This window comes from Ralstonia sp. SA306, assembly GCF_054792405.1.
In genome coordinates this window covers 1,206,301-1,263,971 of record NZ_CP096452.1, presented here as the reverse complement: position 1 = coordinate 1,263,971, position 57,671 = coordinate 1,206,301, and the positions used below count along the sequence as shown (strand labels likewise).

The 57,671-nt window shown below is 65.3% G+C and carries 46 protein-coding genes (2 of these 46 only partly in view); 31 read left to right on the top strand and 15 right to left on the bottom strand.

All coding sequences use genetic code 11. From position 1 onward, the window contains the following. Nucleotides 1–103, bottom strand: partial view of a glycoprotein gene (locus M1D44_RS22205; RefSeq protein WP_316852453.1) — the start only. The gene continues 296 nt to the left of window position 1, outside the view; 103 of the gene's 399 nt are visible here — the first part of the coding sequence; its start codon is at nucleotides 101–103; its stop codon lies off the left edge, out of view. 712 nt (nucleotides 104–815) lie between these two features. On the opposite strand from M1D44_RS22205, the gene M1D44_RS22200 reads away from it, so the two are divergent. The 4 genes from M1D44_RS22200 (at nucleotide 816) to M1D44_RS22185 (ending at nucleotide 5,568) form a co-directional block, all read left to right on the top strand. Then, entirely contained in the window at nucleotides 816–3,566 is a 2,751-nt protein-coding gene (locus M1D44_RS22200) for a sensor domain-containing protein (protein WP_316852452.1), read from the top strand. Between the two features lie 123 nt (nucleotides 3,567–3,689). After that, nucleotides 3,690–4,193, top strand: coding sequence for a DUF6622 family protein (locus M1D44_RS22195; RefSeq protein ID WP_316683147.1), 504 nt, complete (start codon nucleotides 3,690–3,692; stop codon nucleotides 4,191–4,193). 58 nt (nucleotides 4,194–4,251) lie between these two features. Then, nucleotides 4,252–5,064, top strand: coding sequence for a TOBE domain-containing protein (locus tag M1D44_RS22190; protein ID WP_112188157.1), 813 nt, complete (start codon nucleotides 4,252–4,254; stop codon nucleotides 5,062–5,064). A gap of 6 nt (nucleotides 5,065–5,070) precedes the next feature. Next, on the top strand, nucleotides 5,071–5,568 hold the full coding sequence (locus M1D44_RS22185) for a flavodoxin family protein (RefSeq protein WP_112188155.1): 498 nt from the start codon (nucleotides 5,071–5,073) through the stop codon (nucleotides 5,566–5,568). On the opposite strand, the gene M1D44_RS22180 is transcribed toward M1D44_RS22185, so the two are convergent. After that, on the bottom strand, nucleotides 5,565–6,308 hold the full coding sequence (locus tag M1D44_RS22180; protein ID WP_024978629.1) for an ABC transporter ATP-binding protein: 744 nt from the start codon (nucleotides 6,306–6,308) through the stop codon (nucleotides 5,565–5,567). The two genes, M1D44_RS22185 and M1D44_RS22180, sit on opposite strands and share 4 nt — an antisense overlap. Next, entirely contained in the window at nucleotides 6,305–6,991 is a 687-nt protein-coding gene (modB, locus tag M1D44_RS22175) for a molybdate ABC transporter permease subunit (RefSeq protein ID WP_024978630.1), read from the bottom strand. Before modB ends, M1D44_RS22180 begins: the two co-directional genes overlap by 4 nt. Nucleotides 6,992–7,440: 449 nt before the next feature. On the opposite strand from modB, the gene M1D44_RS22170 reads away from it, so the two are divergent. After that, nucleotides 7,441–8,520 carry a helix-turn-helix transcriptional regulator gene (locus M1D44_RS22170; RefSeq protein ID WP_316852451.1) on the top strand — a complete coding sequence of 360 codons (1,080 nt, stop codon included), beginning with the start codon at nucleotides 7,441–7,443 and terminating at the stop codon, nucleotides 8,518–8,520. 35 nt (nucleotides 8,521–8,555) lie between these two features. Here the strand turns inward: M1D44_RS22170 and M1D44_RS22165 are convergent, their stop codons facing one another. The 4 genes from M1D44_RS22165 to M1D44_RS22150 are packed head-to-tail and all read right to left on the bottom strand — an operon-like array spanning nucleotide 8,556 to nucleotide 11,986. Beyond that, on the bottom strand, nucleotides 8,556–9,329 hold the full coding sequence (locus tag M1D44_RS22165) for a lytic transglycosylase domain-containing protein (RefSeq protein ID WP_428984632.1): 774 nt from the start codon (nucleotides 9,327–9,329) through the stop codon (nucleotides 8,556–8,558). Between the two features lie 11 nt (nucleotides 9,330–9,340). Beyond that, the gene (gene sctR, locus M1D44_RS22160; protein WP_024978633.1) at nucleotides 9,341–10,000 is read right to left on the bottom strand and encodes a type III secretion system export apparatus subunit SctR; all 660 of its coding nucleotides are present in this window, start codon (nucleotides 9,998–10,000) and stop codon (nucleotides 9,341–9,343) included. Between the two features lie 52 nt (nucleotides 10,001–10,052). Next, nucleotides 10,053–11,141 (bottom strand): type III secretion system cytoplasmic ring protein SctQ, encoded by a 1,089-nt coding sequence (sctQ, locus tag M1D44_RS22155; protein WP_316852450.1) that lies wholly within the window; start codon nucleotides 11,139–11,141, stop codon nucleotides 10,053–10,055. After that, nucleotides 11,138–11,986, bottom strand: a complete 849-nt coding sequence (locus M1D44_RS22150; protein WP_024978635.1) for a helix-turn-helix transcriptional regulator — start codon at nucleotides 11,984–11,986, stop codon at nucleotides 11,138–11,140. Before M1D44_RS22150 ends, sctQ begins: the two co-directional genes overlap by 4 nt. 306 nt (nucleotides 11,987–12,292) lie before the next feature. Here M1D44_RS22150 and M1D44_RS22145 point away from each other — a divergent pair, with 306 nt between their 5' ends. The 13 genes from M1D44_RS22145 (at nucleotide 12,293) to M1D44_RS22085 (ending at nucleotide 24,389) form a co-directional block, all read left to right on the top strand. Beyond that, complete coding sequence (locus tag M1D44_RS22145; RefSeq protein ID WP_051541566.1) at nucleotides 12,293–14,248, top strand: FHIPEP family type III secretion protein; 1,956 nt, start codon at nucleotides 12,293–12,295, stop codon at nucleotides 14,246–14,248. Nucleotides 14,249–14,290: 42 nt separating this feature from the next. Beyond that, a complete protein-coding gene (gene sctS / locus M1D44_RS22140) occupies nucleotides 14,291–14,566 on the top strand; it encodes a type III secretion system export apparatus subunit SctS (protein WP_024978637.1) in 276 nt (91 codons plus the stop codon). Between the two features lie 15 nt (nucleotides 14,567–14,581). Continuing rightward, on the top strand, nucleotides 14,582–16,516 hold the full coding sequence (gene sctC / locus M1D44_RS22135) for a type III secretion system outer membrane ring subunit SctC (RefSeq protein WP_112188149.1): 1,935 nt from the start codon (nucleotides 14,582–14,584) through the stop codon (nucleotides 16,514–16,516). After that, complete coding sequence (locus M1D44_RS22130) at nucleotides 16,476–17,669, top strand: FHA domain-containing protein (RefSeq protein ID WP_024978639.1); 1,194 nt, start codon at nucleotides 16,476–16,478, stop codon at nucleotides 17,667–17,669. Before sctC ends, M1D44_RS22130 begins: the two co-directional genes overlap by 41 nt. A 139-nt stretch (nucleotides 17,670–17,808) precedes the next feature. Continuing rightward, nucleotides 17,809–18,015, top strand: a complete 207-nt coding sequence (locus M1D44_RS22125) for a hypothetical protein (protein WP_024978640.1) — start codon at nucleotides 17,809–17,811, stop codon at nucleotides 18,013–18,015. Between the two features lie 62 nt (nucleotides 18,016–18,077). Further along, nucleotides 18,078–18,659, top strand: a complete 582-nt coding sequence (locus tag M1D44_RS22120; protein ID WP_024978641.1) for a hypothetical protein — start codon at nucleotides 18,078–18,080, stop codon at nucleotides 18,657–18,659. Nucleotide 18,660: 1 nt separating this feature from the next. Continuing rightward, nucleotides 18,661–19,428 (top strand): type III secretion system inner membrane ring lipoprotein SctJ, encoded by a 768-nt coding sequence (gene sctJ / locus M1D44_RS22115; protein ID WP_051541538.1) that lies wholly within the window; start codon nucleotides 18,661–18,663, stop codon nucleotides 19,426–19,428. Continuing rightward, nucleotides 19,425–20,087 (top strand): SctK family type III secretion system sorting platform protein, encoded by a 663-nt coding sequence (locus M1D44_RS22110; protein WP_024978642.1) that lies wholly within the window; start codon nucleotides 19,425–19,427, stop codon nucleotides 20,085–20,087. Before sctJ ends, M1D44_RS22110 begins: the two co-directional genes overlap by 4 nt. Continuing rightward, complete coding sequence (sctL, locus tag M1D44_RS22105) at nucleotides 20,069–20,674, top strand: type III secretion system stator protein SctL (protein WP_024978643.1); 606 nt, start codon at nucleotides 20,069–20,071, stop codon at nucleotides 20,672–20,674. Before M1D44_RS22110 ends, sctL begins: the two co-directional genes overlap by 19 nt. Next, complete coding sequence (locus M1D44_RS22100) at nucleotides 20,671–22,029, top strand: FliI/YscN family ATPase (RefSeq protein WP_024978644.1); 1,359 nt, start codon at nucleotides 20,671–20,673, stop codon at nucleotides 22,027–22,029. The genes sctL and M1D44_RS22100 overlap by 4 nt, the downstream gene beginning before the upstream one ends. Beyond that, nucleotides 22,026–22,520 carry a hypothetical protein gene (locus tag M1D44_RS22095; RefSeq protein ID WP_024978645.1) on the top strand — a complete coding sequence of 165 codons (495 nt, stop codon included), beginning with the start codon at nucleotides 22,026–22,028 and terminating at the stop codon, nucleotides 22,518–22,520. The genes M1D44_RS22100 and M1D44_RS22095 overlap by 4 nt, the downstream gene beginning before the upstream one ends. Nucleotides 22,521–22,548: 28 nt before the next feature. Beyond that, nucleotides 22,549–23,325 carry a type III secretion system export apparatus subunit SctT gene (gene sctT, locus M1D44_RS22090; RefSeq protein ID WP_235193233.1) on the top strand — a complete coding sequence of 259 codons (777 nt, stop codon included), beginning with the start codon at nucleotides 22,549–22,551 and terminating at the stop codon, nucleotides 23,323–23,325. Further along, nucleotides 23,322–24,389 (top strand): EscU/YscU/HrcU family type III secretion system export apparatus switch protein, encoded by a 1,068-nt coding sequence (locus M1D44_RS22085; RefSeq protein WP_316852449.1) that lies wholly within the window; start codon nucleotides 23,322–23,324, stop codon nucleotides 24,387–24,389. The genes sctT and M1D44_RS22085 overlap by 4 nt, the downstream gene beginning before the upstream one ends. Before the next feature lie 85 nt (nucleotides 24,390–24,474). Here the strand turns inward: M1D44_RS22085 and M1D44_RS22080 are convergent, their stop codons facing one another. Then, nucleotides 24,475–32,223, bottom strand: a complete 7,749-nt coding sequence (locus M1D44_RS22080) for a glutamate cyclase domain-containing protein (RefSeq protein WP_439004449.1) — start codon at nucleotides 32,221–32,223, stop codon at nucleotides 24,475–24,477. A gap of 314 nt (nucleotides 32,224–32,537) precedes the next feature. Here M1D44_RS22080 and M1D44_RS22075 point away from each other — a divergent pair, with 314 nt between their 5' ends. Further along, nucleotides 32,538–33,482, top strand: a complete 945-nt coding sequence (locus M1D44_RS22075; protein WP_024978649.1) for a LysR family transcriptional regulator — start codon at nucleotides 32,538–32,540, stop codon at nucleotides 33,480–33,482. A 55-nt stretch (nucleotides 33,483–33,537) separates the two neighbouring features. On the opposite strand, the gene M1D44_RS22070 is transcribed toward M1D44_RS22075, so the two are convergent. Further along, complete coding sequence (locus M1D44_RS22070) at nucleotides 33,538–34,452, bottom strand: glutaminase (protein WP_024978650.1); 915 nt, start codon at nucleotides 34,450–34,452, stop codon at nucleotides 33,538–33,540. 226 nt (nucleotides 34,453–34,678) lie between these two features. Between M1D44_RS22070 and M1D44_RS22065 the strand changes: the two genes are divergently transcribed. The 9 genes from M1D44_RS22065 (at nucleotide 34,679) to M1D44_RS22025 (ending at nucleotide 45,803) form a co-directional block, all read left to right on the top strand. Beyond that, nucleotides 34,679–35,485 (top strand): putative hydro-lyase, encoded by an 807-nt coding sequence (locus tag M1D44_RS22065; protein ID WP_024978651.1) that lies wholly within the window; start codon nucleotides 34,679–34,681, stop codon nucleotides 35,483–35,485. Nucleotides 35,486–35,613: 128 nt separating this feature from the next. Next, nucleotides 35,614–36,915, top strand: a complete 1,302-nt coding sequence (locus tag M1D44_RS22060; RefSeq protein WP_024978652.1) for an MFS transporter — start codon at nucleotides 35,614–35,616, stop codon at nucleotides 36,913–36,915. Between the two features lie 556 nt (nucleotides 36,916–37,471). Further along, nucleotides 37,472–38,629 (top strand): non-hydrolyzing UDP-N-acetylglucosamine 2-epimerase, encoded by a 1,158-nt coding sequence (gene wecB, locus M1D44_RS22055; protein ID WP_024978653.1) that lies wholly within the window; start codon nucleotides 37,472–37,474, stop codon nucleotides 38,627–38,629. A gap of 27 nt (nucleotides 38,630–38,656) precedes the next feature. Further along, nucleotides 38,657–39,982, top strand: a complete 1,326-nt coding sequence (locus tag M1D44_RS22050) for a glycosyltransferase family 2 protein (RefSeq protein WP_024978654.1) — start codon at nucleotides 38,657–38,659, stop codon at nucleotides 39,980–39,982. Further along, a complete protein-coding gene (locus M1D44_RS22045; protein WP_316852447.1) occupies nucleotides 39,979–41,022 on the top strand; it encodes a bactofilin family protein in 1,044 nt (347 codons plus the stop codon). Before M1D44_RS22050 ends, M1D44_RS22045 begins: the two co-directional genes overlap by 4 nt. A gap of 10 nt (nucleotides 41,023–41,032) precedes the next feature. After that, nucleotides 41,033–42,019, top strand: a complete 987-nt coding sequence (locus M1D44_RS22040) for a hypothetical protein (RefSeq protein ID WP_316852446.1) — start codon at nucleotides 41,033–41,035, stop codon at nucleotides 42,017–42,019. Further along, the gene (locus M1D44_RS22035; protein ID WP_316852445.1) at nucleotides 42,016–43,866 is read left to right on the top strand and encodes a polysaccharide deacetylase family protein; all 1,851 of its coding nucleotides are present in this window, start codon (nucleotides 42,016–42,018) and stop codon (nucleotides 43,864–43,866) included. Before M1D44_RS22040 ends, M1D44_RS22035 begins: the two co-directional genes overlap by 4 nt. Before the next feature lie 87 nt (nucleotides 43,867–43,953). Continuing rightward, nucleotides 43,954–44,964 carry a YaiO family outer membrane beta-barrel protein gene (locus tag M1D44_RS22030; RefSeq protein WP_316852444.1) on the top strand — a complete coding sequence of 337 codons (1,011 nt, stop codon included), beginning with the start codon at nucleotides 43,954–43,956 and terminating at the stop codon, nucleotides 44,962–44,964. Continuing rightward, nucleotides 44,961–45,803 (top strand): hypothetical protein, encoded by an 843-nt coding sequence (locus tag M1D44_RS22025; protein ID WP_316852443.1) that lies wholly within the window; start codon nucleotides 44,961–44,963, stop codon nucleotides 45,801–45,803. The genes M1D44_RS22030 and M1D44_RS22025 overlap by 4 nt, the downstream gene beginning before the upstream one ends. 67 nt (nucleotides 45,804–45,870) lie before the next feature. Here the strand turns inward: M1D44_RS22025 and M1D44_RS22020 are convergent, their stop codons facing one another. The 4 genes from M1D44_RS22020 to M1D44_RS22005 form a co-directional block, all read right to left on the bottom strand. Continuing rightward, a complete protein-coding gene (locus M1D44_RS22020) occupies nucleotides 45,871–47,430 on the bottom strand; it encodes an efflux transporter outer membrane subunit (protein ID WP_316852442.1) in 1,560 nt (519 codons plus the stop codon). A gap of 25 nt (nucleotides 47,431–47,455) precedes the next feature. Beyond that, the gene (locus M1D44_RS22015) at nucleotides 47,456–50,662 is read right to left on the bottom strand and encodes an efflux RND transporter permease subunit (RefSeq protein ID WP_439004450.1); all 3,207 of its coding nucleotides are present in this window, start codon (nucleotides 50,660–50,662) and stop codon (nucleotides 47,456–47,458) included. A 28-nt stretch (nucleotides 50,663–50,690) separates the two neighbouring features. Next, entirely contained in the window at nucleotides 50,691–52,001 is a 1,311-nt protein-coding gene (locus M1D44_RS22010; RefSeq protein ID WP_316683129.1) for an efflux RND transporter periplasmic adaptor subunit, read from the bottom strand. A gap of 115 nt (nucleotides 52,002–52,116) precedes the next feature. Continuing rightward, nucleotides 52,117–53,208 (bottom strand): alpha/beta hydrolase, encoded by a 1,092-nt coding sequence (locus M1D44_RS22005; protein WP_316852440.1) that lies wholly within the window; start codon nucleotides 53,206–53,208, stop codon nucleotides 52,117–52,119. Nucleotides 53,209–53,547: 339 nt separating this feature from the next. Between M1D44_RS22005 and M1D44_RS22000 the strand changes: the two genes are divergently transcribed. The 3 genes from M1D44_RS22000 (at nucleotide 53,548) to M1D44_RS21990 (ending at nucleotide 55,825) form a co-directional block, all read left to right on the top strand. After that, the gene (locus M1D44_RS22000; RefSeq protein WP_024978664.1) at nucleotides 53,548–54,492 is read left to right on the top strand and encodes a LysR family transcriptional regulator; all 945 of its coding nucleotides are present in this window, start codon (nucleotides 53,548–53,550) and stop codon (nucleotides 54,490–54,492) included. A 97-nt stretch (nucleotides 54,493–54,589) separates the two neighbouring features. After that, the gene (locus M1D44_RS21995; RefSeq protein ID WP_024978665.1) at nucleotides 54,590–54,919 is read left to right on the top strand and encodes a hypothetical protein; all 330 of its coding nucleotides are present in this window, start codon (nucleotides 54,590–54,592) and stop codon (nucleotides 54,917–54,919) included. A 129-nt stretch (nucleotides 54,920–55,048) separates the two neighbouring features. Then, on the top strand, nucleotides 55,049–55,825 hold the full coding sequence (locus tag M1D44_RS21990; protein ID WP_316852439.1) for a Mut7-C RNAse domain-containing protein: 777 nt from the start codon (nucleotides 55,049–55,051) through the stop codon (nucleotides 55,823–55,825). Nucleotides 55,826–55,834: 9 nt separating this feature from the next. On the opposite strand, the gene otsA is transcribed toward M1D44_RS21990, so the two are convergent. Both otsA and otsB read right to left on the bottom strand, forming a co-directional pair. Continuing rightward, on the bottom strand, nucleotides 55,835–57,277 hold the full coding sequence (gene otsA / locus M1D44_RS21985) for an alpha,alpha-trehalose-phosphate synthase (UDP-forming) (protein ID WP_024978667.1): 1,443 nt from the start codon (nucleotides 57,275–57,277) through the stop codon (nucleotides 55,835–55,837). Further along, a protein-coding gene (gene otsB, locus M1D44_RS21980; RefSeq protein ID WP_024978668.1) for a trehalose-phosphatase crosses the window boundary here: on the bottom strand, nucleotides 57,274–57,671 show its end. It continues 403 nt past the right edge of the window; 398 of the gene's 801 nt are visible here — the last part of the coding sequence; its start codon lies off the right edge, out of view; the stop codon is at nucleotides 57,274–57,276. The genes otsA and otsB overlap by 4 nt, the downstream gene beginning before the upstream one ends.

Sequence of the window (57,671 nt, the reverse complement as noted above, 5' to 3'; positions counted from 1 at the left end):
GCGCACGCGGCAACGCAACAAGTACGGCCAGCACGCTCACGGCAATCAGCAACCGCGTCGTGCGCCGTGAAAGCGATCGATTGGGGGGAGACAGAGACGGCATGACAGTCCAGGCACAGGCATCCAAATTGCGCCTGCTAGGTCACGGGACAGGCGCGCTCTTTCGACCAGTAACGGCACGCCGCGCCCGAACTTGACGCGGCAATCTGCCTCATGGGTCACTCAAGCGTGATTTTGCCTGCGCAAAATACGTCATGTGAACGACATAATCGTGCAGGCTGGAACATTCTCATCAATGTAGCGACCAATCAATATGCCGGGGAGATTTTTCCGACGTCGTCGGCATCGTGAAACGAACCGCACGTAAGGTTCGCACATGCAGGCGATGTAAGCAGACGGGACAAGCAGCAACGGGGTTCGTGCAGTGCCAAAACAAATGGGTCGGCGGGAATGAAAATGCGATGGAATATCCGGTCTTTTCCGCCCTTTGTTTTTCCAAGGGGGCCACTATGATTCACAACATGGCGATGCGATGCAACTTTGCGTCGTTTGCCTCATGGGTCGGTTCTCCTCTCTGGAACAGATCGACACGGTCCAGAGATTTCAACCCGCGCCTCGTCAACTGAGCGCGGGTTTTTTCTTGGGTCATGTCAACGTCGGGTGGCCTCCACACGCCCCTCAGGGCGATCGCACGCAGCACCCTTCAGTTTTTCACCGGCGCGCCGTTGTGGTTAGGGGCGAGACACATGTAGTCTCCCTCTCGCTTTCCCATTGCCACTGCTGTTGCTGTTATCGCTCAAGCCATCGCATTGCCCATGACCCAGTTTCTTCCGGCTCAGGCCGGAGCCTCTCCTGCAGACGTTGCGTCGGGCCCCCAGGCCGCGCAACGTCCGGTAGCGGCCATGGTCGGGGCGATGACTGATGTGCGTGGTACCGATTTCGATGCGCTGTCACGGCTGTCGTCCGACGCGGTATTGCTGACCGTGGACGGGCGCCTCGTGCGAGCCAACCCGGCCGCCGCCCGCTTGCTGGGCGCGCAGGATCCAGCGCAACTGGCGGGCCTGCAACTCGCCGGCCTGATTCATCCCGATGACGTTGTCCAGGTGATTCCGCGCCTGGCAGGCATGTTGAGCAGCGGGGTCTCTGCCCAGCCGGTCGAACACCGTCTGGTGCGCGCCGACTACACACACGTGCTGGTTGCCAGCGAAGCCGCTGCGTGCGAGCACGAGGGCCAGCCCGCCGTCATGATTGTGCTGCGTGAAGCCGTGTCGCGCCATGCGTTGGAGCGCCACGCCGTACAGGCTCGCGCTGAAGCGCTGCATGCGCGCCGTCTGCTCGCTTCGGAGAACGCCGTGCTTGCGCAACTTGCCTCCAATGCGACGCTGTCGAGCGTTCTGCGCCACCTGTGTCTGTATGTCGAGCAGGTTTATCCGAATGCCATGTCGGCGCTGCTGTTGCTGGACGCCGGCTCCCAGACCTTGCGTGTGGCCGCTGCGCCCACGCTTCCAGCGACCTATGTCGCCACACTGGAAGACACGCCTGTCGGCCCCGATGCCGGCGCATGCGGCTGCGCGGTGTATCTGGGCGACGCCGTCTTCGTCGACAACATTGCGACCGACCCGCGCTGGCAACACGAGCGCACGGCGGCATTGGCTGCGGGTTTTGCTTCTGCATGGGCGTTGCCGATCCGCTCGTCTCGCGGGGACAAGCTTGGCGTGCTTGCGCTGTTCTATCGACAACCGTGCATGCCCGTGGAAGAAGAGCAGCATTTCCTCGACGACGTCACGCACCTGGCAGGCGTTGCCATTCAGAAGGACACCGTCGAACGCGGCCTGGCCGAAAGCGAAGAGCGCTATCGCCTGGCGATCTCGAATTTGCATGAAGGCGTCGTCATCATGTCGCCGGACGGCGTGGTGCAGGCCGCCAACGCCAGCGCCGAGCGCATCCTGCGCGTGCGCCCCGGGCAGCTCGTGGGGCGTAACCGGCTCGACCCGATTCAACGCGTTGTGGATGAAGACGGCAAGGAAGTCGGTTCGACCATGATGCCGTCCGCGTTGGTGCTGCGCACCGGCGAACCCATCTTCGGCCGCGTGTACGGGCTGTTGCTCAAAACGGGCGAGTTGATGTGGGTGCGGCAGAACATCATTCCCATCCGCCGCCATGCCGAGCCGGCACCCAGCAGCGTGATGCTGTCGTTTGCCGATATCACCGATATCAAGCGCGCCGAGCAGCGCTTGCGCCATCTGGCCGCGCACGACGCGCTCACGGGCCTGACCAACCGCAGCTTCTTCATCGCGCACCTGGAAGGCGCCATTGAGAGCGCGCGCGACGAGAGCCGCGAGTTGGCGCTCTTCTTCCTCGATCTCGACCGCTTCAAAAGCGTGAACGACACTGCCGGCCATGCCTGCGGCGACACGCTGCTGCAAAGCGCCGCCGCGCGCCTGACCGATTGCATCGGCCCCGGCGACGTAATCGCCCGCCTGGGCGGCGACGAATTCGTCATCCTGATCGACCAGCGTGTTGAGGGAAAGCGCATCGCGCTGCTGGCTGAACGTTTGCTTCAGGCCATGCGCGAGCCCTTCGATACCGTCAACGGACGTTACTACCTGGGTGTGTCGATTGGTGTGGCGCTGTATCCGCATGACGGCATCTCGGGTTCCGACCTGCTGCGTTCTGCCGACGCCGCCATGTACCGCGCCAAGCAGAACGGTCGCAACCGTGCGCAGTTCTACACGGCTGAACTCAACGCCCGGCTGCAACGCCGCTACATGCTGGAAAACGCGCTGCGCGATGCGCGCGAGAACAACGAACTGCAGCTCGTCTATCAACCCAAGTACGACCTGGCCAGCCATCGCATCGTCGGTGCCGAGGCACTGCTGCGCTGGAACAGCGCCAAGCTTGGGGCGATCTCGCCGGTGGAGTTCATCCCGGTGGCGGAAGAGACCGGTCTGATCGTGCCGATTGGCGCATGGGTCTTGCGCCGCGCCTGCGAGCAGGCCGTGATCTGGTACGAAGCGCTGGGCTATGACTTCCGCATGGCGGTCAACCTGTCGGCGCGCCAGTTCCAGGCCGGCGACGTGGTCCCGATGATCGAACAGACGCTGGCCGACAGCGGCCTGCCGCCCACCGCGCTTGAAGTCGAAATTACCGAAAGCCTGCTGATGGGCGGTGCGGACGAGGTCCGCCCGATGTTCGATGCACTCACCGCGCAGGGCATCCGGATCTCGATCGACGATTTCGGTACCGGGTATTCATCGCTGTCGTATCTGCAGCGCTTCCCGATCAGCAACGTGAAGATCGACCGCTCGTTCATCACCGGCATTCCGGGCGATCCGGATTCCGTGGCGTTGACGGAGGCCATCGTCGCCATGGCGCGCGCCCTGGGCATGACCGTCACCGCCGAAGGTGTGGAAGACGCCGATCAGGTGGAGTTCCTCGCCAAGGCGGGCTGCCAGGAAATCCAGGGCTACTACATCGGCAAGCCTGTCACGGCCGAAGGTTTCGACCGTTTGCTGCGGGCGCACCTGTCCGTGGTAGATGCCGGCGTACGCGCCGCGCTGGGCTGACGGCGCGGCTGACTGCGGGGCTGACTGAGCCATTCACACCGGCGTTCCTGCCGTTCGTCGCAATCCGCTCCCGCGTGCGGGGGCCGGCACCTAAGCTGGCGTCATTCCAACAGGGAGACCGCCATGCTCGAATCGATCGCCTCCATCGTGTCGCATACGCCCACCTGGGTGTTCGTGGTGTTTGCCGTGCTGATCGCCATTGGGGTGCGTCAGATGCAGCCCCGCATCGTGTCGCGCCGCCGCCTGATCGTTCTGCCGTTGGTGGTCGCTGCGTACTCGCTCTACGGCGTGTCGATGGCAAGCCATGGCAGCGCGCTTGCGCTCACGATGTGGCTGGTGGCCGTTCTGATGGCATTCCTGCTGACATACATGTCGCCGCCCAACGGCGCCGTGTCTGAAACGGCCCGCACCGTACGCGTGCCCGGAAGCTGGGTGCCGATGGTGGTGATCGTGGGCCTGTTCGCTGCCCGCTATGCCTACAACGTGATGCTAGCGATGCACCCGGAGGTCTCGCAGTCTGCCAGCTTCATGGCGATGTTCAGCGCGCTGTTCGGCTTCCTGGGCGGGCTGCTGCTCTCGCGCTCGGTGCTGCTGCATGTGCGTACGCCGCGCCTGGCGGCGGCTTGAGCCGACGAATCAGCGTTAACATCCTGCATGTTGCAATCTCCATCCAAGACGAGACGACATGCTGGAACTCGACGGCACCATCTGGCTGCGCGCCGGTGAAGACAACTGGGGCGGGCGCGGCCGGATCGAACTGCTGGCTGCCATCGGACAGACCGGCTCCATCACCGCAGGCGCCAAAACCGTGGGTCTTTCCTACAAGGCCGCGTGGGACGCCATCGACACCATGAACAACCTAGCCGGCGAGCCGCTGGTGGTGCGCACCACGGGCGGCAAGGGCGGCGGTGGCAGTGTGTTGACGCCGCGCGCGCAACGGCTGATCGAGAGCTTCCGCGTGCTGGAAGCCGAGCACCGTCGCTTTGTCGAACGCCTGGATGCCGCCGCGCAGGCTGCCAGCGAAGACGTCAACCTGCTGCGCCGCCTGATGCTGCGCACGAGCGCGCGCAACACCCTGTTCGGCACGGTGGAATCGGTGGCGTCGGGCGCCGTCAATGATGTGGTGACGCTGCGCCTGCCGGGCGGCCAGGCTGTTGCCGCCACCATCACCCAGGAAAGCACGCGCATGCTGGGGCTGGCGCCGGGTGTGCAGGCCGTCGCGCTCATCAAGGCGCCTGCCGTGATGCTGATGCGCGGCGCCGGCGAGTGGCGCGTCTCGGCAGAAAATCAGTTGCCGTGCGTGGTCACGGAAATCCGCGATGGCGCGGTGCAGGCCGAAGTGCGCTTGCGCCTGCTCGATGCGAACGCCGCGTCGGCGGGCGAAACCGTGCTGGTGGCGATGCTCTCGCGCACCGCTGTGGAAACACTGGCACTGGCCGAAGGTGTGGAAGCCGTGGCTGTCTTTGAAGCGTCGAGCGTGATCCTGGGATTGGCCTAAGCCCCCATGACGCCCAAAACCCTGCTGATCGTCTACCACTCGATGACGGGTGGCGCGCGCCAGATGGCCGAGGCCGCTCAGGCGGGCGCCGCAGAAGAGGGCGGCATTGCGGTGCGGTTGCGGCACGCGGCGCAGGCCGGCCCCGACGATGTGCTGGCGGCGGACGGCTATCTCTTCGCGACACCGGAAAACCTCGCCGCCATCAGCGGGCAGCTCAAAGACTTTTTCGACCGCTGCTATTACCCGGTGCTCGACCGTATCAACGGCCGTCCATACGCGTGCCTGATCTGTGCAGGCAGCGATGGCCAGAACGCGGTGCGCCAGATTGAACGCATTGCCACCGGCTGGCGGCTCAAGCCCGTGGCCGAGCCGATCATCGTCTGCACGCATGCGCAAACGCCCGAGGCCATCCTGGCTCCCAAGCGCATCGGGGCAGACGATCTGGAGCGCTGCCGCACCCTCGGGCAGGCCATGGCAACCGGGCTCGCGTTAGGCGTTTTCTAGCGGTTCACCACAGCCGTCAGATGCGGATACGGCGACAGCGGTGCCGCATCGGGCGCGCGCACCGCATCGGCCACGACGCGGCCATCGCGCAGCTCGAATACGTGGTCTCCGAATATCTCCACATCGGCCGGGTCGTGCGTGATCATCAGCATCGGCACCCGCAGCCGCGCTTGCAGGGCAGACAGCTCGGAACGCATGCGCGTGCGCAGCGCCGGGTCCAGTGCGGCAAAGGGCTCGTCGAGCAGCAGCATGGACGGCTCGGCGATCAGCGCGCGGGCCAGCGCCACACGCTGGCGCTGCCCGCCGGAAATCTGCGTCGGGTAATTGGCGGCGACGGCGCCCAACTCGAACGTGTCGATCCACTGCTGCACGCGAGGGTCGTGTGTGCGGCGTGGCGGGTTGAACCACCCGCGCTTGAGCCCGAACGCAATGTTCTGCGTCACCGTCAGGTGGTTGAAGAGCGCGTAGTCCTGGAAGAGGTAGCCGACGCGGCGTTCTTGCGCGCTGAGGTTGATGCCGTCGGCGTGATCGAACAGCGTGCGCCCGTTCAGCACGATGCGGCCGCGCTCGGGCGTCATGAGGCCGGCAATGGCGCGCAGCGTGAGGCTCTTGCCTGCGCCCGACGGCCCGTACAGCACCACGCGCCGGCTGTCCGAGCGTACGGCAATGTCCAGCGAGAACACACGCGCCGCGCTGGTGAGCGTTTTCTGCACGACGAGATCGATCATGCCGCCGCTCATGCCAGTTGCTCCTGAAGGTTCGGCGCGCGCCCTTGCAGCAGCCGGCTGGCAACCACCAGCACCACGATGCAGGTGAGTGAGGTGATCAGCACCAGCGTATTGGCCGTGGCGTCGTCGCCGGCCTGCACGGCTTCGTAGATGGCCACGGAAAGCGTCTGCGTGCGGCCCGGCAGGTTGCCGGCAATCATGAGCGTGGCACCAAATTCGCCCAATGCACGCGCAAAGGCCAGCAGCACGCCGGCGGCAATGCCGCGTGCGGCCAGCGGCAGCGTGACGCGAAAGAACACGGCAGCCTCCGGCAGGCCCAGCACGCGCGCCGCATTTTCCAGTTGGTGATCCACGCCTTCAAAGGCGGCGCGTGCGGATTTCATGACCAGAGGAAACGCCACCACCGTGGAGGCAATCACCGCGCCCTGCCACGTAAAGACGAGCTGGATCCCGATGCTGTCGAGCCACCCACCGATTGGGCCGCGCCGGCCCAGCAGCACCAGCAGGTAATAGCCGAGCACCGTGGGCGGCAGCACCAGGGGCAGCGTCAGGATTGAGTCGATGACGTCGCGCAGGCGGTTGCGCGTGCGGGCAAGTGCGTAAGCCGCGCCCACGCCCAGCACGAGGTTCAGGACGGTCGCCCAGCCGGCCACCTTGAGTGAAAGCAGCAGAGGCGTCCAGATGGAAGCGGACATGCGGATACGTTGCGAAGGTGCGGTTGGCTGGCCGGATGATTCCCGCAAACCACGAGGTGACGCGTTGGGCGCCGGCGACAGATTGGGTTAATTATTCGCAATATAGGGTTGGATATAACGCGCGGTCAATCCTGACACAGTGATGTCCGGCATGCCGCAAGGGGCATGGATGCGCCGTCCTGCGACCGCTGTCAGCGGCGTCCTCCGCTGCATTGCAACATAAGCCACGTCGATGGTGGGGCACTAAAAAGTTTTGTTGGACAACCTTGCCGTCAGCTTGCAACAATGCGCCAAAACGTAGGCCGGACGTCGCTTTTCACGATCCATGCCCAGCGGTGCTCAGGGTCGCCGCACAGCAAATGTCATCCCCCGGGGGGGAAACAGTCTTGGCTATGGCCGGAAGCATTCCGGCGGCCAAGCAGTGTTTCCAACATGACCGGAGGACGGCAATGGCCGCCGCACATCGCTCAGATGGTTTGCAGGCAGTACGTTTCCCCCGCGCCGAAGACGTGGCGCTGCTGATGGACATGCGCACCGCGCTCAAGGGGGCGGACGCGCAGTCCGGCGTTTCCACCTGCGCAAGCGCTTCCGTCCAGCTCGACCTGGATGCGCTGTCCGCGAAGGCGGACACTGCACCGCTACCCGGGCACGCCGATTCCCTGGCCGCACGCACTGCTGCAGACGATGCCGCCAATGGCGATCGCTTCTTCGTGCCGCTGCCGCCGGGCACGGACGTTGTTCCCGTGGACGAGCACGCGCTGCTGTTCGAGCCCGCGCCCGCACAGCCGGGTCGCCTGCGCCTGGCTGCCGAACTACAGGCCGCACGCGGGGTGGCCGAGCGCGCACGCATTGTGTCCGGGCTGATGGGGCTGATGGGCTTTTCATCCCTCACCTACGCGCTGACCGAGCCCCACGAAAACGCGCCGCCTACGGTGGCCATGCTCAAGAACTACGTGGCGCCGCGGTTCCTGCAGCGCTATTGCGACGAGCGCCTTTTCACCGTCGACCCGCGCCTGCCTGCGGTGTTTGCCACGGGCATGCCGCTGGTGTGGGATCTGGCATCGCTGGCGCGCGGCCAGGCGCGCATGGAACCGGCGATGCGCACGCTGCTGCAGACGATGGACGAACACGGCCTGCGCAGCGGCGTGATGTTCAGCCTGGGCGCCGGCAAGGGCATGAGCCAAGCGATTGTCAGCCTCAGTTCACCGCATGCAGGGCGGGAGTGGATCAGCGACAGCGTGCTTGGCCAGTCGATCCTCTTTGGCATGGCGCTGCATCAGGTCTGGCGGGCGCCACTGCAAACGTTCACGCGCAACACGCGCGTATCTGGTGAAGAGGCACCGCTCACCGTCATGCAAAGCCGTGTGCTGACGTGCCTGGCCGCCGGCATGAGCGACAAGGAAATCGCCATCAAGCTGCACACCACGGCACACAACGTTGATTACCACCTGCGCCTGATTCGCCGCCGCTACGGCGCGACCAACCGCGCGCAGTTGGCCTACATTGCGGGTCGCCTGAGCCTGATCTGACCGGGATGGACGATGTGCAAGCTGCCGCGCGGCATTCAGCGGGGCAGCGCCACGCAGCGCAGGCACGATGTGCCGTCGGCGCGATTGCACGCAACGATCATCACCTGCCGGCTGGTCTGGCCCGTGCACGCGCTGCCGGTCAGCACCCGTGGTTGCGCAGAGGCCGAGGCCGGGCGTGGTGCTCTTGGGCCCGGCGTGCCGCCGCCGACGGGCACGACAGGAATCGGCTCGATCCGCCCAGGGGCGGCGGCGTCGGGCACGATGGCCGGCACGTCGCCAGCGTTGGCGACAACCTTCTGCACATAGCCATGGCGGAAGCCGGTTTCGAAATTGCCGCTGTAGTAGCAAGACAGCGCCGCGCGCAACGCCTGTTGCTGATCTCCATAGCGAGGCAGTGAGCGCGCAAAGCACTCGGCGAGGATGGTGCCGCCTGCACGCAGGTTGCGGCAGGCGTCGAAGGCGGTTTCCAGTGTCTCGCCAAAGCGCGCGAGGTTGTAGCGGTTGACCTGCCCGAGCCCGACGCTGAAGTTGTAGCCCTGGCGTTCCAGCGAACGCGCGGTTGCCACGGCTTCTTCCAGCGTGGCAGGTTGGCGCACCAGCCTGCCGCCCACCACGCCGATCGCATAGGGGTTGTAGGCAGACTCCGTGCGCACTAGCGCTTCTAGCGTGAGGCGGTCAACGCGCGGTGCACACGTGGCGGCCAGCGTGGCGAAAGCGCGCGCATCAATGCGTGGTCCCGCCACGGCAGACGTGGCTGCCATGCAGGCGCCAAAAGTCATGGCGGCAACGATGAAAGCACTCGCACGCATGGTCGCCACCTCTATCGATAAGACAGCACGAGCCCGTGCACCAGCACCGACCAGCCATCGAGCATCACGAACAGCAGCAGCTTGAACGGCACGGAGATGGTGGTCGGCGCGATCATCTGCATGCCCAACGCCAGCAACAGGTTGGCCACTATCAGGTCGACCACCACGAAGATGATGTAGAGCACAAAGCCCACCTGGAACGCCTTGATCAGCTCGGTGAGGGTGAAGCTCGGTACGAGCACTGTCAGATCGTCGTTCTTGAGGCCGGCGGCGCGCTCCTTGGGCCAGATGCTCGTGGCGGATTTGACGAAGAAGTTGCGCTCTGATTCCAGGGTATGGGTCTGCAGGAATTTCTTCACCGGCGGCTGCGCGGCATCGAGGATGGCGATCACGTCATCCACACTCATCTGGCTGCTCAGGTTGAAGTTGCGCCCGCGCAGGTTGTCGACCATGTCCATGCCGACTGGCGCCATGATGAACACCGTCAGGATCAGCGCGATGCCGTTGAGCACGATGTTGGGCGGCACCTGCTGAATGCCCAGTGCCGAGCGCAGCAGGCCAAACACCACCACCAGCTTGGTGTAGCTCGTGACCATGAGTGCGGCAAAGGGCGCGATGCCCAGCGCCGCCACCACGGCAATCATCGCTACGGGATTGGGCAGGTTTCCCATGGGGCGTGTCGAGTGTGTCGATGCGTTGTTCTTGTTGAGGGAAGGGCAGGCGTTATGCCTGCCCGGGTGCCGCCTGACCGATGAAGCGCGACACGCGCACACCGAGCCGGTTGCCGACTGCAATCAAATGGCCTTCGCCCACCGGCATGCCATTGGCCAGGATGCGGATGACAGCCTGATTGAGCGGCTGCGCCAGCTCCATGACCGTGCCGGGCCGCAACGCACGCAGTTCGGCCAATGACAGCCGCCGCTCTTCCAGCTCGAAAGTGGTGACCAGTTCGATGTCGTCCAGGCTGTCGGTGGGGAGCGGGTGCGCTGTTGGCTCCGTGCCGGATGCAGCGGTGTAGGGGGCTGGGTTCTCGGTTGCCATCGGTTTTTCCTCCACGTTTTCCACGACGATGCGGGAGCCTTGCACTTGCCCGAACACCCGCAGGTGCAGCCGCCCCCGCACGCGGGCCACGCAGCGCAGCGCATTGCCCGCAGGCAGCCATTTTTCGATGCGCACGATGTCGCCCAGCGCAATGCTGGCAAAGTCGCGGCGCGACAGAAAGGTGGCGCCCAGTTCGAAGCGCAGCGGCACCTGTGTGCCCATGAACGCGGCCAGCGGAATGGGCTCCGCGGCCAGCTCCGGCGGGCACAGTTCGGGCAGAACCTGTGGCGCGTCGAACAGCAGCCCGGCCCGTGCCAGCCACGGCGCGGCACCGTCCTCTGCCGGATCGGCATCGCGGCGGGTGATCATCATTTGCAGGACGTCCGGCCGATCCAACCGGATGTCGGGCGGCGCGGTCTCAGGTAGCCACGCCAGCGCGCGTCCGCTGCGTTGTTCGGTGGCTCGTGTGAGTGGCGCCAGGGCGTCGGCCAGCACGGCGCAGCGCAGGGCTTGCGGCACGTGCGCATCTGCGGCGTCGGCCAGCCACGCATGCTCGGCGGCGGCATCGAGCAGAAGCCAGCCCGGCGCATCGCCCAGCGTGAATCGATAGGCCTGTGCCGCGGCCTGCACGGCGTGGGCTTCGCAACGCGCTTCGTAGGGTGTGTTCCCTACGGAAAACGGTAGTGCCGCGCGCGCCAGGTAAAGGCGCGACAGCGTACGCGCCAATGTCTGGTCCACAGCCGAGAGCATGCGAGCGTCGAGCGTATTCATGTCATGAACATGCGCCCGGCCATATAGGCGAGCTGCACGCGGTTCTGTGCACCGTATTTCTTCTTGAGCTGACGCAGGTGATAGTCGACGTTGTGCGGCGACATGTTGAGCTGCTCGGCAATCGCCTTGTCCGACAACCCGCTGGTGATGAACTCCAGAATCTGCCGTTGCACCTGCGTGAGCGCACGCGCGTGCGTGTCTTCATGCAACGGCTTGGCGTGCTGCATGAGGAATTCGTGCAGGCCGAGCCCCACGGCATAGGCTTGGCCGACCACGTTGTCGGCAATCCAGCCCTTGGCGTTGTTGCCCGATCCAAAACAGATGACGCTGTGCTCCAGGCTGCGGGGGCTCACGACACCGAAGCTGATACCGCTGCGCAGGCCGTAGCGTTCGGCGTCCTGCAACAGGCGGTGCAGGCGATCTGCATCTGCCGGAGCGGTGAGTGTTGCGCCCAGGTCGGCCAGATCCCACACGAGGGGCCATTCGTAGCGCAGCGCGAAGGCCAACCGCGGGTCGACTTCAAAGTAACGCTCGTCGACGTAGCGCTTGGGCCAGTTGGGCGGGGAATACGCGCGGAAGTACAGCACGCGCGTAATCGATTCCCCAATGCGGGTCAGCCGGTAGTAGCAGAGCCAGTCGAAACCGATGCTGCGCAAGACGGCGCGCAACAGCAATTGCCGTTCCTGCGCACCGTGCGCGGCCCGCAGATCCTGCGCGGTTTCAGAGAAGGACTCGGCGCGCGCCATCGCACCCAGGCGGATCGATTCCGCATCGACCACGATGTGTTCTTCGCCAAACAGGATCGGCGCGCGGACATCGCCGGCACCCACATTCGAAGCAGTCAACCGTGGCCTCTCGCGTGGCAAGTGAATGCACTCACTGTAGTGGCGCGCACACGCCGCGATGAACTACCGAAAAGCGTAGTCGACCCCGAAACTTCGTCAGAGATTGGCCGCGCGACTACGAGTTTCAGCGTTGAGCGCAGAGGCCCCCCACCTCTACACTTTTCGCAAGGGAAGGGGGGCTGAACAGCGTCCGCCTTCTACGGACATTCGTGGGCCCTGGGCCCAATCGGCCCCAAACAGGCCCAAAGGCGCTCCATGGCAAAGCCTCGGAATCTTGCTGCAGCGTTGAACGTTCCGCTCACCGGCATGCGCTGGGCGCGGCTGGTGAACTACGACATCGCGATTGCCGTGTTTGTGGTGGCGGTGGTCGCGCTCTTTGTGCTGCCATTGCCGACCGTCGTGTTGGATGGCCTCATCTCGCTCAATTTGGCGGCCAGCATCGTGTTGCTGTGCGTGTCGATCTATCTGCCGTCGGCGCTTGCGTTCTCGTCATTTCCGGCGGTGCTGCTGTTTACGACGCTGTTCCGGCTGTCGCTGAACATCGCCTCGTGCAAGCTGATCCTGCTGCAGGCCAACGCGGGCCACGTGATCGACACGTTCGGCAAGCTGGTGGTCGGCAACAACTTTGTAGTGGGCGGCGTGGTGTTCCTGGTGATCGCGGTGGTGCAGTTCATCGTGATCGCCAAGGGCTCGGAGCGCGTGGCGGAGGTGGGTGCGCGGTTTTCGCTGGATGCAATGCCCGGCAAGCAGATGAGCATCGACGCGGATCTACGTGCCGGCATCATCACGTCTGACGAAGCCAAGCGCCGCCGCGAAGCGCTGGAGCAGGAATCGCAGCTGCACGGCGCGATGGACGGCGCGATGAAGTTCGTCAAGGGCGACGCCATTGCCGGCATCATCATCGCGGTCATCAACATCCTGGCCGGCATTGCCGTGGGTGCGCTCATGCACGGCATGTCGATTGGCGATGCGCTGCACCGTTACGCGATCCTGACGGTGGGCGACGGCATGGCCTCGCAGATTCCGTCGCTGCTGGTCTCCATTGCTGCCGGCATCGTCACCACCCGTGTGGCGACGCGTGACCGCGAGGCCCGCCACCTCGGCCAGCAGATCGGCGCGCAGATCACCGCCCACCCGCGCGGCATGCTGATGGCCAGCGGCGTGCTGCTGGCGTTCCTGCTGGTGCCGGGGTTTCCCAAGTGGTCGTTCCTGCTGTTGGCGATCGGCACCGCTTCGGCTGCGTTCCTCCGCATGCGCCAGCGCCGGCAGGCCCCGCCACTCGATCTGCTTGTGCTCGGCCCCGACGCACGGCGGTTGACCGAGCCCGAAGCAGGCTCGCCCGCAGAAGGCATTGCGGCACCCATTGCGGTGCGCCTGTCGGAAGACCTGCGTGGCGAGATCGAACTTGTTGCTTTGCAGACCCGCCTGGCCGAAGCCAAGTCACGCGTGCAGCGCAGGCTCGGTGCGGTGTTCCCGCGTGTGCAACTGAACTGGGATGCGGCGTTGCCGCCTCACGGTTACGCGCTGCTCGTGCAGGACGTGCTGGCCGCCGAAGGCACGCTGCCGGAGCGCGATGCGATTCCAGACAGTGCCGTGCCTGCAGAAGACCGCCTGGCCGCCGAAGTCGAAACGCTCATCGAGCGCAACGCCGCGTCGCTCATTGGCATTCAGGAAACACAGAACCTCATCCAGATCATGCGCCGCGAACACGGCGAACTGGTGGCCGAACTCACTCGCCTGGTGCCCCCGCAGCGCATTACCGAAGTGCTGCGCCGGCTGGTGCAGGAGGGCGTGTCGATCCGCAACCTTCGGGCCATTTTCGAGAGCCTGATCACGTGGTCGCCCAAGGAGCCCGAAGACGTGATCGGCCTCGTGGAACTGGTGCGCGTGGATTTGCACCGCCAGATCACCGAGCAGTTCTGCGGCACCAGCCGGGTGCTCGATGTGGTGCTGTTCGAGCAGTCCTTGCAGGAACGCATCGAGCAGGCCGTCGTGCACACCAAGCAGGGCAGCGTGTTGAGCCTCACGCGTGAGGCCAAGCAGGCGATTACCGACCAGGTGGTGAAGATCCTGGGCGGCACACGCCCGCTGGAGAAAGACCGACATGGTCGCCCGCTGGCGGTGATGGTGTCGCTCAATTGCCGGCGCTACGTCAAGACGATGTTGCAGCCGGTGTTTGGCGATCTGCCGGTGCTGTCGTACCAGGAGATCGACGAAGCCATCGAGCTCAACACCGTGGGCTGGGTGACCAACCCCGCCTGAACACAGAACGCATAGAACGCACAAGGAGACAGGCCCATGAACATGAGCGCCACCATTCTCGAAGCCACACGCCAGGGCTTGCTTCTGGTGCTGCTGGTCTCGTTGCCGGTGGTGGCCGTGGCGACGGTATCGGCGTTGCTGATTGCCATCGCGCAGGCAGTGACGCAGATCCAGGATCAGAGCATCGGCCTGTCGGTGCGGCTGATTGCGGTGATGGTGACCATCGTGGTGCTGGCGGGGTGGGGCGGACGCGAAGTGCTGCGTTTTGCCCGCATGGCACTCGATCAGGTGTTTTACGGCGGTGTGGCGCCTTTCTAGCGGGGGGATCGCGAGATGGCGCCGAACAAACAACAACATAACCGAGCGAGAACACGCGTGAACAAACGCTATCGATTCCTGCGGTGGAGTGCATCAGCAGCGTGCCTATGGCTGCTGACGACGGCGGCCCTGGTGCAGGCGGCCGAGCTGCGCTGGCGCAACCGGTCGTACACGCTGGTGGCCGAAGGCAAGAAGGTGGGCGATTTCATCCGCGAGCTGGCGGCATCCCAAGGCGTGACGGCGGTTGTCGACCCGAAGGTGGAGGGCACCATCAACGGCAAGTTCTCGGGCCCGCCTGCCAGCACGCTCAATACCGTGTGCGCCACCTACGGGCTCACGTGGTACTACGACGGTTCGCTCATCTACGTGGATCGCGCAGACGATTCACAGACGCAGGTCTTCCCCATTCCGAAGGGCAGCGGCCCGGAGCTTGCGCAGATCCTGCGCGCCATGCAGATCACCGATCAGCGCTTTCCGCTGGTTGTGAGCGACAAGGAAAACACCGTCTACGCATCTGGCCCGAAGCGCTATGTGGAACTGGTGCGCCAGGCCATTGCATCGATTGCCGATCCGTCGCGCGGCATGGATCGCGCCGAGATTCGCGCATTCCCGCTCAAGTACGCATGGGCGGGCGATGTGGAGATCAACCGGTCTGGCAAGCCCGTGACGATTCCGGGCATTGCCACCATGATGCGTCGTCTGCTGGGCGCGCCCAACCCGGGTGCCAGCAGCCCCGGTATGTCGCCCACGCGCGCCATGCGGCTGACTGGGCCGACCCGGCAGATGAAGCTCAGCTCCGGTGACAGCATCAACGTGCCGCGCATCGAGATTCCGCTGGCCGGCGCGCAGGGCGATTCCGGCTACGGCGCGCAGGCGCCCGCCGCATCGGGCGGTGGTGCACCGCCTGACCTCCCTCGCATCGAGGCCGACGCGGGCATCAACGCCGTGCTCATCCGCGACGTGCCCGAGCACATGGCGCAGTACGAGCGCCTGATTGCCTCGCTCGATACCAAGCCGCGACTGGTGGAGATCAACCTCACCATCATCGACATCAGCACCGATTCGCTCGACAGCCTCGGCGTCGACTGGCGCCTGCATACCACGCACGGCGATTTCCAATCCGGCAACGGCAACAATCCGCCGCTCACGTTCAACCTCGGCACCACGGAAGACGGCCAGACCGGCGCCACGACCCCGATCGGCATGGCGCTCACCGCATCGATTGGCGGCAGCCTGCGCAACTACCTGCTGGCGCGCATCAATGCGCTCACGCAGAGCGGCAATGCGCAACTGCAAGCCAAGCCGAAGGTGCTGGCGCTCGACAACACCGAAGCCATCCTCGAAAACCTCATCCACTTCTACGTGCCGGTGTCGGGCTTTCAGGATGCGTCCCTGTACGGCATCACGACGGGCACGAGCGTGAAGGTCACGCCGCTCATCGTCAACGAGGCCGGGCAGATGAGCGTGATGATGTCGATCGACATCGACGACGGCAACCTGACCAACGACCGCGTCTCGCAGTTGCCGGTGGTGCAGGAGCGTTCGATCGTGACCAAGGCGATGATCGAAGAAGGCAAGAGCCTGCTGATTGCCGGCTTCAACTCCGACAGCCTGAACAACACCAAGTCGGGCATTCCGTTCCTGTCGGACGTGCCCTTCATCGGCAACCTGTTCAAGTACACCAACAAGACCGGCCAGCACATGGAGCGCTTCTATCTGCTGACCCCCCGCATCCTGACCGCCGCCAGTACCAATCCGAACGACGTGCCTGCCGTATCGATCCCGGGCGTTGGCATGCCGGTGCCGGGATCGACCGATTGGAAACCGGGCCCGTTGCCCAACACGCCGGCACCCAACCAGCCGCCGGCCAGTGTCGGCACCTTGCCCACGCCGCCTGTTTCGCGACTGCATGAACCAGCCAGCCACACAACCCTCGCCGCACTCGGATAAATCGCCCTGGAAGCTGTGCTTCCTGAGCGGCCCGCTATACGGCAGATCGATGCCGCTGCGGATGGGCGCCAACGTGGTCGGCTCGGCGCCCAACTGCGAAATCATCGTGCCCGACAGCAGTGTCGCTGCGCGCGAGCTGATGTTCGAGGTGGGCGGCATTGCTGTCTCTGCACGCCGGCTGGATGACGCCGAGCCAACGCTCAACGGCCAGCCATTCGGCCAGACGCGCCGCAGCGTGGTGCCAGGCGATGTGATTGCCATGGGCGACATCCGCGTCGGCATCGAAAAGGTCGGGACGATCCGCATGCCGGCCGCCGCAGTGGAAGGCGCGGGTGCTGCGGTGCTGGCAGAGCGCGTGCCGTCGTGGATGCCGCTGGCCGCCGCGGTGTGGCTGTCGCGGGTGTCCACCAAGGCGGGGCGCGGGCGGACGTGGCTGGTTGCCGGCATCGGCCTGTGGCTTGCGGTGCTGCTGGCCGGCGGCGTGGTCGCGTTTGCCGGGCATGACGGCTGGTCGCTGTGGGGCCGCGACCCCGCAGCGCGTGCAGCGCAGGTCCGCCACGCGTTGGGTGACCCGGCGGAGATTGTGGTGACGCCAGCGTCAGACGGCACGTCGCGCGTGTCCGGCTACGTGCCGACCGAGGCAGATCATCAGGCGCTGCTGAGCCGCGCGCGCGGGTTGTCCGATGTGTCGATTGGCGAGGTGTATGTGGTGAGCGATCTGCTGGCCGCTGCGCAGCAGTACTTCAGCGCCGGCGGCACAAGCGGCACGGCCGCGCTGAACGTGGCCTACGACGGGCATGGCCGCATCGTGGTGAGCGGCACGGCCGATCGCGCACAGGCGTGGCAGCGTATCCGCAACTACGCGCGCGACGCCAAGCCGGCCGTCGAGGTGGTCGACCGCGTGGCGTGGGATGGCCCGCCGCCGCCGAACATCGTGGCGGAAACGCCGCGCCCCGACGGCCTGCCCGCCATCGTGAGCACGTATGAAGACGAAGACGGCACGCGCTTTGTGCAGACGCGCGACGGCCAGTTGTATTTCGAGGGCGCCCGTCTCAAGGGCGGCCTCCAGGTGAAGAGCATCGCTTCAGATGGTGTGGTGCTCGACCGCGGCGGGCAATCGGTCACGTGGCCGATCCAGCCGCAAACACCGTAGCGCAGCGGGTCCCCTTTCCCGCGCGTGGGGTGTGTCGTACGGAGGTCGCCGGCAGATGCGAGGCCGGTTGCCACCGCCAGGCAGTTGGTAGTTCCGTTTGATCCTTTTGACCCTTTTGACTGACATCCAGGAGAGCACCATGGCAGGTACACCCACCACCGGCGTCGACGGCGCCATCGGCAGCATCAACCAGTCCGGCGATGACCAATTGAAGATCGCCACGGCGGTGCAGGCCGCCGCAGCCAAGGGCGCGGCAGCCAGCGGCATCATCGGCGCGGCCCAATCGCTGAGCAATACGGCGGCTTCGGCAGCCGGTGCCGTCCGCGACGGCGCGCGCGCGAGCTGACGCGCAACCCCAGCGGCGGCGGGCGCGGCCTGCCGCCGCTTCACCGAATTCAGGAGGGCACGATGTCGATCGAAGCGAATGCGATTGCGGCCGTTGCCGCGACTCAGGCCGCACAGGCGCAAGCCGGCGGTGCTGCCGGCGCCAGCCAGGCCGCGCAGGTGAACCCCGCGGCGTATGCGGCCCAGGGCCCGGGGCAGGTCGAGCAGGGCATCGGCACTCCGGCTACGCAGGCCGCCATGCCCACCGACGCCCAGCAGTTTGGCGGCATGATGCGCCCGGTTGCCACCACGACGGTGCAGCCCGCGACGTTGCCGGCGCAGCCCATTCCGATGGCCTCCCACGCAACGCCATCGCCGGTGCCGGATGTGTCGTTCTCGTTCACGCGTGGGCCCGGCGCCGACGGTGCGATGGGCCAGTGGCGCGACTACGGCCACGACCTCAACGAGCGCTACACCAGCATTAACAGCAAGCGGCAGGAAATGCTCGACTCGCTCGACAGCATGGACGTGACCATGACCATGGTGAAGCTGGCCGACTTCAGCTACTTCGCCTCGATGACGCTGGCCGAGTACCAGATGGATATGAGCTTTGCGCAGGCCGCCAACGGCGTGAGCCACTCGCTGCTGAAGAACCAGGAAGGCTGACATGAACCGATTGCTGGGTGTGCTGATGGCGCTTGCCTGCCTCTTCGGCCTGGCCGGGTGCGAGCAGGAGCTGTACACCGGCCTGTCGGAGGTCGAGGTCAACGAGATGGTGTCCGCGCTGTCGGCGGCTGGCATCAGCGGGCAGAAGCTCGTGCAGGACGGCCAGGGCCAGGAAGGCCGCACCTGGACGCTTACCGTCGACCAGGCCGACATGGGTCCCTCGCTGGCGGTGCTGCGTGCGCAGGGCCTGCCGCGCCCGCGCCTGGCGTCACTCGGCCAGGTGTTCCAGAAACAGGGGCTGGTAGCCACGCCGGCTGAAGAGCGCGTGCGCTACATCTACGGCGTATCGCAGGAGCTGTCGCGCACGCTGCTGGATGTGGATGGCGTGATGCTCGCGCACGTGCATGTCGTGATTCCCGAGAACGATCCGCTGGCCGACAAGGCCAAGCCAGCCTCCGCTGCGGTGTACATCCGCTACCGGCCCGGCGTGAACCTCACCGCCATGGCGCCGATGGTGAAAGACCTCGTCGCGCACAGCATTGAAGGGCTGAGCTACGACAACGTATCGCTGTTCTTGCAGGGCGCACAGCCGGTGCCGGTGGACGTGCGAAAGGGCGCGGCGTTGCTCGGCACATTCAGCATGCGCAACCCCCTGGTGTGGTTGCTCGGCTTGCTGATCGTCGCGGCGATGGTGGTAACAGGTCTCGTGGCATGGCGGCGTGGCGTGTTCGACAACCTCAGCGGACGTCGGCCGGAGCGGGCGTCATGACCACCGATGCGCGACTGGCAGGGCTGGTTGCCACGTTCAACCTGCGGCCGGATCGCTATATCGACGCGTCGTGGCTGCCGGCGGATTGGCCGCTGGCGTTGCGCGACCCCGCCCGTTATGGCGAGGCCGGGCGCGCCGTGCTGGCGCGGGCGCTGCTGCAAGCCCATCAGTTGCACGGCGAATGGGACTACGACTTCACCGCCATGGAAAAGCGCGTCGCCCTGTTGCCCGCCGACGCGCTGGAGCGCCTGGCCGTGTGCTGCGGCCTTTGCCTGCATCGCCAGTGGCTGCGCGAGGGCGAAGTCTCGCGCAAGACGCGCCAGGCCATCGATCTGGCGTTCGGTGCACCGCTGGTGGCCTTTGCGTTGGAGCGCATGCCGGCCTTCGAGGCCGTTGCCGAGACCCTGCAGGCGCAGCGCCAGTACCCGCGCCTGGCGGTGGAAACGCTGCGCGCCCGTGGGCGCCGGTTGCTGACTGATTTTCTGGTGCCGTTTGGCCCGGCCGTCATCCGTCGGCTGGCGTTGAAGTTTCCGCGCAACGCGGCCGACGCTGATCGGCCGCCGTATTTGCTGGGCCGCACGCAACGCGCAGAACTGGGCGAGCTGCTGCGGCTGAGCTTGATTCCTGAACAGGTGCCGGCATGGGACTGGCTTTTCTGATTACCACCGACAAGCTGCATATCCTGAGCGAGCGCAAGGTGCTCAAGCAGCACGAGTATGCAGCGCTGCTCGATGCCACGAGCATCCTCGGCAACGCACAGGAAGAACGTGAGCGCCTGCTGGAAGATGCCGAGGCGCAGCGCGAGCAACGACTCAAGGCCGGCTACGACGAAGGCTATGAAAAGGGCGAACGCGAAGCCGCCACGCGACTGTACGCCGATGCGCTTGCCAACGCGCGTGCCTTGGCGGCCATGAAGCAACTGATGGCCGAACTCGTCACGCGCACCGTGCGCGAGCTGGCGGCCGATCTGCCGCGCGAGGCGATCTATGCCAAGGCCTTCGCGCGCATCGAAACACTGGTCGAACACGAACCCGTGCTGACGGTGCGCATCGCCCCGCAGCAGGTGGCGGATCTGGAGCGTGTGCTGGGAACCATGACCGACGGTACCCGCCGCGTGCGCGTGGTGCCCGATGCCAGCCTGTCGGAAGAGGCGCTGGTGGTGGAGACCGCATCCGGCGTGGTCGAAGCCGGCATCGACACGCAACTGGCTGCGCTGCACGCCGCACTGGTCGGGGACGAAGGATGACCGAACCCGCCGTCAGCCACATCATCGACGCGGGCGATCTGGAACGTAGCCTGCGCGACGTGCTGGAGCGCGCCGACGGCATGGCTGCGGGCGTCCAGATGCGCGGGCGCATTCACCGTGCGGTGGGGCTCATGCTCAATGCATCGGGCATCCAGGCGCGGCTGGGCGAAGTGTGCGAACTGCGCACGCCCGGTGAACGCAGCATCTATGCGGAAGTCGTTGGCTTCGAGCGGCAGTCCACCTTGCTGACGCCGCTGGGCAGCGTGCACGGCTTGTCGGCCGCCACGGAGGTGATTCCCTCCGGCAGCGCGCATCGTTTTGGCGTGGGCGATGCGTTGCTTGGCCGCGTGCTCGATGGGCTGGGCGCGCCCATGGATGACGGCGGACCGCTGTTCACCAACGAGCGTGTTTCAACGCATGCAGAGCCGCCCAGCCCGCTGTCACGCCGCCGCATCGATGCGCCGCTTTCCACCGGGGTGCGTGCCATCGACGCCATGCTGACGGTGGGCATTGGCCAGCGGCTGGGCATCTTTGCGCCGTCGGGCGTGGGCAAGAGCACGCTGCTTGGCATGATCGCGCGCGGCGCGCAGAGCGATGTCAACGTCATCGCGCTGATTGGCGAGCGCGGGCGCGAGGTGCGTGAATTTCTGGAGCTGTGCCTGCCGGAGGCGACGCGGCGCAAGACGGTGCTGGTGGTGTCCACGTCTGACCGGCCGGCCATGGAGCGCGTGAAGTGTGCACTGGTGGCCACCGCCGTGGCCGAGTATTTCCGAGACCGCGGCAAGAACGTGCTGCTGCTCGTTGATTCACTCACGCGGTTTGCGCGGGCGCAACGCGAGGTCGGGCTGGCGAGCGGCGAGCCGCCCACGCGGCGCAGTTTTCCGCCCTCCACGTTCTCGGTATTGCCGCAGTTGCTGGAGCGGGCGGGTGCGGGTGCGCATGGTGTCATCACCGCCTTCTACACCGTGCTGGTGGAGGGCGATGAAGAGAGCGACCCGATTGCCGAAGAGGTGCGCTCCATCGTCGACGGGCACATCGTGCTCTCGCGCAAGCAGGCGCTGGCCGGGCGCTATCCGGCCATCGATTTGCTGGCCAGCATCAGCCGTGTGATGCCGCAGGTGACCACGCCAGCGCATCGCGCCGCCGCCCAACGCGTGCGCGAGCTGCTGGCCAAATACCAGGAGATCGAATTGCTCGTGCAGATTGGCGAATACCGCGAAGGCAGCGATGCCCTGGGCGATACCGCATTGCGCGCCCATGCCGCGCTTGCGCGCTTCTTTGAGCAGGACGCCGATGCGCGTGTGAAGCTGGAGCGCACCGTGGCCGACCTCGAAGCCGTGGTGGGGGCGCTATGAGCGATGTGCTGCGTCAGCTCGCCCGCGTGCGCGAAGCGCGCAAGCTCGGCGCCATGGCGCGTGCGCAGAAGCAGGCTGCCCTGGTGGCCCAGGCAGCCGCGCAGAACGCGGCGGCGCAGCAAGGGTTGCAGCAAACGGTATCGGCGCGCTCTGCGCACGACGCTGCCATTGAACAGGCCGTGCGTGAAGACGCACGCAGCGCCGTCGCGCTGCTGTGCGGCGCCAATGCCGCGCGGCTGGCGCTGGATCGTGCCATCGTCAACGCGCACGTCGAATCCACGCAGACCGGCACGGCGCTGGCGGCCGAGCAGGTGGCGCAGGCACGCGCCCAGCGGCATGTGGCCCGCGCGAACGCCAAGTGCGAGGCCGTCGACCGTGCCGAGCAGCGCGTGGTGGCCGCCCAGCGCCGCGCGGCGGAATGGCAGGAAGAAGACGCCGCGCTTGAAGCCCAGCTCGCGCGCCAGTTGGTCAGCCAGAAGATCACCGCCTGAGCCGATGCAAGGGTTCGATCCGCACTCCATGGAAGGCCTGTTCCGGCAGGCGCTGCTGGTGCTGCCGCGGCTGCTGCCCATCATGTTCATCGTGCCCGTGTTCAGCGGGCGGGTGGTGACGGGCATGGTGCGCAGCGGGTTCATCGCCATCCTGGCGGTGTTCGTGGCGCCGTCCATGGCGGGCGCGGCGATGAACGTGCAGGGCGGCGGCCTGTGGATGGCGCTGGCCCTCAAGGAAGCGCTGATCGGCGTGCTGCTCGGCATGGCGTTTGGCGCGCTGCTTTGGGCCATCGAGAACATCGGCCACCTGATCGACTTTCAGACCGGCTCGGGCAATGCATCCTTCTTTGACCCGGTGGCCGGGCATGAGAGCGGGCCGACCGCCAGTTTCCTCGGCTTCATGGCTGTCACATTGTTCGTCACAGGCGGCGGCCTGCATGTGATGCTTGGCGCGTTCTTCGAGTCGTACAAGCTTTGGCCGATCGAACGCATGTTGCCGAGCGCATCGGTCGCGCTGGAGCAGTTTGCGGTGCACGAGGCCGATAGCGTGCTCGGCTGGACGCTCAAGCTGGCCGCACCCGTGATCATCGTGCTGGTGGTGGCGGAGCTGGGCATCGGGCTGATCAACCGCTCGGTGCCGCAGTTGAACGTGTTCCTGTTCGCCCAGCCGGTGAAGAGCCTGCTGGCCGTGCTGATGATGGTGCTGTTCCTCGGCTTTGTCTTCGAATCGATGCGCACCTTCCTGGCTGGCAATGGTGAGATGGTCTGGCTGTTGCGCGCGCTGCTGCACAGCCCCGGCTCATGAGCGAGAAACAGCACAAGCCCACCCAGCGCCGGCTGGAGGATGTGCGGCGCGAAGGCGAAGTCGTCCGCAGCACGGACGTGACGAGCGCGCTGGTCTTTATCGGGATGCTCGTGCTGTTGTGGCAAGGCGGGCCGTGGTTGCTCGAACGCATGCGCGGCCTGCTGATACAGAACGTGAGCGCCGTGGCGCAGGCGCGCGACCCGACTGCAGCGGTGCGGCAGGCATTGGTATCGGCAGGGGCGGAGTGGCTCCTGTTGAGCGCCGCCGTCCTGGTGCTGGTGACCGTCCTGGCAGTGCTGGGTGCGTTTGCCCAGGTGGGCGGCATGTTCGCGCCCAAACGCCTGACGCCGCAAATGTCACGGCTCAATCCGGGGGAAGGCATCCAGCGCATGTTCTCCGTGCGCAACCTCATCGGCCTTGCCATCATGCTGTTCAAGGTGGCTTGCCTGGCGCTGACGCTGTTTGTGGTGATTCGCGGGTCGTTGGCGTTGCCGCTGCAGGCCGGTTACGGTCGGCCGGCGGCCATTCTGGCTGTGGTCGCGCATCTGATTCTTGTGCTGTTCGGCTGGGCGGCGGTGGTGTACGTGCTGATGGCCGCGCTGGACTACTGGCACGTGCGTTTCGAATTCTTCAAGAAGAACCGCATGTCTACCGAAGAACTGCGCCGTGAGCACCGTGAGCTGCAGGGCGATCCGCACATCGTGGGGCGCCGCCGCCAGCTTGCATTGGAGGTGCAATACAGCGCGCTGGAAGATCGCATGCGCATTGCCACCGCCATCGTGTTCAGTGCGCGGCATGCGGTGGCGCTGTATTACCCCGGCGATGGCACGTTGCCGATGGTGATCGCCAAGGGCAGCGGCGAGTCTGTCCAGCGCATCCGGCAGATGGCCGAATACCACCTCGTGCCGACCGCTGCCAACGCAGGTCTGGCGGAGCGCCTGCACGACACCGTGCCGATGGATACCACCATTGACCGCACGCTGTTCCGCGATGTGGCGGCGCTGCTGCGCTGGGCTGAAGGCGCGGATGCGGTGGGCAATCCTTACGTGTCGTCCACTTCCTGAACGCGCAACGAACGCGAAAGAAAAAAGGCGGCGGGCGCCTGACTGCTGCGCCCGCCGCTGCCCGCTGCCCGGCTTGCTTTCCCCGTTATCCGATCCGCACGATGTCACCCGGGACGACGAGATCCGGGTCCTGTCCCGTTGCGCCTTGCGTATATGGATTGCCATCCAGCGCCGCCCAGTCGAACTGGCTGTTCATCGGTGCCAGTTTGTCCAACGCGGCAGCCGTGCGCGCGTCGGATGCCGGGGCCGTGGCGCCAAGCAGCTTGGCGGCATCGGTGGCGCTCAATTGCCAGAGTGTGTCGCCTGGGCCAACGATCGCATACTGCGGCGACTTCGCTGGGCCGATCGATGGCAACGCGTGCGGGGCATTGGCGCGCAGCAGGTCACCGCTTACGCCCTGCATGTCGGGCAGCGGGAACGCGGCAATGGGCTGGTTGTTCTGATCCTGCCCGTTGCCGTTGGCCTGCACTTGCGCAACGGCCGGCTTGGCCGCCTGGTTAGGCACGAACAGCTCGATGCCGAAGCGCGTGACCGCCGCCACACCCAGGATCACGCCGCCGGGCAGCATGGCGTTGCTCGGCAGCCGTTGGCCGACCCTGGGCATCAGGTCGCCGGCAATGCGCAGGGCGCCTGCGCCGAACGCCAGGTCCAGTGCCGCCTTGGTGGCACCCATGGCCGGGCTGTTGGTGTGCATGAGCGCGTCGTTCATCGCCAGGGGTACTGAACCGACCGTGTACAGCGACATCGTGAACGCCTGGGCACGGTTCAGCCACGGGCTCGCGTTGGTCGCCTTGTCGTTGAACGTCGCGCCCAGGCGGCCGGCAAAGTTGCGGCTGGACAGTGCCAGGTTGGCGCTCAGGAACAGCGCATTGCTCCAGAACGACGGCGTGTTCAGGTGCGCGCCATGCATGGCGAACCAGTAAGCCGTGTTGCCGTTATTGAGCGCAAGTGTCAGCAGTTGCAGCGTGTCGTTCGCGCGCCCCACGGGGCTCTTGGGCGAAAGCAGCTTGCCCGGCGCCCCCTTGAGGGCCAGCAGTGCCTGTACATCGGGGTCGTCCTTGGCCTTGGGGTCGTCGACCTTGGACAGCGCGGCGGTGAGCGCATCCGGGTTGTCCTGGAACCGCGCGACCGCGTCGGCGATGGTTTGCCGGTCCCCCTTCGTCACGCCCCAGCGGCGCCCATGATCCGACATGTTGGTCTTGAGCCAAGCCAGTGCCGAGTCTGAGTCTTCGGTGCCCAACTTGCCGACCTGGTCAGACACGGCGCGTGTCTTGTTGGCACGCAATGCTGCGATGCCGCCGCGATACATGAACGACAGCGGGCTGGTGACGGACGGATCGAATACCGCGTGCGTCGCGGCGCTTCCGGTGAGCGTGGCGGAACTCGCAGCCGTGGAGAACGCACCCGTGAGCGAGCCCGCGAAGATCCAGCGGATCCACGGCTTGCGCTTGGGTTCGCCAGCGTTGGCGGCGCGGTCGGGCCCGGTGGGCGGAGTGCCGTTGCCATCGTCGCCGGCTTCGCTGGTCTTGATGGCCGGGGCGGTGGGCTCCGTAGTCTTGCTGCCGGTGGGCTGCGGGCTGGGCGCCGCGTTGTCGGGCCGCGGGCCTCCCGGTCCCTTCGGCCCTGTCGCGCTTGCGGTCGAAGGTGGCGGCACATCGGGCTTCTTGCCCGCAGCCAGGTTGATCATCTGCACGACCGTCTGATAAGTGTTGCTGTCGTGTCCGCCCACCGTGCCGGTGGCCTGGCCCGTCGTGCCATCGACAGCACCGGCGCTGGCGGTGGCGTTCAGCGCGTCCATGTGCTGCTGATGGGTGGTCAGCAGGTCCGTGCGGCCGGCGGCTTCCAGCACCGAAGCCGCCAGGCCGTGCGCGCCCCAGTTGGAGTTCGATGCACTCACATAGTGGTCCGCCGGCACCACTGAACGCGGGTCCACCACCGTGCCATCGGGCAGGGTTACCTGCGGGGCCGTGCGGCGCGTGTTGCCCATGCCGGCTTCATGCCCGCGCGAGCCTACGCCGATGGTGGTCACGCCGTCGGTCTTCCAGCCGGCAATGGCCACTTCGTCCAGCGGTACGGTCTGGTCAGTGACGTCGTTGCCGTTCTGGTCGACGTAGCGGTTTTCGCTATTGCGGCCGTGCACGTTGATCGACACAACGGTGTCCGGTGCCTCGCCGTTTGTTCCGTTGAACAGCTCCTGCGCGGCGGCGCGTGCCGATTCACCGTGTGTGGCATCGAAGGGGACGATGCTGTAGTCATTGACTGCGGCACCGCGCGCTTGCAGGGCGGCATCGAGTGCCGGCACGGCTTCATGCGGCACCACGTAGACGACATGCTTGCCCGCCGCCTGCATGTCATGCCCGAACACAGCGGCGCCGGCCACGCCATCGGTATCCACTGCGCCGTGTGCGTTGCGGGCGCCGGCCAGTACCAGAATGCGGTTGCTGTTTTGCAGCGCGGCGGCGGCCTGGTCGATGCCCAAGGGGTTTTCAATGCGGGCCGAGTCGCCGGTGAACAGCGCCTGCACGGCATTGGTGATGGGGCTGGGCTCAAGCCTCGGGTTCGAGGGAATCACGCTGTCCAGCGTCCTGCCGGGGCCAAACCTGCGCACGCGTTGCACTGGCACATCGGGCAGGTCCATCAGGTTCTGCGCCGACTCGCTCACCGGCCCGGTCTTGCCAGACGTGACGACATACGGATCGGACGAATACGCCGCGCTGGGCACCTTCCATTCCTGTTGGCCGATGGCATCGAGCACCGCCTTGGCCTGGTACTGCATCGGGTCGACCACGGGAATATCCATGCCGCGCTTCTGCAGCGACGTCACGAGGAAGTCCTTCATGGCTGGATAGTGCGTGCAGCACAGCCACAGCGATGTGGTGGTCGGGTCCAGTTCCGACACGTACAGGTCGGATGCCTCCTGCAGTTCTTTCTTGACCGTCGGATCATCGCTCTTGTGCTTGAGGTCGTTGACGAAATCAGCAAATTTGTGAGCGGCTACGGCCTGCGGGCGGATGTTGCCGTCGGTCAGTGTGGCCACCTTCTCCTGATAGGCGAGGCTCTTGACGGTGCCGGCGGTAGCGATCACGGCCGGGCGGTCTCCGCCGTGCTGGACGATGGCGCGTGAGGTGACGTCAATCAAATCGATGACGGGCACGTCCACGTTGTCCAGCGCCTTGGGGAAGGCCGTGCACGCTGTGTTGCACGCCATGGCAACCATGGCGGCCTTCAGGCGCTGCGCCGTCTGCAGGCCGTTGCCCACCAGGCGGATGAGCGCCTCTGGGCTCTTGGGGCCATAGGGCGCGTTGGCGTGGTCGACCACGATGGCCACTGGGAGGTCTTCGCCCGTTTGCGCCTTGATGGTCGCCAGCATGTTCTTGGCGGCGATCAGCCCGCCGTTGCTGGAATCGAATGCGGCAAACGTAAACGGCTCCGTGGGCGTGGCTTCGTCGAAGGTCTTGTCCGTGGGCATGTGGTTCATCGCTTCGCGCAGCAGCACGAGCATGCCCTGATGCACCTGTGAGGGGAAGCCGTCGACGCTGGCTTCGCGCTTGCGGCTGACACCGTCCACCGCCCCGGCATCCACTGATGCCTTGATGGCTGCGTGTAGTTCCTCCGGCGTGGTCATGAGGTCCATGCGGCCCATCTGGTGCAGCATGTTGGCCAGGATGGCCTGCGCGCCAAAGTTGGAGTTCCACGCAGTCACGGGATACTTCACCGGCACGGTCGATGCGAAATCGATCGTGGTGTTATCGGCGAGCGTGACGGGCGGGATATTGCTGCGCAGGCTGCCCATGCCGGCCTCGTTACCGCCGTCGCCCACCCCCACCGTGACAATCCCCGTGCGCTTGTTGGCCTCAAGCACGATCTGATCCTTCGGGGCATTCACTTCCGCCACGGAGATGCCGCGCATGTTGAGGTAATCGCCGTCGGCATTGCGGGCCGGCAGTTCAATGGCGACGACTGCGTCGGGCTGCACGCGGTCAAGCAGTTCGTTCGCGGCATCGCGAGCGGGCTGCCCGCGCTTGGCATCGAACGGCTCCAGCTTGACGAGATGCCCGCCATCGAGGCTCGCCAGCACGGACTGCACGACCGGCATGTTGGCCGAATCGGTGGCGATGGTCATGTCCCGGCCGGCCAGCGCGAGCTTGGCTGCCATTTCAGCGGTGCCGACGGGGCCGTCCGTTTCCGGCAGGGCGCGGCCCGAGACCGGATCTCGCCCGACGGTGAAGCCCGTCACCAGCAGAATGCGCTGGGTGTCTTGCAGCGCGGCGGCGGCGTCTTCCGTGCCGCCCTTGACGAAGAACTTGCGGATGCCGCGATCCACGAAAAGCGCCTGGATGCGGTCCACCGGCGACATGATGCGATCCGCCGTGCGGCCGAATACCGACGACTTGCCGCGGTAGAGCTGCATGCGCTGGCGCCAGCTCATGCGCACGGGGTCTTTGATGTTGGCGGTGTCGTGCGCGAACTCAGCCTTGCTGAGGATGAGCTGCCGCTGCTGGTCGCTCATCTCGGCAAGCTTGGCGGCCAGCCTGCGCACGCCAATGCCGCGCGGGTGGCGGCCATTGGTGGTGCCGTCGGTGCGGTAGTTCTCTGCATCGAGCAGTAGATCGGCATGCTGCGACAGCGCATTCTGCGTGCCGGCGTCCAGAGCCTTTTGCGTGTCGGTAAAGCTCGTCAGCGTGATTTCCGGGTTGGCGAGGTCGTCCAGGGCGCCCGGCAGCGGCCGCGAGGGGCGTGCAGGCCCCGGGTTGGTCGGGCTGCTTTCGTCGCCCGGTGTGCCTGTTTTGCCCGGTTCAGTGATGGGGTCGCCGGCGGTTTTGGGCTTGCCTGTGACCGGGTCGATCGGGTCGGTGCCGGGCTTGCCCGTCGTGCCGTCTTTGCCTTCGTTGCCAAGGGTGGTGCCGGCAGGCTCCGTGGTCTTGCCGCCGGCTTGCGTGATCACTGGCTCGGTGGTCGGATCGGTGGTTGGTCGGCCCGCAGTGGCTGGGTCATTGGCGGCCACCGTGGTGGGTTCGGGCGCCATCTCGGTGGGCTTGTAGCGACCGGCGTTGTTCTTCAGTGCGTTGAGCAGGCCGACGCGTTCGGTGCCTTGTGACAGCCCAACGCGTTCGAGCATGCGCGTTGCACCCACCTGCCCGAGGCCGAGACCCAGGAACATGATGGATTCGGCCTTCTGCTCGCCTGACATCCGGTCGCCGTACATCAGCAGGTCCTTGACCTGCGCGCCCGTCATGATCATGCCGCCGCCACCAGCCACGAGGTCCGACGCCGAGCGCGTGATCTTGAAGAGCCTCGATGCATTGGCCACGTCCGATACGGCGACCAGGCCCTTGCCCGCAAGGCTGTACTCGCCTGCAGCAGAGGTGACGATGGCTAGCCAGTCATTCGTCGCTTCGGGGTTCAGCGGCGACCACGAGCGCCCGTGATCCGCCAGTGTGTCGAGGTGATCGATCGATTCGCCCACGATCCAGCCTGTGCCGACCGCAACCAAGGCCCCCCCAATGGGTGCCGCGCCGCCAAACGTGCCGACTGACAGGATCACGCCGCCCACCGCCGTGGCTACGCCGGCCACGATGTCGACCACGTGCCGGATCTTCTGCCCCGTCGTGGTGATATGTGCACTGAAGTGATCGACGTCCGGAATGCCGTTGCTGTCGAGCGAGACCGTGCCAGCCAGGTTCTTCGGCACGTAGATCGTGCCGCCGTCGGACAAGGCGTTGTTGTGGCGGTAATCATCAAGGCTGCTGTAGTCCCAACCACGATCGTCGATGTAGTGCGGCTTACCCCCATTCTTGTCGGCCACTTCGAACAACGCCGTCGGCATCACGCCCGCGCTCGTGTCCACGTAGGCGATGGGAATGGCCTTCACGGTCGGGTTGTCCCCGCCCGCCTCGTGGATCGTCTTGTTGACCTCGTTGATGACCTTGGTGCTGTTGCCGCCGGTGAACCACGCGGTGCCGGTGGCGCCGCTGCTCTGCGCGCCGGCGTTGTCGGCCTGGATCATCAGCGCGCCGCCGATGTAGTTCTTGAGCTGCGTGTCGGAATCGGGGCCGGTGAAGGTCTGCGCCTTGTCGTTGTAAAGCGGCGTGTCCTTGCCAAAGGTGGTCTTGGACATCTGCCCGAAGATGTTCTTCAGCCCCGCATTCTGGTCGGACTGGAACGTCTTGTAGTCGGCCTCTGCCTGCTTTTGCTGGACCTTCTCGTTGCCGCGGTCGAAGGCGCGTTGCAGCATGTCGACGTTGGGCAAGTCCTTGCCGTGCTGCTGGATGAGCGCATCGGTGACGGTGGCGCCGTTGCCGTCGCCCACGGCGTTCTGCACCGGCACCCACGACGGCATGCTCCCACCCGAGCCGGAGGTCTGCATGCTGTAGAGGAACGATTTGGCATTGGAGTTGGTGGTCAGCCAGTTGGCAACCTGCTGGGCGTGGTCGGTGCTCGACTGGTCGCTGGCAAAGCGCGGTGAATCGGCCACGGCAGCCGTCAGACTCAAGCCGCCATAAAAGTCCGAGCCATGGGGCACGAGTCCAGACGTGTCGGCGCCGGCGTTGCTCTGGAACCAGTGGCCGTTGTCGTTGAAGCGATCTTCTACGGTTGTCAGCAGGTTGTTTGCCACCTCGGGCGGTGCCACCGTGGCGAGGTCCTTCATCCATTTGCCGACAGCGTCGTATTTGACCGTGCTGTCGGCCATCTTGCGATTGGCGTCCGGGTCGTCGGGGTTGTACTTGTAGACCTGGGTGAGGTCGCTGATCTGCTTGTTGAAGTAGTCGCTGTGCGCGTTGAAGAAGGGCGCGCCGGCCACCTGGTACAGATGGTCTCGCGCGTCGGGGTCGGCACTGGTGACCGACACGTCGTTCATGTTGGTCGACAGGATCTTCAGCGCGCCCTGGGCATCGCCCGCCTTCATCTTGGCCGCGACCTGATCCTTGGTGTAGTTCACGCGCACGTCGTAGCTGGCTGCGCCGATCTGCTCGTAGATCTGCTCGGCGTTCTTGTCATTGGCGTGCGGCCGCGCAAGCTGCACACACGCAAACTGCACCGGGTCGTTGGTGGCGAGCGCCTTGTCCTGTGCCGATAGCGTGGGGTCGTTCGGGTTGATGTGGTTGATCTGGTACTGGATCGCATCGGCCGTGGCGATGTTCCTGGCAAGGGCGAGGCTGCCGTCGTCCCAATCAGGGTGGGCGTTTGCCAGCGCATCGGTGGCATCGTTGGCGGCCTTCAGGTTGTCGCCGGAGCCGAAGTTCTCGTACGTGGAAAGCTCGCCGCCAATGGCGGTTTTGAAATCCTGGATGGCCTTGTCCAGGTTGGCCTGCGCCGTGTTGATCGAGTCCTGCTTGTCTTCAGCAATGGTCCGGTTCGTGACCTTGATGTCTTGCGCGTCCTGCAGCTTGTCCTGGGCATCAAGCACGCCGTCGCGCGCTTCCGATGCGGTGCGCTGGCTCGGGTCTTGCTTCTCCACCGCGTCTTTTGCGTCGTCGACGATCTTGTCCAGCCATTTGGCATCGGGATCGCGTTTCTTGATGGCGTCCGCTGCGTCTTCGATGGCTTTCTTCTCGCCGCCGCCGGGCGCTTCGTCGGCCTGCCGGCGCAACTCGTTCTGCACCGAGTTGATGACGTCCGAAAGCGGCTTGTCGAGCTTGGCCTGCGCGGCCGTGGAGTCGTCGCCGTTGTTGATGTAGTCGTTGACCGCCGTGTTGGCTGTCTGGATGGCCGCGTCGGTCTTGGTTTTGGCGTCGGCGGCGGCTTGTTTCTGCTCGGGGGTGGGCGGAGGCGGCGGAGGGGGCGGCGGACGGTAGTAGACGATGCGGCCGTTGATCTCGTCGATGGCGGGCATGGTGTCCTCCAGCTTCGCCCCATGCGGGGTGGGCCTGATTGAAAGCAATCGGGTGATAAGGGCATTCTGGACGCCGGTTGCCAGCACAGCTATTGGCGAATTACGTAGTGCGGCGTGGGTGTGGGCGCGGCCGCTTTTGTAGAAACTACGAGGTTCCGTAGCGGTTTTGGCGGGGCTCTGGTAAAAACCGCCGAACAGGCGTGCATGAGCGTGCGCCGCAGCACGAAAATCCGTAACCTGAGCGCGCTGCATCGGCCGGTGGCGCAGCGGGTGCGCCGCAAGCGGGCCGCATACAACAACACGAGGGGCAGGGCATGAACCTACGTTTCCTGGAAACCTTTGTCTGGGTGGCGCGGCTGCGCAGTTTTCGTCTCACCGCAGACAAACTGTTCACCACGCAGGCGTCCATTTCGGCGCGCATTGCCGCGCTGGAAGAAGAGCTGGGCGTGCGCCTGTTTGACCGCGACACACGCGGCGTGCAACTCACGCCCGATGGCCACAAGGTGCTGGAATATGCCGACCGCATGGTGAGCACGCTGCACCAGTTGCAGGCAGCCGTGGCACAACGCCCGGGCTTTGAAGGGCGCGTGCGGGTGGGGGCGATGGACAGCGTCATCCACACTTGGCTCTCGCCGCTCATCGCGCGCACGGCGGAGATGTTTCCTGCGCTGGAAATCGAACTCGTGGCCGACAGCGCGATGCACCTCGTCGAGCATTTGCAGAAGGGCGCGCTCGACATTGCTTTCCAGACCGATCTGCTGCGTGCCGAAAGTGTGCGCAACGTGCAGCTCGCGCAGTACCCGATCCACTGGGTGGTGGCCACCAACTCCCGGCTGGCGCACCCGTATGGCAGTCTGGGTGAACTGGCGCGCGAACGGCTCATCACCTTCGTGCGCAACTCGCGGCCGCATCAGGACATGCTCAACCTGCTGCACCTGAGCGGGGTGGAGTCACCGCGCGTGAACTGCGTCAATTCGGTGGCCGCCATGACGCGCCTGGTGGGCGATGGCTTTGGCGTGGGCGCGTTGCCCACCGTGCTGGTGCGCGACCGCATTGAGAGCGGCGCATTGACGGTGCTGGAAGTGGAACCGGCGTTGCCCGCGCTGCCGATCATCGCGTCATGGCGCGCGGGAGCGGGGCTGGAGGTGCACGAAGCCATTGTTGGCCTGGCACGCACGATGGCGCGGGAATTCTGCCTGTCGGTCGGCCCGCGCTATGCCATTGCCGAAGAAGTCGAGCGCAACACGGAAGCCGCCTAAGCCGCCTAGGCCGCCCAGGCCGCCCAGGCCACGGAAGCGTGCCGTGGTGGCAGCGTTAGAAGATCGAGCGGCCGGTCAGTGTCGTCAGCCATTCCAGCGCCTGCAGGCCGGCCAGCGAGTTGCCGCTGACGTCCAGCCCTGGCGACCACACGCACACGCCAAACTCGCCGGGCAGCACGGCGACGATGCCGCCGCCCACGCCGCTCTTGGCGGGCAGCCCCACGCGATAGACGAAGTCGCCCGCCGCGTCGTAGGTACCGCAGGTCAGCATCAGTGCAGAGAGGCGCTTGGCGGGGCTGGCATCGACGATGCGCTCACCGCTCCACGGCACGACGCCGCCGTTGGCGAGAAACAGCACCGCGCGGGCGAGGTCGGTGCAGTCCATCTCGATGGCGCACTGGCGGCAGTACGCATCGATGACGGTTTCCACCGGCATGTGCAGGTTGCCGAAGCTCTTCATGAAGTGAGCCATCGCGCGATTGCGGTCGGCATGGGCCAGTTCGGATTCGGCCACCCGCCGCACATAGTCGATGCGCGGGTTGTCGACCAGCCGCCGCATGAATTGCACCAGTGCGGTTTCAGCCTGCACGAAGCGGCGGCACAACACGTCGGTCACGACCAGCGCACCGGCATTGATGAACGGGTTGCGCGGGATGCCGCTCTCGTATTCGAGCTGCACCAGCGAGTTGAAAGCATTGCCGGAGGGTTCGCGGCCGACGCGTTGCCAGAGCGTTTCGCCTTCGAGTTGGAAGGCCAGCGTGCAGGCAAACAGCTTGGAGACACTCTGGATCGAGAACGGCGCATCCGCTTTGCCCACCGTGTAGACATCACCGCCCAGTGTGACGATGGCCATGCCGAAATCCGCCGCATTGGCGCCGGCCAGCTCGGGAATGTAATCGGCAACCCGCCCTTGGCCGAGGTACGGCTGGATGTCGCGGTGGATGGTGTCCAGGATCGCTTGGTAGTCCATGTCAGGCGAGGAGCGGCAAACGGTAGGGCGAGGGATTCTACACGCGCGGATGCTGCACCCGCCTCGGCAATCACCTTTTCCTATCGCCTGCAATCCGAAACTTTCGTTGGACCGCGTTTCATCACGCTTTCACAATGTGCCGCACGAACAACCTTGTGGAAGAGCTTGCATGACGACGGCAGTGGAGATAGCCCAGGCAAAAAGAATGCCGGAACACCCGGCGCCGATGCCCGTACACACCCGCCCGGGTGCCAGCGTGGCGTACGCAAATCCGTATTCCGCCCGCCTTGCGGCGCGCTCGGGCGTGCTGCGCGGGCACACCAGCGGCCTGTGCGATGGCTACGTGCAGGCCAATATCGTGATGCTGCGCGATACGTGGGCCAACGAGTTCCTGCGCTTCTGCCAGCTCAACCCGAAACCGTGCCCGCTGCTGGACGTGACCGAACCCGGCGTGCCCGTGTTCCGCCATCTGGGCCAGGACGTTGACGTGCGCCGCGACGTGCCGCGCTACCGCGTCTACCGCAACGGCGAACTGGCCGACGAGCCGGCCGACGTTGAAGCGCTGTGGACCGACGACATGGTCGCCTTTGCCATCGGCTGCTCGTTCTCGTTCGAGCATGCGTTGATGGAAGCGGGCGTGCCGCTGCGCCATATCGCCATGTCGCGCAACGTGGCGATGTATCGCACGTCGGTCGACACGATCGGCACGTCCCGCCTGGCGGGCAAGCTGGTGGTGTCGATGCGGCCGATGTTGGTGCCCGATGCCATCCGCGCGATCGAGATCACCTCGCGCATGCCGCGTGCGCACGGCGCGCCAGTGCATTTTGGTGATCCGGCGGCCATCGGCATTGCCGATCTCGCACAGCCCGACTGGGGGGATGCGGTGCCCGTGCAGCCGGGTGAAGTGCCGGTGTTCTGGGCCTGCGGGGTGACACCCCAGGCGGTGGTGCAACAGGCACGGCCGGAGCTGTGCATCACGCATGCGCCGGGGCACATGCTGATCACCGACGTGCGCACCGCAGCGCTGACCTGAACACGCAGCTGCAAGACCGAAAGACGGACGGGTATCGGGGTTCCAACTGGCGCACGCAGAGGCGCTGGCCTATAGCAAGTAATAAGCGATAGATACATCGAGACAGCATCAACAAAGGAGGAAACACCATGACAACCGAAGCAACGGTTGCGCGAGCGCCCGCCGGGACGGACGCCACGACCGCAGCCAATTCCGGCGGTTTGTTCCGCTGGTACCGAGAGATCTCCGCGCAGGAGCGCCGCACGTTCTGGAGCTGCAAGGTGGGCTACGCGCTCGACGCGATGGACACGCAGATCCTGAGCTTCGTCATCCCCACCTTGATCGGCGTGTGGGGCCTTTCCAAGGCTGATGCAGGGTTGATCGGCACATGCACGCTGCTGGCATCGGCTGCGGGCGGCTGGGTGGCGGGCATCCTGTCGGATCGCATCGGGCGCGTGCGCGCGTTGCAGATCACCATCCTCTGGTTTGCGGTGTTCACCTTCCTGTGCGGTCTCGCGCAGAACTACGAACAACTGCTGATTGCACGCACGCTCATGGGCTTCGGTTTTGGCGGCGAGTGGACGGCCGGCGCAGTGCTGATCGGTGAAGCCATTCGCTCGCGGGATCGCGGCAAGGCCGTTGGCATGGTGCAAGCAGGGTGGGCTCTGGGGTGGGGCGCATCGGCATTGCTGTATGCGTGGTTCTTCAGCGTGATGCCGCCCGAGACCGCATGGCGCGCGTTGTTTCTCGTGGGGATCGTGCCTGCCGTATTCGTGTTCTTCCTGCGTCGGTTGGTGAAAGAGCCCGAGGTGTTTCAGGAGGCGAAGTCGCAGGCCGCCGAGCGCACGAGCTTCTTCGAGATTTTCTCGCCGCGGCTATTGAGCACCACGCTGCGTGCCGCCGTGCTGACCACCGGCGCGCAAGGCGGCTACTACGCTATCACCACGTGGCTGCCGACGTTCCTGAAAACCGAGCGCCATCTGACCGTGCTGGGCACCGGCGGCTATCTGGCCGTGGTGATCATCGGTTCGTACATCGGCTACCTGATCAGCGCGGTGCTGACTGACCGCCTGGGCCGCAAGCGCAACTTCATCCTGTTTGCAGTGGGCTCGATGGTGGTGGCGCTGGCCTACACGCAACTGGAGGTGACCGACAGCACAATGTTGCTGCTCGGCCTGCCGCTGGGCTTCTTTGCCTCGGGCATCTTTGCTGGCATGGGCGCCTTCCTGACCGAGTTGTTCCCGACGGCGGTGCGTGGTTCGGGCCAGGGCTTTTGCTACAACGTTGGCCGGGCGGTGGGCGCGTGCTTCCCGTTCCTGATCGGGCAGGTGAGCGCGCATTCGTCGCTGGGGCATGCCATTGGCATCTTCGCGGCGGGCGCCTATGGGCTGCTCATCGTGGCGGCACTCACGTTGCCTGAAACACGCGGCCGGGAACTCGAATCGATTTAACTCCTGTGCTTCCCCCAAAGTGCACAGCGCGCGGCGTTTGGAAGACGCCGCGTTTTTTTTTCCAGAAGATAAATCGAAACACCCCACTAATGGGTGGGAATGATTTGGCCTTGTTGTGTTTTCATTCACGTTGCAATTGCGTATGTTTCGGTTTTAAGACAAGCCGGGCATGAGACGCCGATTTATCAGCTGATTATTCACGTTCAGGCAATCAATCGGCTGCAACGCAAGTGCCAGTGCGGCTCCGCGCCACGCGGACAGTTTCAGCAACGCACGCGATCCTGCATCTCCTTTTCGCCGCAAACGCTGGTTATTTCCGGCACCCCCTAAAGAAGGGGTAATCCTAGTCAGCCTTTCTGTTTAAAAAAACGAGGGGTGGCGGCAATGGCGTGTTCATTGAGAAAATTGCGGCCTGCACGACGCCCGGTTTCCCCGCCCCCACGGTCGCACAAGAACAAGAAGGAGGCACGGAGGAGGCGTCACCCGATTCCCTTCGTCAGTCCTGTGTGCTGTATGCGCGTCTGCGATGCGCATGCCGTGCTTCTTCTATCCGGCTATGAAAATTCTCTCCGTCTTCGGCACACGGCCCGAAGCGATCAAGATGGCGCCGCTCGTCAAGGCGCTGGCCGCGCAGTCGGCCATGGAATCCGTCGTATGCGTGACGGGGCAGCACAAGCAGATGCTGCAGCAGGTGCTGGACCTGTTCGACATCGTTCCGCAGATCGACCTGGAGCTGATGACGCAAAACCAGACGCTGAACGGACTCAGTGCCCGCCTGCTCACGGCGTTTGACGACGTGCTGGAGACGGTGCGCCCCGACCGCATCCTGGTGCACGGCGACACGACCACCGCAATGATGTCGGCCATGGCTGCGTTCCACCGTCGCATTCCCATCGGTCACGTTGAAGCCGGCCTGCGCACGGGCGACCTTTACCAACCGTGGCCGGAAGAGATGAACCGCCGCACCATCGACGTGTGCGCCGATCTGCTGTTTGCCCCAACCGATTCATCGCGCCGCAACCTTCAGGCAGAGAACCTGGGCGGGCGCATTCTGGTGACGGGCAATACCGTGATCGACGCGCTGCTGCAGACCACGCAGCGCATCGTGAAGGACGATGCCTTCCGTGCCGAGCTGGATGCGCATTTCCCCTTCCTGAAGGACGACCGCAAGGTGTTGCTGGTGACGGGACACCGGCGCGAAAACTTCGGTTCGGGCTTTGCCAACATTTGCGAGGCACTGGCCAAGCTGGCGCGCCGCGACGACATCCAGATCGTCTATCCGATCCACCTGAACCCGAACGTGCGCGGGCCCGTGCAGACCGCGCTGGCAGGCCTGCCGAATGTGCACCTGATCGAGCCGCTGGACTACGCCCGCTTCGTGCGCCTGATGCAGCGTGCGCACGTGATCCTGACCGACTCGGGCGGCGTGCAAGAAGAGGCGCCGTCGCTGGGCAAGCCGGTGCTCGTCATGCGCAACGTGACGGAGCGCCCGGAGGCCGTGCAGGCCGGCACAGTGCGCCTGGTCGGCACGGAGGTCGACAGCATCGTGGGCGCCGTCAGCCACCTGTACGACAACGACGACGCATGGCGCGCATTCTCGCAGCACCTCAACCCATATGGCGATGGGCTGGCTTCACAGCGCATCGTGTCCGCCCTGGGCGGCGGGTTCGTCCAGGAATTCCTTGGCGACGTGGACGCACGCGAAGCCGCCTGAGCGGAAACCGAAAAGGCAATCACGATCATGTCCACGCTCGCAATCGATATCCTGCTGGTGCTTGCGTTCTGCATCATCACGCTGCTGGTGGTGTACACCGCGCGGCACTACCTGTTCACGCTGAATCGGCTGTTCGGCCGTCAGCGTCAGCCGTATCTCGACATTGAACAGGGTGCGTGGCCCAGCGTGGTCGTCTGCGTGGCGGCGCACAACGAAGAGCGCGTGATTGCGGATTGCCTCAACGCGCTGCTGCTGGTGGATTATCCGCAGGACAAGCTGACCATCATGCCGGTCAATGACCGCTCGAAGGACCGCACGCGCGAGATCATCGACGAGATTGCAGCGCGCAACCCGGGCCGCTTCCAGCGCTTTCACCGCACCGAAGGCCGGCCCGGCAAGGCGGCTGCGTTGCGCGACGCCACGCAGTTGATCGACGCCGAGATCATGATCGTGTTCGATGCCGACTACCTGCCGGCGCGCGGGCTGATCAAGCAACTCGTGGCCCCGTTCTTCGACCCGGAAGTGGGCGCCATCATGGGCCGTGTGGTGCCGGTGAATGCCGGTGCAAACCTGCTCACGCGCCTGCTCGATCTGGAACGCTCCGGCGGCTACCAGGTCGACCAGACCGCCCGCATGAACCTGGGCTTGGTACCGCAGTACGGCGGCACCGTGGGCGGCATCCGCCGCCGTGCGCTGGACGATATCGGTGGCTGGAACATCGACACCCTGGCCGAAGACACCGATGTGACGTTCCGCCTGCTGCAGCACGGCTGGAAAACGGTCTACCAGAACCGCTCCGAATGCTACGAAGAGGTGCCCGAAGTCTGGCCCGTGCGGCTCAAGCAGATCAGCCGGTGGTCGCGCGGCCACAACCAGGTGATGGTGCAGAACATCCGCAAGCTGCTCGCCAACGATCGCATCAGCCGGCTTGAACGCCTGGACGGCGCATTGCTGCTGCTGATTTTCGTCATGCCGATGGTGCAGCTGGCCGGCTGGGTGGTGGCGGTCATCCTGTTCTATGCGGCGGCGCAGTCCATTGTCTCGGGCTGGATTCTTCTGGCGGCGCTGCTGTGCTACGGCGGGCTGGGTACCAACGCAGCCTTCTTTGAGATTGCGGCTGCCACCTACCTCGATGGCCATCGCAACCGCATCCGCTTGCTGCCGCTGAACCTGTTCGGCTTCCTGGTCAGCATGATGACGATCGCGCGCGCGGGTGTGACGCAAGTCATCGACGCCGTGAAAAAGCGCGAACTGGTGTGGGACAAGACCGAGCGCTTTCGCACGGAAGCCGCGGGTGTGGTCAACATCATGGCCGGCGAGGTGCCCGTGCGCACCGGCCCGGAGGGCACATGATCGGAAGCGTGCTGCTGCTGAGCGGCGCGGTTGCGGGCCTGCTCGTACTGCCGTTCCTGCCGGCGTTGTCGGAATGGCTGCGTCCGACCGACTCCGCACCGCTGCCGATGCGGCGTGACCAGCCGAACAACCTTACCTTCTTTGCCAACAGTTTCCGCCGCCGGCTGCAAGAGCAGTACGGCGTGGATGTTGAAGCCATGCGCGCTGCCGGTGCCGCCTACCAGGTGCCCGTGAGCGCGGAACTGAGCGTGGGGCGCGACCCGCGCGGCCGGCCGTCTGCCGAGCAAGCGGGGTTGGAGCGCATGCTGGACAAGGTCAACCACATCGTCGTGTTCCGGGGCAACGCGTGGCTGGGGCCACGCAGCCGCGTGCGTGCCGACTTGTATGTCGAGCAGGATGTCGAGGTCGAGCACGACACCCGCCTGCGTGCCTGCTTGGCCGAAGGCGATATCGAACTGGGCGAGAACGTGGTGGTGCAGCGCTGGGTGCATGGGCGCAATGTGCGGTTGCGGCCTAACGTGCGTGTCGAAGGCCGTGTCACTGCGGAGGACCGCATCGTGATGGCTGCACCGGCGCGCTTCGAGCGTGCTGGCGCCAATGAGGTGATGTTTGGCGACGTGCGCGGCGCTGCGCGCCCCGTGGGCATGCCGAAACCCGCAACGGAGCGCCGCGTGCTCGACGGCGATGCCACGCTGTCGGCCGGCGAATTAACCGATTGCGATTACGTGGTGCGTGGCGACTGCCGGGTCGCGGGCGGCACCGTGCTCGAAGGCAGTATCAAAACGCACGGGCACCTGCGCACGGGCGACGGCGTGCGCATTGCCGGCACGCTGTCTGCACGCAAGAACCTTGAGATCGGTGCGGGCAGCGCTGTACTTGGCCCGCTGATCGGCTTTGAGGACATCGTTCTCGGTCCGAATTGCCGTATCGGCCGCCCTGATGCACCGACCACGCTTGTCTGCAACCGCCTGTTCGTCTCGCCCGGCTGTGTTGTGCATGGCGTGATTACCGCGCACGAGTTCGCGCGTGTGGAAGGGTAAGGGGGCTCGCATGGTCACGTTCTGGAACGCTTGCGTTCGCCGCTGCGGTGCTGTGCTGGCAGGCCTCGCCATGTCGGCTGCCGCTGCGCACGGTGCCACGATGTTTGAAGACTTCACCACGCCCGACGGGGCCATGACCGTATTCGCCCAGGGCGATTACGTCGAGCCCTACGTTGCCATCGAAGCGCTGCTGGTCGCTCATCGCCTGGGTGCCGACGTGCAGGCCCCGGCCGTTGGGCTGGCCAACTGGCTGCTGCCGTATCAACAGCCGAATGGCACGTTCCCCCGCCTCTGCCGCAATGGCACAGACGGCTGGGCCGCATGTGGCCACGCCGATGCGGATGACTCGCAAGCGGTGTTCTGGTGCCTGCTCGTCAATGAGATCCTGCATGGCCCGCCGCAACTGCTGGCGAGCTGCAGCCTCGCGTTGATGCACCTGGCCACGCTGTGGGACCCGAAGCGCGCGACATTCCAGGCGTTTGCCGATCGGCCGGAAGCCTACTTTGCCGACAACGTGGAAGTGGCCGGAGCGCTCAAGCGCCTGCGCGCCGACCCCAAGGCATCGTTGCACTACACGCTGGAGCTGGCCGCGCTGCCATCACACAAGCAGATGATGGACGGCCTTGCGCATGCCTATGGTTATCAGTTGAACGGCGCGCTGGAGCCCGCACGCGTGAGCCTGCCACCCACGCCCTACGGCTTCTACCCGACGGCGGTTGCGCCGGTCTATCCGTGGGTGCATGGCCTGGAAACCGGCTCCGCCGCCCAACGCAAATGGGCGGTATGGAAGTTCCGCTACGGGCAGACGTGGCTGTCGGGCAAGGCTGACCCGTTCCCGTGGGGCATGATCGCCTGGGCCGCCTACAAGCTCGGCGATATGCCGACTGCGCAGAAGTGGCTGCAGGCCGCGCCGCAATGGCGCGCGGCAGGCCGCTGGAACTTGATGGAAGAGGGCGCGCTGATCGGGCTCTCGCACGCACTGGCGGTTTCCGAATGAGCACACCTTCCAAGCACATCAACTGGCGCAAGCATCTGGCCAGTCTGCTGATCCTGATCGCCTTTGCGGCCTGCGCGCTGCTGCTGGCACGCAACCTCAGCGCGGGCCCAGGCCGCCCGCAGACCGACGACATCGTCCTGGTGGTGCCTGACAACTTCGGGCAAGACAACCGCATCTACGTGCAGGCGTGGGAAGACGCCGCGCTGGAAGAGGGCTTGCGCCTGCGCACCATGTCGGCGTCGGATTTCGTGCGCCACGGGTTGAATGGCGAGCGTGTGTTTGCCGGCGTGATCCTGCCCGACACCGTGCACCGTTCGATGACCACCGCGCTTGTCAACCAGATCAGCCAGTTCGTGCAAAACGGCGGCGCGCTCATGCAGGTGTACGACGCAGGCATCCTCAATGAAAAGGGCTTCTACGAGGATGGCGCCTCGCGCATGTCGACGCTGGCTGGCGTGCAGTACGGTTTCTATTCAACGCTGCGCGAAAAGATGGCAAGCCAGGCCACCGTCTATGGCCAGCCAGATGCGATGGTCGATCTGCATATTCCGCCTGGGCGCTGGATTGTGTCGCAAGGGCGCGCCGTGTTGTCGGGCTACGGGCATGACATGCTGCAGTATCCGACCTTGCGCACGCACGGCGGCTACGCCGGCAAGGTGCTGCTGCGCTCCGAAGACAACTCGATCATCGCGGGCGAGCGCACCGTGGGTAAAGGCCACGTGCTGTTCGTCAACCTGCCGCTGACGTATCTGAAGCTGCGTACCGATGGCGTGCTGATGCACGGCTTCCTCAGCTACTTTGCCGGCCACGTGCTGGAACAGCCGCGCCTGTCGCCGGCGCCGCAGGGCGTGGGTGGCCTGGTGCTGAACTGGCACTGTGACGCGCGCATCTGTATTGACGCCACGGACAAGCTGATTGAAGACGGCGTCTTCAAGCGCGGCCCGTTCAGCTTCCACATCACCGCCGGCCCTGACCAGCGCCAGTTTGGCGACGGCCTGGGCGTGAACCTGGCTCACAACCCTGCGTTTGCAGAGGTCGTGCACGGCCTGATGAAGCAGGGGCACGAAGTGGGCAGCCACGGCGGCTGGATTCACGACTGGTTTGGCCTGAACGTGACGGAAGAGAACCAGGCCACCATGGAGACCTACCTGCAGAAGAACGCAGATGCCATCGAGGCGCTGACGGGCAAGCCGCAGACCGAGTATTCCGCGCCCACCGGCAATCAGCCCGAATGGGCGACGCGCTGGCTGGATGAGCACAACGTCAAGGGCTACTACTTCACCGGCAACATTGGCCAGGGGCCGACGCGCACGTATCGCAACGGCCGCCGCGACGAGCACATCTGGTCGTTCCCCGTGCAGACGTATGGGCAGTACGCGACCATTGAAGAAGCCGACATGGCGCACATTCCGGAAGCGGAGATTGCGGCGTGGCTGACCTCGCTGGTGAAGTTCACCACGGACTCGGGCGAGATCCGCCTGATCTACTTCCACCCGCCCGGTGCGGTGCGCTACCTGCACGCCATTGACGCGTTGATGGAAGCCGCCGACGCGCAAGAGGCGCGCAAGCGCTTCCGCTGGCACACCATCACGCAGATGGCCGAGTTTGCCGAGCGGCGTGAGAAGACCGTGTGGCACACGACATCGGAGCGCGGCGACGTGCGCGTGATTGCTGAGAATCCGGAAACACTGAATGACCTGACATGGCTGTTCCCGGCGGATCGCTATGCCGAGCCGCGCGTGGAAACGGGCCAAGCGAGCGTGGTTCGGGAAGGGAACAACTGGCGCGTGGTGGCAGGCGCCGGCACCAAGCTCGCCGTTGCTGCCAAGTTGAACACGGGCGGCTAAGCACAAGACAACAAGCAGAGAGGGCCGCCGCCGCGCATCAAAAAAAAGGCCGGCGCCCGCTTCAATAACAGACGGGGAAATACCAGCGTGAACCGAATTCCAATCGCGTGGATTACGGCGGCGGCCATCTGCGGCATGACTGCGCCAGCGGTGTGGGCTCAGGCTGCCGAGCCGGCCGCCGCCCAGCCGGTGGAAGACGCGCAACCGGCCGGAACGATGCAACCGGCAGAGCCGGCAACCCAGCAAGAGGCTGCAACCGAACCGGAACAACCGGCTGCACAGGAAGGCGCCACACCGCCAGCAGGCGCCACGGCATTGGCCGCAACGCCCGTGCCCACGCCTGGCGCCAACGCGCCCACCGTGCCGCAGCCTGTGCCGGAACCCTACGCACCCGAGCGCGCCGCCATCGAGGCCGTGCTCGACACAGGCCGTATGAGCGACGGCTTTGGCGGTGCCACGGCCGTGGCCTTGCGCGGCATGATGGTCACCTCATACGGCATCTGGCAGGCCGAACTGGATCGGCAGAGCCGGTTTGGCTTTGCGGGCCAGTACGGCGCACTCTCGCTCACGCGCGATATCTCCGAGGATTACTACTTCTTGGTCGGCGCGGGCACGGGCAACAGCGAGCTGTTCTCGAAGTGGCGTGTGGATGTGGCGGGCTATCGCAAGTTCGGGCCCGACCGCCGCTTCGTGGTGGGCATCGGCGCTTACTACGCGCAGGGCCAGGACAGCGTGCGCAATGACCAGGGGCTGGTGCTCAGCTCGCTGGCGTATTTCCAGTCGGTGGTGCTGGAAGGCGGCCTGCGCTTCAACCGGGCCAATCCCGGCCTGGTGTTCGGCCCGAGCCAATACATTGCGGCCACGATCGGCAACGACGAAAAGCGCGCGCTCATCCTGCGCGTGGAGCACGCCCGCGAGGCTTATCAAGTCCTGACCACCGGCACCGAGCGTGCGGACTACAACAGCATGAGCTACGCGATCCAGTGGCGCGAGCGTGTGTCGCGTGATCTGCTGTTGCTCATTGGCGCGCAGTACTACCACAACCCCTTCTACAACCGCACCTACGGTGAAATCGGCTTTCGCTGGAGTTTCCGATGAACGCCAAGCCGATCGAGGAAGCGCCAGCCGACGACTTGCCCACCCGGCGCAGATTGCGCGGGCATGAGCCCAAGCGGGTGATCGGCTATCGCGGCGATCGCATCGTCATGCACCGTGCGATGCGGCGTCTGGCGTTCCCGCTCTCGCGCTGGATCGACGTGCTGGGGATTCCGCTAGCGCTCACTGCCGGGTACTGCGCACTCTGGCCAACCGTGGCCGGGCTGTGGGAGCGCATCATCGGGTTCTGGAGCGTAGCACTGGAAGGGCAGATTCGCGTGGCGGCCGTCAAGGCGCTCGTGCCGGGCTTTGGGGCCATTCCGTATCCGCACAGCGACGCCGCGTTGCCCACCGCCGTGCAATGGCTGGTCGGGATGATCGTCACGCTGGCGCTGCTGTTCGGCACCCGCTTCATCGGCGGCCGTGCGTTGCCGCTGGCGTATTGGCTGCGCTTCATTGGCGTGGTGCAGGCCAGCGCGCAGTTCTACTTCTTCATGTGGCCGGCGAGCTTTCCGTATGACGGCGGTGGTTCCATCGGCTCGCTCACGCAGGCGTCGGTCGTGGTGGTGCTGATCACGCCGTGGCTCTATGCGTTGATCTACAACGTGCTCGACTTTGGCCTGATCCGCAAGCTGGTGCTGTCGGTCATGGGCATGGCATATCTGACGGTGTTCATTCCGTTTCAGTACACGCTGGCATCTGTGGTGCTGCTCAAGGGGTCGATGCTCTGGTACCCGCAGATCTTTCTGCTGTGGGCCGTGTTCCTGCAGTTCGGCACGCTGGTGGGCTTCTATGCGTGGGCGATGAGCTGGAACGCGCGCGGGGCCAGAGGTTCGCGCTGAACGCACGAAAAAAAACGCGGCCGAAGCCGCGCAGATCTCGCTTTCCAGAGAGAGAGGAGAGAAATTCTTACTGCTGCGCCACCGTTGCCGGCTGCCCCGCGTTGGCCGGTGCTGCCGGCGGCAGATCGCCCCAGCCGCCGCCCAGCGCCTTGATGAGCCCCACCGTGGAGTTCATGCGGCTGCCGGCCAGTTGCACGCCGATGCGTTCGGCGGACAGCATGTTGCGCTCGGCATCGATCACATCCAGGTAATTGACCGAACCCGCGTTGTAGCGCGTGCGCGAGAGCTGCGCGGCGCGCGTGGAAGCGCGTACAGCGTCATCCTGTGCCTTCGATTGATCGGCCAGTAGACGCAGTTCTGAGAGGTTGTCTTCCACCTCGCGGAAGGCGACGAGCACGCTTTCGCGGTAGTTGGCAACGTTCTCTTCGTATGCAGCGCGTGCTTGCTTCACGCCGGCACTGCGTGCGCCCCCGTCAAAGATCGGCAGCGACAGCGCGGTCCCGACCAACGGCCCGAGAATCCACGTACGGCTGCCCCACTTGAGCAGGTCGCCGATGTCGTGCGACTCGTAGCCGAAGCCGCCCGTGAGCTGCAGTTGCGGGAAGAACGCCGCACGCGCCACGCCGATGCGCGCGTTGGCCGCAGCCATTGAGCGTTCCGCAGCGGCCACGTCGGGGCGGCGTTCCAGCAGGGCGGAAGGCAGCCCGGCCGGTACGCGCACGTCGGCCGATTGCAGCGGGTCGGTGCCCATCGTGAAATCAGCCGGCGCCTTGCCCAGCAGCGTTGCCAGTGCGTGCTCCAGCACCGCGCGACGGCGCTGTACGCCGATGCGGTCGGAGCGTGCCGTTGCCAGCTCGGCATCGGCGCGGGCAACGTCCAGCTCGCCAATGTCGCCCGTGTTGAAGCGGCGCTGCACCAGCTTGAGCGCCTCTTCACGGCCGACCAGCGTGCGTGACAGCAACGCCTCTTCCGCGTCCAGCGTGCGCAGGCTGAAGTACGTCTGCGCCACGTCGGCCTGCAATGACAGGCGGGCGGCACGGTATAGCGCTTCGACACGCTCGGCATCGGCGCCGGCGGCATCGATGTTGTTGCGCACGCGGCCGAATAGGTCGACCTCGTACGCCACGGTGGATTGCGCACGCCAGTACGTCTGCGGCTGCACGGGCGCACCGACCGGCAAACCGGCCGATGCCGCCGATGCCCGCTGGCGCGTCGGGCCGAAGCCCGCGTCCAGTTCCGGGAACAGCGATGCACGGTTGGCCTGCACGAACGCACGCGCCTGATTCACGCGTGCGGCTGCGGCGGCCAGCGTGGGGCTGGCTTCAGCGGCCTGTGCTTCGAGCTTGTCGAGCGTCGGGTCGTTGAAGATCTTCCACCACGCGCCGTCGGCGGGCAGGGCGGGCTCGGCGGTCTTCCACTTGCCTTGCTCGCCTGCGGCCAACGGCGCATCCGCCGCTTGTGCCGCTTGTGCGGCTTCCTTGAAGGCGTTGGGTGTGCCAACGTCCGGCTTCTCGTAGGTCGGGGCGAGCGAGCAGGCCGCGAGGAACAGCGCGGCGGCCAGCGCCAGCGGGGTCCAGCGGCCCGACCGCATGGCCGGACCTGTTTGTTGTTGTGTAGACGCGTTCATAGCGATGTCTTGATGAGTGTTGACCTTAGTGCTGGGCCGAGGGCACAGGCAGCGCGCCGTCCAGGTCCAGATCGCGGTCGGGTGCATCTTCAGAGCGCTGGCCGCGGCGTGCCGCCAGCGTGCGCAGCAGCACGTAGAACACCGGCGTGAGGAACAGGCCGAACAGCGTCACACCCAGCATCCCCGCGAACACGGCCACGCCCATGGCATGGCGCATTTCCGCGCCGGCGCCGGTCGACACCACCAGGGGCACTACGCCCATGATGAATGCGATCGACGTCATCAGGATCGGGCGCAGACGCAGGCGGCAGGCCTCGATGGCGGCTTGCACGATGGTGCGACCTTGCAGCTCAAGCTCGCGCGCAAACTCCACGATCAGGATCGCGTTCTTGCACGCCAGCCCCACCAGCACCACCAGACCGATCTGCGTGAAGATGTTGTTGTCTCCATGCGAGAACCAGACGCCCAGCATGGCGGCAAACAGGCTCATCGGCACGATCAGGATCACGGCTAGCGGCAGCGTCAGGCTTTCGTACTGCGCGGCCAGCACCAGGAACACCAGCAGCACGCAGATCGGGAAGATCCACACGGCCGAGTTGCCGGCCAGGATCTGCTGATACGTCAGGTCCGTCCACTCGAAGCGCACACCCTTGGGCAGCGTTTCATGCGCGATGCGCTCCACAGCCGCCTGTGCCTGGCCCGACGAGAAGCCCGGCGCGGGGCCACCGTTGATGTCGGCAGCGGTGTAGCCGTTGTAGCGCACCACCATGTCCGGCCCGAAGCCTTGCGACACACGCAGCAGCGACGACAGCGGAACCATGTCGCCAGCGGCGTTGCGCGTCTTCAACTGCAGGATGTCTTCTGCATGGGCGCGGAACGGCGCGTCTGCCTGCACCTTCACCTGATACGTGCGGCCGAAGCGGTTGAAGTCGTTCACGTACAGCGAGCCCAGGTACACCTGCATGGTGTCGAACACATCGGTCACCGGCACGCCAAGCTGCTTGGCCTTCACGCGGTCGAGGTCAGCATTCAACTGCGGCACGTTGATCTGGTAGCTCGAGAACGACGGGCCCAGCTCGGGCGTCTTGCGTGCCTTGGCCATGAAGGCCTGCGTGGCGGCAAAGAGCTGTTCATAGCCGACCGAGCCGCGGTCTTCCAGTTGCAGCTTGAAGCCACCCACCGTGCCGAGGCCTTGTACCGGCGGCGGCGGGAACACGGCAATGAACGCATCCTTGATTGCGCCGTATTGCTTGTTCAACTGACCTGCAATCGCACCGCCCGACAGGTCGGCACTCTTGCGCTGGTCAAACGGCTTGAGCGTGACGAACACGATGCCGGCGCTCGGGCTGTTGGTGAAACCGTTGATCGACAGGCCAGGGAACGCCACGGCGCTTTCCACGCCGGGGTGCTTGAGGGCGATGTCCGACATGCGGCGGATCACGTCTTCCGTGCGGTCCAGCGATGCACCGTCCGGCAGTTGCGCGAAGCTCACCAGGTACTGCTTGTCCTGCATCGGCACGAAGCCGCCCGGCACCTTGTTGAACAGCAGGGCAGTTGCACCGATCAGCGCCAGGTAGATCCCGAGCATCACGGCCTTGCGGCCGATCACGCGCGACGTGCTGCGGCCATACGATTCCGATGCCGCACCAAACACGCGGTTGAACGGACGGAAAATCCAGCCCAGGCCCTTGTCCATCGTGCGCGCCAGCCAATCCTTCGGCGCGTCGTGGCTCTTGAGCAGCAGGGCGGCCAGCGCAGGCGACAGCGTGAGCGAGTTGAAGGCCGAGATGACGGTCGAGATGGAGATCGTCAGTGCGAACTGCTTGTAGAACTGACCGGTCAGGCCCGTCATGAAGGCCAGCGGCACGAACACGGCAATCAGCGTGAGCGCAATGGCGATGATCGGGCCGCTCACTTCACGCATGGCCTTGTAGGTGGCCTCGCGTGGCGATAACCCTTCGGCGATGTTCCGCTCGACGTTTTCCACCACCACGATGGCGTCGTCCACCACGATCCCGATCGCCAGCACCAGCCCGAACAGCGACAGCGCGTTGATCGAGAAGCCGAACATCAGCATCAGGCCGAACGTACCGATGATGGACACCGGCACCGCCAGCAGCGGAATGATCGACGCACGCCACGTCTGCAGGAACAGGATCACCACCAGCACCACAAGCGCCACCGCTTCCAGCAGCGTGTGCGTGACGGCTTCGATACTTGAGCGGACGAACTGCGTCGGGTCATAGACGATGCGGTAGTCGACGCCTTCGGGAAAGTCTTCCTTCAGCTCGGCCATCGTCTTGCGCACGTCATCCGAAATCTGCAGCGCGTTGGAGCCCGGCGCCTGGAAGATCGGAATGGCCACAGCCTGCTTGTTGTCCAGCAGCGAGCGCAGGCCGTATTCCGATGCGGCCAACTCGATACGGGCCACGTCACGCAGGGTCGTGACGGCGCCATCGGGCGAACTCTTGAGGATGATGTCGCCGAATTCCTGTTCGGTCTTCAGCCGGCCCTGCGCGTTGACGGACAGTTGCAGATCCGTGCCCGGCACCGAGGGCGAGCCGCCGATCACGCCGGCTGCCACCTGCACGTTCTGGTCTCGGATGGCCTTGACCACTTCGTTGGCAGTCAGGCCGCGCTCGGCCACCTTGTTCGGGTCGAGCCATACGCGCATCGAGTAGTCACCCGAGCCGAACAATTGCACCTGGCCGACGCCGCTGATACGCGCCAAACGGTCCTTGACGTTGAGCACTGCGTAATTGCGCAGGTACGTCATGTCGTAGCGGTCGTTGGGCGACAGCAAGTGCACCACCATCGTCAGGTCGGGGCTGCTCTTGACGGTGGTCACGCCCAGGCGTTGCACCACGTCGGGCAGACGCGGCAGCGCCTGCGACACGCGGTTCTGCACGAGCTGCTGCGCCTTGTCAGGATCGGTGCCCAGCTTGAAGGTGACCGTCGTGGTCAGGTTGCCGTCGCTGTTGGCTTGCGACTGCATGTAGAGCATGTTCTCGACGCCGTTGATTTGCTCTTCGAGCGGCGAGGCGACAGTCTCGGCAATCACCTTCGGGTTGGCGCCCGGGAACTGCGCGCGCACCACCACCGAAGGCGGCACGACCTCGGGGTACTCCGAGATCGGCAACCGCCAGATCGAGATGACCCCGATCAGCAGGATCAGCGTGGAAAGCACGCCCGCAAAGATCGGGCGGTCCACGAAAAATTTAGAGAAGTTCATGGCTGTGAGCGATGAGTTTCAGTCGCAATCAGGCGCGGTCGGCCGGAAGGCGTTGAGCGTTGGCTGCGGTCTTGGCGTTGGCAGGCTTGGTTTCAGCCTTGGCGGCAGGCGCAGCGGGTGCGTCGGCTTTGGCTTCGGCGGGCGTGGCGGGGGCTTCCGGCTGTGCACCCGGCAACACCACCCGCTTGGTGACCAGGCTATCCATGGTCACCGCGTTGGGTGCCACGGCGTCGCCCGGGCGCACACGCTGGATGCCGTTCACGACGATGCGGTCACCCGCCTTCAGGCCCGACTTCACAACGCGCAGGCCGTCAATGGAGGCGCCCAGCACCACCGGGCGATAGCTCGTCTTGTTGGCGGCATCCACCACCAGGACGAACTTCTTGTCCTGGTCCGTGCCGATGGCCTTGTCGCTGATGAGGATGGCGTCGTGCGGTGCGCCGGTGCTCATGCGCACGCGGGCGTAGAGCCCCGGCGTGAGGCGGCCGTCGGCGTTGTCCAGCGTGGCGCGCACGCGGATGGTGCCCGAGCGCACGTCCAGCCGGTTGTCGACGGACTGGATCACGCCTTCGCGCGTGTAGCCGTCTTCATTGGCCAGCCCGATGTAGACCGGTGTCTTCGCGCCCTGGGCTGCCTTGGCGGAGTAGCGCAGATAGCTTTGCTCGTCCGCGTCGAACGCCACGTACATCGGCGAGACCGACACCAGCGTCGTCAACACCGGGGCAGCGCCGCCGGCGGAAACGACGTTGCCGACCGTAATCTCTGCGCGCGACACGCGGCCTGCAACCGGCGCCACGATGTGCGTGTACTCCAGGTTCAGCTTGGCGGCGTCCAGCGCGGCGGCGGCGCCTTGCAGGTTGGCCTGCGCCTCCCGTGCGGCGTTTTCCTTCTCTTCAAACTCGCGGCGCGCGATGGCGTTGTCGGCCACCAGCTTTCGTGCTCGGTCCAGCTCTGACGTGGTGTAGGCCACGCGTGACTTGGCGGCGGTCAGCGCGGCTTGCGTGCGTGCGACTTCGGCAGCGTAGGGGCGCGGGTCGATGGTGAACAGCGCGTCGCCCTTCTTGACGATGCTGCCGTCCTTGAAGTGGACGGCGGTGACGGTGCCGCTCACCAACGGGCGGACTTCAACGCGTTGAACGGCTTCAATGCGGCCGGAAAACTCATCCCATTCGGCTACGTTCTTTGCCAGGACGGGCGCCACATCCACCGGCGTGGCGGCGGGTGCGGCGGCGGGCTGCTGCGATGCGCCGGCACTGGAGACAAGGCCGTAGGTGCCCACAGCTGCAACGCCGAGCACGGCGGCAACCGAAATGGCGAGTGTGCGTTTGGACAGGCTCATGATGACTCTCTCGATTTTGTTGGGGTAAGCAAAGAGAAAAGACTGGATAAAAGCGCTTTGGCCGCAGCGTAGAAACACGCGGGCGGCCTCGCACTCCGTTTCTTGTTGTATGGGTTCAGCCAGGCGTCTCCGCGGTCGGGTCAATGGAGGTGCGATCCTTTCGATCCGCACGTGCGCGGCGTTTGCGCGGAGCGGCCGCCTGGCGCGTCATTCCGAGGTGCCAGCGCAGGAAGCACGTCATCTCGTCTTGCGCCACTGCGCTCATGGCAATCGAGTCATGGCAGGCCTCGTTCACGCGCACGACCTGCGTGACGACGCCCGCTTCAATGAGGCACGCGGCATAGCGCTCGGCTTCGGTGCGCAGCAGGTCTTGCGGCGCGGTCAGCAGCAGGGCGGGGGGCAGGCCCTGCAGGCGGCGCGATTCAACCGGCGCGGCGTATGGGTGCACGCGCTCGGTCGGGCGGGGCAGATACTGGCGATAGCAATCGGCGCAGACTTCAGCCGAGTTGTCGGCATTGGCCAGATGATCCGGGCGCACACGGGCCATGGTCGGGTCGAGCATCGGGGCGATCAGGACCTGGGCGCGCAGGTTCGGGCCGCCGCGGTCGCGCGCAATCATCGTCAGTGCGGCAGAAAGATTGCCGCCGGCGTCATGCCCGGCCACCGCCATGCGGCGGCGGTCAATCCCCCATGCGTCGGCGTGGTCGGCCATGCAGCACAGCGCCGCGTACACATCTTCGGGCGCGGCAGGAAAGGGCGCAGCCGGTGCGAGCGAATAGCCGACCGTGACCACCACCGCCGGCAATGTGGCGGCCAGGAGGCGCGCCGGTGCATCGGCATCGTCAATCGAGCCGCGTACGAAACCACCGCCATGCAGGTACAGCACGCCGGGGCGGCGCAACGGCGCGGCGGCATCGTCGGCGTGCATTTCGGGGCGGAACACGCGCAGGCGGATGCGGCTGGCGTAACCCTGCGTCCAATAATCTTCGGACGTGACCTCGCGCAGCAGCGGACCCGCACCAGCCGTTTCCTCGCATGCAGAAGCTTGCTCAGGCAGCTTGGATGTTGCGCCGCGCAAATTGTTATTCAGTGCAACATTTGTGGGGGCGGACGTTGCGTACGGTCGTGCTGGGCGAACAGCGGCCGATGCCGCATCGCTGGTCAGCGTGCGATCCGAAACAACGAGACGCGGTGGAGAAGAACCCATGATGTCAGGCGGGGCTTACCTTTGCGGATAACCCGGATATCGATGGGCTGAATGATGGTGATTAGACGAACGCGGATAAATGCCTATAATCGGACATCACTATTAGTTGCAGCCGAACAATCAAAATTTACGGTTGTGCTACAAAGTGTTCTTGCTCGAGGCCGATCTTGTTGCACTGCGAAAACCCGTAGTCGCCGCCTTCCTGATCGCGCCTCATGCTCAGACCGCGTGCGTGTTCTCGAGCATGAGCAGACCTCTTGATTCCACAGGTCCGGCGCATTGCCCGTTTGATTCCGGCAGTGCGCCCGCCCCGTGGAGTCCGTCCCTAAGGAGCCGCAGATGGATCGCTTGCAGGCCATGCAGGTTTTCACGCGTGTCGTGGAGGCCAGCAGTTTCACCAAGGCTGCCGACAGCCTTCAGTTACCCCGCGCCACGGTGACGAACCTGGTGCAAAGCCTTGAGGCGCATCTCGGCGTGCGCCTGCTGCACCGGACCACGCGCCGCGTGAATGTCACCGCCGATGGCGCTGCGTACTACGAGCGCTGCGTGCGTCTGCTCGGCGATCTGGAAGAGACCGAGGCTGCGTTCTCGCAAAGCGCATCGGGCGCACGCGGCACCCTGCGCATCGACGTGCCTGCGTCGATTGGCAAACGGTTGCTTGTGCCGCGCATTCGGGATTTTCACGAGGCGTACCCCGATCTTCAGCTGGAGATCGGCATGAGTGACCGCACCGTCGATCTCGTGCAGGAGGGTGTGGATTGCGCCGTGCGTGGCGGCGAGTTGCAGGACTCAAGTCTTGTCGCGCGCCGCATCGGCCAGCTGTCGATGGTCAATTGTGCGTCGCCCGAATATCTGGCCCGCTGCGGCACGCCCCAGACGTTGGAAGACCTGCAGGACCACACGGCGGTGAATTACTTCTCTGCGCGCAACGGCCGCCGCATGGACTGGGATTTCGTGATCGACGGGCAGAAGCAGATCCACAAGGTGCGCAGCATGGTGTCCGTCAACGATGCCGAATCTGCGGTGGCGTGCGGCCTGCATGGCCTGGGGCTGCTGCAGACCTCGCGCTTCCTGGTGTACGAGCACCTGATGTCGGGTGCGTTGGTGGAAGTGCTGCCGGACCATGTTTCCGAGCCGGTGCCGGTGTCGGTGGTGTATCCGCACAACCGGCACCTGTCGCCCAAGGTGCGGGTGTTTGTGGATTGGGTGGCGACGCTGTTTGCTGATCACCCGTGCCTGCAGCTCAAGGAAAATCCTCGGCTGCAGATTGTTAGCGCCGCCTGAACAGTTATTTCTGCAAAGTCGCATTTATCAGACGGGAGCAACGATCTATTCTGCCCTCCAAGCGCAACAACGAGCGCAAACGAACAAGGAACAGATCATGAACTCCCGCCTCTTCTCCGCTTTTTCCCGCCGCGCCGTCCTGGCCATGGTGGCTACCGTATCGGCTTCTGCCGCACTGCTGTCGCAGCCCGCGACGGCTTCCATCCAGCCCAACTTTGACGCTCCGGCCGCGACGCAGGCGGGCCGCTTCGACCCGTACACCCAAGGCGCCGACCGCCAAGCCGACACCTACGGCTATCTGTCGTGGAAGAACGATCGCTTTGATCCGTACAGCCAAGGCGCGGATCGCCAGGCCGACACCTATGGCTACCTGTCGTGGAACGGCGATGCGAGCTATCCGAAGGCCGGCGCTGCATCGCGCGCATAAACTGCGCACCCGCTGAATTTCTCCTCCTCCCTGTTTGCGGCGTGACTTCATCGGTCACGCCGCATTTTTGTTGGTGCGAGAGCCGGGGCGCCAGGGCGCCGATGTTGGGTTGGGAGTATCGTGGCAGGCATGCAGACCGTCGTCCTCACGTTCGATTCCAGTCTGACGCCGCTTCTTCCGCTGGCGTTGCGCGGGCATCCCGTTGCGCGTACTTGGGCTGATGGCGCCACGCTCAAGCACGCCATCGAGGCGCTTGGCGTGCCGCATACCGAGGTTGGGCAAGTGCTGGTGGATGGCGCCCCCATGGGTCTGGAGGCCATGTTGCCCGGCAGGGGGCACGTTGCCGTTTCGTCCGTGGCGCCCCTGGTGCCAACCGCGCCGCTGCATTTTCTGTGCGACGCCCATCTTGGGGCAACGGCTCGGCTGCTGCGCATGGCGGGCTTTGATACGGCCTACGACAACAATTACGCCGACGCGGCCATCGAAGCGCTGGCGCATGGCGAAGACTGGATCGTGCTCTCGCGTGACCGTGAGCTCCTCAAGCGACGCGGCATCCGCCGGGGCGCATTCATCCGCGCGCGCGAGCCGCAGGCGCAGATGCGCGAAATCGTCATGCGCCTTCGGCTGGCAGATGTGGCCAAGCCGTTCTCACGCTGTCTCGAATGCAATGTGCCGCTGCGGATGCTGAGCCCGGAAGAGGCTTCCGCCAGCGTGCCACCCCGCGTGCGCGAGCGCCAACGGCTCTTTAGCACCTGCGATGCCTGTCGGCGTATCTATTGGCCCGGTTCGCACTGGGCACGCATGAATGCCGTGTTGGCCGACATGTTGTCGCCCCAGGCCGGCGTATCGATAGACCCACCGGAAGCCGCCGAGCGTATGTCGCGCACCGGCAGCGCAGGCGCCTGACGCGCCTGACTACTGCGATGGCGCGTTGCGCAGGTCGGCCACAAACCGCTCGCGCCAGATGGTGAGGTTGGCGGCCCGCAGCCGATCCATCATGTGGGCGTAGCGCGCCTTGCGCTCTTCCAGCGGCATCGTCAATGCGCGGTTCAGTGCCTCGGCCATGCCGCGCGTGTCGTACGGGTTGACGATCAGCGCGGCATCCAGCTCGCGCGCTGCGCCGGCAAAGCGCGACAGCACGAGCACGCCGGGGTCTTCCGGGTCTTGCGCGGCCACGTATTCCTTGGCGACGAGGTTCATGCCATCGCGCAGCGGTGTGACATAGCCGATTTGGGAGCTGCGGAAGAGCGCCATCAGCACGCGCCGTTCGTATTGCTTGTTGATGTAGCGGATGGGCGTCCAGTCCAGCTCCGAATGCTTGCCGTTGATACGGCCCGACTCCGCCTCCAGCCGCTGCCGGATCTGCTGATAGCTCTGCACATCCTGACGCGACGTTGGCGCAATCTGGATGAAGGTCACGTGCCGGCGATGGTCCGGAAAATCGTCCAGCAATTGTTCGAATGCGCGGAACCGTTCAGGCAACCCTTTTGAATAGTCGAGCCTATCCACGCTCATGATGAGTCTCGGCGGCTGCTGGCCTTGACCTTGCCCCTGACCAACGGCGCGCTCGCCGCGCGGGCTCGCATGCCGCGTGAATGGATTGCGCCGCGCCAGCGACGCCTTGGCTTGCTGCGCAATCTCGTCCGGATGCACGCCGATCGGGTAGACCTCGGCACGCAGCGTGTGGCCGTAGGCGTGCACCGGGCCGTTCTGTTCCTTCTGTTCGATGTAGCCCCGCGCCTCGCGCTCGATGTAGTCGTAGAAGGCGACGCGATCGGTCTCGGTCTGGAAACCGACCAGATCGTACGCGCAGAGCGCCCGCATCAGGTCTTCATGCGGCGGAATCGTCGTCAGGATTTCCGGCGACGGAAACGGAATGTGCAGGAAGAACCCGATGCGGTTGGTGAGCCCCAGCGCGCGGCACTCCGCAGCAAACGGAATCAGGTGATAGTCGTGCACCCAGAGGATGTCATCGGGCTGCACCAGCGCCTTGAGCTGATGCGCAAACTGCGCATTCACCCGGCGGTAGCCGTGGTATTCCTGGCGCTCGTAGCGCGAGAGATCCACGCGGTAGTGGAAGATCGGCCACAGCGTCGCATTGGCGAAGCCGCGGTAGTACTGGTCATAGTCTTTGCGGTTCAGGCCGACGGTGGCATAGGTGATGTTGCCCTTGGTGACGATGTTCGGCTCGTGCGCGATCGTGTCCGAGCTGGTGGTCGCAGTTTCGCCGCTCCAGCCAAACCAGATGCCGCCGGTTTCGCGCAGCGCATCGAACACCCCCACGGCCAGGCCGCCCGCTGTTCCCTGGCCTTCGGCAACGGGCGCAACGCGGTTGGAGACAACAATAAGCCGGCTCATGCGGCACCTCGCTTGGCCGGGGCCGTGAGCGTTGCCAGCCATGCGCGCAATGCCGCGGCGTCTTGCACGCGCCAGCGCGCCTGACTCGGGCCTGCGCCCACCTTGATCGACCAGCCCTCCAGCGCATTGACGGCATCGAAGGCGCTTTCATCGGTCAGGTCATCGCCGGCAAACAGCACGGTGCGGCCCATGAAGGGCGGCTCGGTCATCAGCGTGTGCACCACGTCGCCCTTGCTGGCGCCGCGCGGCTTGAGTTCGACAACCATCTTGCCGGCCTGCAGGCGCACGTGGTCGGCATAGCGGCGCGCGAGGCGGTCAGCCACCGTCAGCACGGCGTTCTCAGCCTCTGGCGCATGGCGGTAGTGCAGGGCGAAAGCGATGCCCTTGCTCTCCA

Coding starts and splice junctions, on each gene's coding strand:
- M1D44_RS22200 (WP_316852452.1), top strand. CDS start 816: ATGACCCAGTTTCTTCCGGCTCAGGCCGGAGCCTCTCCTGCAGACGTT.
- M1D44_RS22195 (WP_316683147.1), top strand. CDS start 3,690: ATGCTCGAATCGATCGCCTCCATCGTGTCGCATACGCCCACCTGGGTG.
- M1D44_RS22190 (WP_112188157.1), top strand. CDS start 4,252: ATGCTGGAACTCGACGGCACCATCTGGCTGCGCGCCGGTGAAGACAAC.
- M1D44_RS22185 (WP_112188155.1), top strand. CDS start 5,071: ATGACGCCCAAAACCCTGCTGATCGTCTACCACTCGATGACGGGTGGC.
- M1D44_RS22180 (WP_024978629.1), bottom strand. CDS start 6,308: ATGAGCGGCGGCATGATCGATCTCGTCGTGCAGAAAACGCTCACCAGC.
- modB (WP_024978630.1), bottom strand. CDS start 6,991: ATGTCCGCTTCCATCTGGACGCCTCTGCTGCTTTCACTCAAGGTGGCC.
- M1D44_RS22170 (WP_316852451.1), top strand. CDS start 7,441: ATGGCCGCCGCACATCGCTCAGATGGTTTGCAGGCAGTACGTTTCCCC.
- M1D44_RS22165 (WP_428984632.1), bottom strand. CDS start 9,329: ATGCGTGCGAGTGCTTTCATCGTTGCCGCCATGACTTTTGGCGCCTGC.
- sctR (WP_024978633.1), bottom strand. CDS start 10,000: ATGGGAAACCTGCCCAATCCCGTAGCGATGATTGCCGTGGTGGCGGCG.
- sctQ (WP_316852450.1), bottom strand. CDS start 11,141: ATGAATACGCTCGACGCTCGCATGCTCTCGGCTGTGGACCAGACATTG.
- M1D44_RS22145 (WP_051541566.1), top strand. CDS start 12,293: ATGCGCTGGGCGCGGCTGGTGAACTACGACATCGCGATTGCCGTGTTT.
- sctS (WP_024978637.1), top strand. CDS start 14,291: ATGAGCGCCACCATTCTCGAAGCCACACGCCAGGGCTTGCTTCTGGTG.
- sctC (WP_112188149.1), top strand. CDS start 14,582: ATGGCGCCGAACAAACAACAACATAACCGAGCGAGAACACGCGTGAAC.
- M1D44_RS22130 (WP_024978639.1), top strand. CDS start 16,476: ATGAACCAGCCAGCCACACAACCCTCGCCGCACTCGGATAAATCGCCC.
- M1D44_RS22125 (WP_024978640.1), top strand. CDS start 17,809: ATGGCAGGTACACCCACCACCGGCGTCGACGGCGCCATCGGCAGCATC.
- M1D44_RS22120 (WP_024978641.1), top strand. CDS start 18,078: ATGTCGATCGAAGCGAATGCGATTGCGGCCGTTGCCGCGACTCAGGCC.
- sctJ (WP_051541538.1), top strand. CDS start 18,661: ATGAACCGATTGCTGGGTGTGCTGATGGCGCTTGCCTGCCTCTTCGGC.
- M1D44_RS22110 (WP_024978642.1), top strand. CDS start 19,425: ATGACCACCGATGCGCGACTGGCAGGGCTGGTTGCCACGTTCAACCTG.
- sctL (WP_024978643.1), top strand. CDS start 20,069: ATGGGACTGGCTTTTCTGATTACCACCGACAAGCTGCATATCCTGAGC.
- M1D44_RS22100 (WP_024978644.1), top strand. CDS start 20,671: ATGACCGAACCCGCCGTCAGCCACATCATCGACGCGGGCGATCTGGAA.
- M1D44_RS22095 (WP_024978645.1), top strand. CDS start 22,026: ATGAGCGATGTGCTGCGTCAGCTCGCCCGCGTGCGCGAAGCGCGCAAG.
- sctT (WP_235193233.1), top strand. CDS start 22,549: ATGGAAGGCCTGTTCCGGCAGGCGCTGCTGGTGCTGCCGCGGCTGCTG.
- M1D44_RS22085 (WP_316852449.1), top strand. CDS start 23,322: ATGAGCGAGAAACAGCACAAGCCCACCCAGCGCCGGCTGGAGGATGTG.
- M1D44_RS22080 (WP_439004449.1), bottom strand. CDS start 32,223: ATGCCCGCCATCGACGAGATCAACGGCCGCATCGTCTACTACCGTCCG.
- M1D44_RS22075 (WP_024978649.1), top strand. CDS start 32,538: ATGAACCTACGTTTCCTGGAAACCTTTGTCTGGGTGGCGCGGCTGCGC.
- M1D44_RS22070 (WP_024978650.1), bottom strand. CDS start 34,452: ATGGACTACCAAGCGATCCTGGACACCATCCACCGCGACATCCAGCCG.
- M1D44_RS22065 (WP_024978651.1), top strand. CDS start 34,679: ATGCCCGTACACACCCGCCCGGGTGCCAGCGTGGCGTACGCAAATCCG.
- M1D44_RS22060 (WP_024978652.1), top strand. CDS start 35,614: ATGACAACCGAAGCAACGGTTGCGCGAGCGCCCGCCGGGACGGACGCC.
- wecB (WP_024978653.1), top strand. CDS start 37,472: ATGAAAATTCTCTCCGTCTTCGGCACACGGCCCGAAGCGATCAAGATG.
- M1D44_RS22050 (WP_024978654.1), top strand. CDS start 38,657: ATGTCCACGCTCGCAATCGATATCCTGCTGGTGCTTGCGTTCTGCATC.
- M1D44_RS22045 (WP_316852447.1), top strand. CDS start 39,979: ATGATCGGAAGCGTGCTGCTGCTGAGCGGCGCGGTTGCGGGCCTGCTC.
- M1D44_RS22040 (WP_316852446.1), top strand. CDS start 41,033: ATGGTCACGTTCTGGAACGCTTGCGTTCGCCGCTGCGGTGCTGTGCTG.
- M1D44_RS22035 (WP_316852445.1), top strand. CDS start 42,016: ATGAGCACACCTTCCAAGCACATCAACTGGCGCAAGCATCTGGCCAGT.
- M1D44_RS22025 (WP_316852443.1), top strand. CDS start 44,961: ATGAACGCCAAGCCGATCGAGGAAGCGCCAGCCGACGACTTGCCCACC.
- M1D44_RS22020 (WP_316852442.1), bottom strand. CDS start 47,430: ATGAACGCGTCTACACAACAACAAACAGGTCCGGCCATGCGGTCGGGC.
- M1D44_RS22015 (WP_439004450.1), bottom strand. CDS start 50,662: ATGAACTTCTCTAAATTTTTCGTGGACCGCCCGATCTTTGCGGGCGTG.
- M1D44_RS22010 (WP_316683129.1), bottom strand. CDS start 52,001: ATGAGCCTGTCCAAACGCACACTCGCCATTTCGGTTGCCGCCGTGCTC.
- M1D44_RS22005 (WP_316852440.1), bottom strand. CDS start 53,208: ATGGGTTCTTCTCCACCGCGTCTCGTTGTTTCGGATCGCACGCTGACC.
- M1D44_RS22000 (WP_024978664.1), top strand. CDS start 53,548: ATGGATCGCTTGCAGGCCATGCAGGTTTTCACGCGTGTCGTGGAGGCC.
- M1D44_RS21995 (WP_024978665.1), top strand. CDS start 54,590: ATGAACTCCCGCCTCTTCTCCGCTTTTTCCCGCCGCGCCGTCCTGGCC.
- M1D44_RS21990 (WP_316852439.1), top strand. CDS start 55,049: ATGCAGACCGTCGTCCTCACGTTCGATTCCAGTCTGACGCCGCTTCTT.
- otsA (WP_024978667.1), bottom strand. CDS start 57,277: ATGAGCCGGCTTATTGTTGTCTCCAACCGCGTTGCGCCCGTTGCCGAA.